This window comes from Kluyvera intermedia (assembly GCF_021440345.1).
In the GTDB taxonomy this organism is placed as follows: Bacteria; Pseudomonadota; Gammaproteobacteria; order Enterobacterales; family Enterobacteriaceae; genus Kluyvera; species Kluyvera intermedia_A.
The window spans coordinates 57,672-101,224 of sequence record NZ_JAKCNS010000041.1; the positions used below are offsets into that span (position 1 = coordinate 57,672).

Annotated in this window: 40 protein-coding genes and 1 other annotated feature (1 of these 41 only partly in view); of the genes, 30 read left to right on the forward strand and 10 right to left on the reverse strand. The window is 55.5% G+C overall.

Annotated features, from left to right (window positions below):
- Positions 1-17, forward strand: a sequence feature (ROSE (Repression Of Heat Shock gene Expression) occurs in the 5'-region of heat shock genes and acts as an RNA thermometer to modulate expression.) (it extends 60 nt beyond the left edge of the window).
- From ibpA to LZ634_RS12590, 3 genes are all read left to right on the forward strand, one after another.
- Entirely contained in the window at positions 11-424 is a 414-nt protein-coding gene (gene ibpA / locus LZ634_RS12580; RefSeq protein WP_234505500.1) for a small heat shock chaperone IbpA, read from the forward strand. Its footprint overlaps the feature before it by 7 nt.
- Positions 425-521: 97 nt before the next feature.
- Positions 522-950: a small heat shock chaperone IbpB gene (gene ibpB, locus LZ634_RS12585; RefSeq protein WP_234505503.1), complete on the forward strand. Its 429-nt coding sequence runs from the start codon at positions 522-524 to the stop codon at positions 948-950.
- Positions 951-1,106: 156 nt separating this feature from the next.
- Complete coding sequence (locus LZ634_RS12590) at positions 1,107-2,768, forward strand: putative transporter (protein WP_234505506.1); 1,662 nt, start codon at positions 1,107-1,109, stop codon at positions 2,766-2,768.
- Here the strand turns inward: LZ634_RS12590 and LZ634_RS12595 are convergent.
- Positions 2,725-3,474, reverse strand: coding sequence for a GntR family transcriptional regulator (locus LZ634_RS12595; RefSeq protein WP_234505509.1), 750 nt, complete (start codon positions 3,472-3,474; stop codon positions 2,725-2,727). The genes LZ634_RS12590 and LZ634_RS12595 overlap by 44 nt on opposite strands.
- A gap of 298 nt (positions 3,475-3,772) precedes the next feature.
- Here LZ634_RS12595 and LZ634_RS12600 point away from each other — a divergent pair, with 298 nt between their 5' ends.
- Together LZ634_RS12600 and LZ634_RS12605 are read left to right on the forward strand one after the other, a co-directional pair.
- Complete coding sequence (locus LZ634_RS12600) at positions 3,773-5,395, forward strand: alpha-glucoside-specific PTS transporter subunit IIBC (protein ID WP_234505511.1); 1,623 nt, start codon at positions 3,773-3,775, stop codon at positions 5,393-5,395.
- Positions 5,392-6,714, forward strand: a complete 1,323-nt coding sequence (locus tag LZ634_RS12605; protein ID WP_234505514.1) for a 6-phospho-alpha-glucosidase — start codon at positions 5,392-5,394, stop codon at positions 6,712-6,714. Before LZ634_RS12600 ends, LZ634_RS12605 begins: the two co-directional genes overlap by 4 nt.
- Here the strand turns inward: LZ634_RS12605 and LZ634_RS12610 are convergent.
- The gene (locus LZ634_RS12610) at positions 6,711-7,604 is read right to left on the reverse strand and encodes a helix-turn-helix transcriptional regulator (protein ID WP_234505517.1); all 894 of its coding nucleotides are present in this window, start codon (positions 7,602-7,604) and stop codon (positions 6,711-6,713) included. The genes LZ634_RS12605 and LZ634_RS12610 overlap by 4 nt on opposite strands.
- 172 nt (positions 7,605-7,776) lie before the next feature.
- Here LZ634_RS12610 and LZ634_RS12615 point away from each other — a divergent pair, with 172 nt between their 5' ends.
- From LZ634_RS12615 to LZ634_RS12650, 8 genes are all read left to right on the forward strand, one after another.
- Entirely contained in the window at positions 7,777-9,492 is a 1,716-nt protein-coding gene (locus LZ634_RS12615; protein ID WP_234505519.1) for a solute:sodium symporter family transporter, read from the forward strand.
- Positions 9,489-10,982: a sulfatase-like hydrolase/transferase gene (locus LZ634_RS12620; RefSeq protein WP_234505523.1), complete on the forward strand. Its 1,494-nt coding sequence runs from the start codon at positions 9,489-9,491 to the stop codon at positions 10,980-10,982. Before LZ634_RS12615 ends, LZ634_RS12620 begins: the two co-directional genes overlap by 4 nt.
- Positions 10,983-11,082: 100 nt before the next feature.
- Positions 11,083-11,430, forward strand: coding sequence for a YidH family protein (locus LZ634_RS12625; protein ID WP_061280453.1), 348 nt, complete (start codon positions 11,083-11,085; stop codon positions 11,428-11,430).
- Positions 11,420-11,782: a DUF202 domain-containing protein gene (locus tag LZ634_RS12630; protein ID WP_234505526.1), complete on the forward strand. Its 363-nt coding sequence runs from the start codon at positions 11,420-11,422 to the stop codon at positions 11,780-11,782. The genes LZ634_RS12625 and LZ634_RS12630 overlap by 11 nt, the downstream gene beginning before the upstream one ends.
- Positions 11,779-12,903, forward strand: coding sequence for an anaerobic sulfatase maturase (locus LZ634_RS12635; protein ID WP_234505529.1), 1,125 nt, complete (start codon positions 11,779-11,781; stop codon positions 12,901-12,903). The genes LZ634_RS12630 and LZ634_RS12635 overlap by 4 nt, the downstream gene beginning before the upstream one ends.
- A 291-nt stretch (positions 12,904-13,194) precedes the next feature.
- Positions 13,195-13,509, forward strand: a complete 315-nt coding sequence (locus LZ634_RS12640; RefSeq protein WP_234505532.1) for a PTS sugar transporter subunit IIB — start codon at positions 13,195-13,197, stop codon at positions 13,507-13,509.
- A gap of 9 nt (positions 13,510-13,518) precedes the next feature.
- Entirely contained in the window at positions 13,519-14,907 is a 1,389-nt protein-coding gene (locus LZ634_RS12645; protein WP_234505535.1) for a glycoside hydrolase family 1 protein, read from the forward strand.
- Position 14,908: 1 nt separating this feature from the next.
- Positions 14,909-16,234 carry a PTS sugar transporter subunit IIC gene (locus LZ634_RS12650; RefSeq protein ID WP_234505537.1) on the forward strand — a complete coding sequence of 442 codons (1,326 nt, stop codon included), beginning with the start codon at positions 14,909-14,911 and terminating at the stop codon, positions 16,232-16,234.
- Between the two features lie 84 nt (positions 16,235-16,318).
- Here LZ634_RS12650 and dsdA read toward each other — a convergent pair whose 3' ends face one another.
- Together dsdA and dsdX are read right to left on the reverse strand one after the other, a co-directional pair.
- Complete coding sequence (gene dsdA, locus LZ634_RS12655; protein WP_234505540.1) at positions 16,319-17,641, reverse strand: D-serine ammonia-lyase; 1,323 nt, start codon at positions 17,639-17,641, stop codon at positions 16,319-16,321.
- 17 nt (positions 17,642-17,658) lie between these two features.
- Positions 17,659-18,996 (reverse strand): D-serine transporter DsdX, encoded by a 1,338-nt coding sequence (gene dsdX / locus LZ634_RS12660; RefSeq protein WP_172728891.1) that lies wholly within the window; start codon positions 18,994-18,996, stop codon positions 17,659-17,661.
- A gap of 228 nt (positions 18,997-19,224) precedes the next feature.
- On the opposite strand from dsdX, the gene dsdC reads away from it, so the two are divergent.
- Complete coding sequence (gene dsdC, locus LZ634_RS12665; protein WP_234505595.1) at positions 19,225-20,151, forward strand: DNA-binding transcriptional regulator DsdC; 927 nt, start codon at positions 19,225-19,227, stop codon at positions 20,149-20,151.
- A gap of 33 nt (positions 20,152-20,184) precedes the next feature.
- Here dsdC and emrD read toward each other — a convergent pair whose 3' ends face one another.
- Complete coding sequence (gene emrD, locus LZ634_RS12670; protein WP_234505543.1) at positions 20,185-21,369, reverse strand: multidrug efflux MFS transporter EmrD; 1,185 nt, start codon at positions 21,367-21,369, stop codon at positions 20,185-20,187.
- A gap of 176 nt (positions 21,370-21,545) precedes the next feature.
- Positions 21,546-22,379, reverse strand: a complete 834-nt coding sequence (locus LZ634_RS12675; RefSeq protein WP_234505546.1) for a DMT family transporter — start codon at positions 22,377-22,379, stop codon at positions 21,546-21,548.
- Between the two features lie 220 nt (positions 22,380-22,599).
- On the opposite strand from LZ634_RS12675, the gene ivbL reads away from it, so the two are divergent.
- The 7 genes from ivbL to uhpT all read left to right on the forward strand — a co-directional run bounded on the left by ivbL (position 22,600) and on the right by uhpT (position 29,877).
- Complete coding sequence (gene ivbL, locus LZ634_RS12680) at positions 22,600-22,698, forward strand: ilvB operon leader peptide IvbL (RefSeq protein ID WP_234505549.1); 99 nt, start codon at positions 22,600-22,602, stop codon at positions 22,696-22,698.
- A 163-nt stretch (positions 22,699-22,861) separates the two neighbouring features.
- A complete protein-coding gene (gene ilvB, locus LZ634_RS12685; protein ID WP_234505551.1) occupies positions 22,862-24,550 on the forward strand; it encodes an acetolactate synthase large subunit in 1,689 nt (562 codons plus the stop codon).
- A 3-nt stretch (positions 24,551-24,553) separates the two neighbouring features.
- Positions 24,554-24,844 carry an acetolactate synthase small subunit gene (gene ilvN, locus LZ634_RS12690; RefSeq protein ID WP_052284620.1) on the forward strand — a complete coding sequence of 97 codons (291 nt, stop codon included), beginning with the start codon at positions 24,554-24,556 and terminating at the stop codon, positions 24,842-24,844.
- Between the two features lie 73 nt (positions 24,845-24,917).
- Positions 24,918-25,511, forward strand: coding sequence for a transcriptional regulator UhpA (gene uhpA, locus LZ634_RS12695; RefSeq protein WP_061280489.1), 594 nt, complete (start codon positions 24,918-24,920; stop codon positions 25,509-25,511).
- The gene (gene uhpB / locus LZ634_RS12700) at positions 25,508-27,010 is read left to right on the forward strand and encodes a signal transduction histidine-protein kinase/phosphatase UhpB (RefSeq protein ID WP_234505554.1); all 1,503 of its coding nucleotides are present in this window, start codon (positions 25,508-25,510) and stop codon (positions 27,008-27,010) included. Before uhpA ends, uhpB begins: the two co-directional genes overlap by 4 nt.
- A 9-nt stretch (positions 27,011-27,019) precedes the next feature.
- Positions 27,020-28,339, forward strand: coding sequence for an MFS transporter (locus LZ634_RS12705; RefSeq protein WP_234505555.1), 1,320 nt, complete (start codon positions 27,020-27,022; stop codon positions 28,337-28,339).
- A 146-nt stretch (positions 28,340-28,485) separates the two neighbouring features.
- Positions 28,486-29,877, forward strand: a complete 1,392-nt coding sequence (uhpT, locus tag LZ634_RS12710) for a hexose-6-phosphate:phosphate antiporter (protein WP_234505556.1) — start codon at positions 28,486-28,488, stop codon at positions 29,875-29,877.
- A gap of 45 nt (positions 29,878-29,922) precedes the next feature.
- Here the strand turns inward: uhpT and LZ634_RS12715 are convergent, their stop codons facing one another.
- Together LZ634_RS12715 and adeD are read right to left on the reverse strand one after the other, a co-directional pair.
- Positions 29,923-30,828: a LysR family transcriptional regulator gene (locus LZ634_RS12715; RefSeq protein WP_234505559.1), complete on the reverse strand. Its 906-nt coding sequence runs from the start codon at positions 30,826-30,828 to the stop codon at positions 29,923-29,925.
- Between the two features lie 8 nt (positions 30,829-30,836).
- Positions 30,837-32,630 (reverse strand): adenine deaminase, encoded by a 1,794-nt coding sequence (gene adeD, locus LZ634_RS12720; RefSeq protein WP_234505562.1) that lies wholly within the window; start codon positions 32,628-32,630, stop codon positions 30,837-30,839.
- A 174-nt stretch (positions 32,631-32,804) separates the two neighbouring features.
- Between adeD and LZ634_RS12725 the strand changes: the two genes are divergently transcribed.
- The 4 genes from LZ634_RS12725 (at position 32,805) to nepI (ending at position 36,607) form a co-directional block, all read left to right on the forward strand.
- Positions 32,805-34,139: an NCS2 family permease gene (locus LZ634_RS12725; protein ID WP_234505598.1), complete on the forward strand. Its 1,335-nt coding sequence runs from the start codon at positions 32,805-32,807 to the stop codon at positions 34,137-34,139.
- Between the two features lie 52 nt (positions 34,140-34,191).
- Positions 34,192-34,644 (forward strand): DUF1198 domain-containing protein, encoded by a 453-nt coding sequence (locus LZ634_RS12730; protein WP_234505565.1) that lies wholly within the window; start codon positions 34,192-34,194, stop codon positions 34,642-34,644.
- A gap of 114 nt (positions 34,645-34,758) precedes the next feature.
- Positions 34,759-35,271: an SRPBCC domain-containing protein gene (locus LZ634_RS12735; protein WP_234505601.1), complete on the forward strand. Its 513-nt coding sequence runs from the start codon at positions 34,759-34,761 to the stop codon at positions 35,269-35,271.
- A 148-nt stretch (positions 35,272-35,419) separates the two neighbouring features.
- Positions 35,420-36,607 (forward strand): purine ribonucleoside efflux pump NepI, encoded by a 1,188-nt coding sequence (gene nepI, locus LZ634_RS12740; RefSeq protein ID WP_234505568.1) that lies wholly within the window; start codon positions 35,420-35,422, stop codon positions 36,605-36,607.
- 76 nt (positions 36,608-36,683) lie between these two features.
- On the opposite strand, the gene phnX is transcribed toward nepI, so the two are convergent.
- The gene (gene phnX / locus LZ634_RS12745; RefSeq protein ID WP_234505571.1) at positions 36,684-37,493 is read right to left on the reverse strand and encodes a phosphonoacetaldehyde hydrolase; all 810 of its coding nucleotides are present in this window, start codon (positions 37,491-37,493) and stop codon (positions 36,684-36,686) included.
- Positions 37,494-37,502: 9 nt separating this feature from the next.
- Positions 37,503-38,606, reverse strand: a complete 1,104-nt coding sequence (gene phnW / locus LZ634_RS12750) for a 2-aminoethylphosphonate--pyruvate transaminase (RefSeq protein ID WP_234505576.1) — start codon at positions 38,604-38,606, stop codon at positions 37,503-37,505.
- A 196-nt stretch (positions 38,607-38,802) separates the two neighbouring features.
- Between phnW and phnR the strand changes: the two genes are divergently transcribed.
- The 5 genes from phnR (at position 38,803) to phnV (ending at position 43,458) form a co-directional block, all read left to right on the forward strand.
- Positions 38,803-39,522 (forward strand): phosphonate utilization transcriptional regulator PhnR, encoded by a 720-nt coding sequence (gene phnR, locus LZ634_RS12755; protein WP_061280525.1) that lies wholly within the window; start codon positions 38,803-38,805, stop codon positions 39,520-39,522.
- 144 nt (positions 39,523-39,666) lie between these two features.
- Positions 39,667-40,680 carry a 2-aminoethylphosphonate ABC transporter substrate-binding protein gene (gene phnS, locus LZ634_RS12760; RefSeq protein WP_234505579.1) on the forward strand — a complete coding sequence of 338 codons (1,014 nt, stop codon included), beginning with the start codon at positions 39,667-39,669 and terminating at the stop codon, positions 40,678-40,680.
- A gap of 5 nt (positions 40,681-40,685) precedes the next feature.
- The gene (phnT, locus tag LZ634_RS12765; protein ID WP_234505582.1) at positions 40,686-41,795 is read left to right on the forward strand and encodes a 2-aminoethylphosphonate ABC transport system ATP-binding subunit PhnT; all 1,110 of its coding nucleotides are present in this window, start codon (positions 40,686-40,688) and stop codon (positions 41,793-41,795) included.
- Between the two features lie 2 nt (positions 41,796-41,797).
- On the forward strand, positions 41,798-42,658 hold the full coding sequence (gene phnU, locus LZ634_RS12770) for a 2-aminoethylphosphonate ABC transporter permease subunit (protein WP_234505585.1): 861 nt from the start codon (positions 41,798-41,800) through the stop codon (positions 42,656-42,658).
- A 2-nt stretch (positions 42,659-42,660) separates the two neighbouring features.
- Complete coding sequence (gene phnV / locus LZ634_RS12775; RefSeq protein ID WP_234505586.1) at positions 42,661-43,458, forward strand: 2-aminoethylphosphonate ABC transport system, membrane component PhnV; 798 nt, start codon at positions 42,661-42,663, stop codon at positions 43,456-43,458.
- Positions 43,459-43,553 lie beyond the last annotated feature (95 nt).

Genomic DNA, 43,553 nt, shown 5'->3' on the forward strand with positions numbered 1-43,553 from the left:
CTATTTGATTATGCGTAACTTTGACTTATCTCCGCTGTACCGTTCTGCCATTGGTTTTGACCGCCTGTTCAACCTGTTAGAAAACAATCAAACACAAAGTAACGGTGGCTACCCTCCGTACAACGTCGGGCTGGTCGATGAAAACCACTATCGCATTGCGATTGCCGTGGCCGGTTTTGCGGAAAGCGAACTGGAAATTACCGCGCAGGATAACGTGCTGGTGGTGAAAGGCGCTCATGAGGCGGACCAAAAAGAACGCACCTATCTCTATCAAGGTATTGCCGAGCGCAACTTTGAACGCAAATTCCAGTTAGCGGAAAACATCCACGTGCGTGGCGCTAATCTGGTCAACGGCCTGCTGTATATCGAACTGGAACGCGTGATTCCAGAAGCGAACAAGCCGCGCCGTATCGAAATTAACTAATTCTGCCGGGCCGCTCGCGCGGCCCAGGTTAATCATCAGTAGGCTTGCCGTCAGGGAGCCGAAAGGTACTTACTCGCTTCTTAGAAGGAGAAACACAATGCGTAACTACGATTTATCCCCACTGCTGCGTCAATGGATCGGTTTTGACAAACTGGCAAACGCGCTGCAAAGCACCACCGAAAGCCAGAGCTTCCCTCCGTACAACATCGAAAAAAGTGACGATAACCACTATCGCATTACCCTCGCGCTAGCCGGGTTCCGTCAGGAAGATCTGGATGTTCAGCTTGAAGGTACGCGCCTGACCGTCAAAGGTACGCCGCAGCCGCAGGAAAAAGAGACCCAATGGCTCCATCAGGGGCTGGTCACACAGGCCTTTAGCCTGAGCTTTACTCTGGCTGAAAATATGGAAGTCACCGGTGCGACCTACACCAACGGTCTGCTGCATATCGATTTGACTCGCAATGTGCCGGAAGCCATCGCGCCGCAGCGTATCGCCATTAGCGAGCGCCCCGCGCTGAATAGCTAACCGTCATTAGCTAAAAAAGCCCCGATTTTCGGGGCTTTTTTGTCTCTGTTCCCTGCCGTTTCTATTACCGATTATTGTGCGCCGCACTGCATACAATCCCCCAATCCTTCGGTCATAATCCCTGATGTTAATAATGTTATTCACAGGGAAAAGACGATGAGTGATATAGCATTGACGGTTAGCGTTCTGGCGCTAGTTGCAGTCGTAGGGCTGTGGATTGGTAACATCAAAATCTGCGGTATTGGCTTTGGCATCGGTGGCGTGCTGTTTGGTGGGATCATCGTTGGCCACTTTGTCGATCAGGCGGGTATTACCCTGAGCAGCCCGATGCTGCACTTTATTCAGGAGTTCGGCCTGATTCTGTTCGTCTACACCATCGGCATCCAGGTGGGGCCGGGGTTCTTCGCCTCGCTGCGGGTCTCTGGCCTACGCTTAAATCTGTTCGCCATTCTGATTGTGATTCTCGGCGGCCTGGTCACTACGCTGCTGCATAAAATCTTCGCTATCCCGCTTCCGGTGGTGCTGGGTATTTTCTCCGGTGCGGTGACTAATACGCCAGCGCTGGGGGCCGGACAGCAAATCCTGCGCGATCTCGGTGAGCCATTCAACGTGGTCGACCAAATGGGCATGAGCTATGCCATGGCCTATCCATTTGGTATCTGCGGTATTTTGCTTACCATGTGGCTGGTACGCCTGTTCTTTCGTATCAACGTTGAAAAAGAGGCTCAGCAGTTCGATGAGCAGGCGGGCTCCGGGCATTCGCATCTTAAAACCATCAATATCCGCGTTGAAAACCCCAACCTGAACCGCATGGCGATTCAGGACGTGCCGGTGATTAACAGCGATAAAATTATCTGTTCGCGTCTGAAACGGGGCGAAACCCTGATGGTGCCATCGCCTACCACGATTATCGAAACCGGCGATCTGCTGCACCTGGTTGGCGAGGCGGCGGATCTGCATAACGCGCAGCTGGTCATCGGCAAGGAGGTGGAAACCTCGCTGTCGACGCGCGGTACGGATATGAAAGTTGAAAGGGTTGTGGTGACCAACGAGAAGGTATTAGGCAAGAAAATCCGCGATCTGCACTATAAGCAGCGCTATGACGTGGTGATCTCCCGCCTAAACCGCGCCGGGGTTGAGCTGGTGGCCAGCAGCAATGCCAGCCTGCAGTTTGGTGACATTCTGAACCTGGTCGGTCGCCCGGCGGCGATTGAAGCCGTAGCGTCCGATCTCGGTAACGCGCAGCAGAAACTCCAGCAGGTTCAGATGCTGCCGGTGTTTATCGGGATCGGTCTGGGTGTGCTGTTGGGCTCCATTCCGCTGTTTATTCCTGGCTTCCCGGTGGCGCTGAAGCTGGGGCTGGCCGGTGGGCCGCTGATTATGGCGCTGATTCTTGGGCGAATTGGCAGTATCGGTAAGCTTTACTGGTTCATGCCGCCGAGCGCCAACCTGGCATTGCGCGAGCTGGGGATTGTGCTGTTCCTGTCTGTTGTGGGGCTGAAGTCCGGCGGTGATTTTGTGGAAACCCTGCTGCACGGTGAAGGGCTCAGCTGGATTGGTTACGGTATTTTTATTACCGGTATTCCGCTGCTGACGGTGGGGATTCTGGCGCGAATCTTTGCGAAGATGAACTACCTGACGCTGTGCGGCATGTTGGCCGGTTCGATGACCGACCCCCCGGCGCTGGCCTTCGCTAACAACCTGCATGCGACCAGCGGCGCGGCTGCGCTCTCGTACGCCACGGTTTATCCGCTAGTGATGTTTTTACGCATCATCACGCCCCAGCTTCTGGCGGTACTGTTTTGGGGGATGGGCTAACGGTCTGGACGCGGCGTAGGTGGTAATCCACCTGGTATTCGCTGGCGTTACGGAACATCACGGAGTAGTTAAGAAATTCGCCGCTGTCGCTGTAGGAAAGGGACGTAATGCGCAGCAGCGGCGTTTGCTCCGGCAGATTCATCGACATCGCCAGCTGTTTGTCCGCCAGCACCGGCGTCAGGCTTTCATAGTTGCCGCTGATGGTGATGCCGCACTCTTTCTCAATGTAATCAAATTTAGACCCTTCCAGATGCACCAGCGACAGCGTGCGGAACAGTTTCACCGGCATATAGCTGTCTTCCAGCATCAGCGGCTTGCCGTCCACATAGCGCACCCGGCGCGAGAAGTAGATCCGTTCGTTAATCTGAATTCTTAGTTGGCTGGCGATAGCCGGCGGGGCGGGCATCATTTCAAACACCAGCACCTTGCTGACCACCTCTTTGCCTTGTTGGCGCAGCACTTCCGCTAACCCGGTCAGGTTAGTGGTTTCGTGATGAATATCCTTGTGCGCCACGTAGGTGCCGCTGCCGTGCTTTCTGACCACCAGCCCCCATTCAATCAGCAGAACGATGGCTTTACGGATGGTCATGCGCGCTACGCCAAACTCTTCTGCCAGCTTTTTCTCACCCGGTAACGGGCTACCAATATTGAAATCGGATGAATTCAGCCGCAAACGCAATCTATCGGCAATGGATTTGTAGATCACAACTAGACCTCTTATCGCTTCACAAGGGGAATTATTGAACCGCCGTTTCTTATTTAAAACTAACTAATTACAGCTTAGTACGCAGCCTTTCTTGCAAGTGTAAAAAAAGTGATTTTATGCATGTCTATTTTCTATCTAAAAAGTAGACAACATTGCACTAATTAAAACCATGAATGCGATCACGAATCGCAACGCCATAACATGTTGTTGGACGGGCAAATTCCTATTCTCGTATCAGGCCGGAGATAAAGATAAATAAGGCCACTCACCCTACGAGTTGTTAAATGAGGATTCTCAAATGCTCAGTCAAATACAACGCTTTGGCGGCGCAATGTTTACCCCAGTTTTACTGTTTCCATTTGCTGGGATCGTGGTGGGTATTGCCATTATGCTGCGCAACCCGCTGTTCGTTGGTGAAGCGCTCACCGCTTCCGATAGTTTATTCGCTCAGATTGTTCACATTATTGAAGAGGGCGGCTGGACGGTATTCCGTAATATGCCGCTGATTTTTGCCGTCGGCCTGCCGATTGGCCTGGCAAAACAAGCGCAAGGCAGAGCCTGTCTGGCCGCTCTGGTCAGCTTCCTCACCTGGAACTACTTTATTAATGCAATGGGGATGACCTGGGGCCACTTCTTTGGCGTCGACTTCTCTGCCGATCCAACGACAGGCAGTGGCCTGGCGATGATTGCCGGAATTAAGACGCTCGATACCAGCATCATCGGTGCTATCGTGATTTCTGGTCTGGTGACGGCCCTGCATAACCGTTATTTCGACAAACCGCTCCCGGTATTTCTTGGGATATTCCAGGGCTCTTCATTCGTCGTAATTGTGGCGTTCCTGGCCATGATCCCTTGCGCCTGGCTGACGCTGCTTGGCTGGCCGAAAGTACAGATGGGTATCGAATCTCTCCAGACATTCTTACGCGGCGCCGGAGCGCTGGGCGTCTGGGTTTACACCTTCCTCGAACGTATTTTGATTCCAACCGGCTTGCACCACTTTGTCTATGGCCCGTTCATCTTTGGCCCAGCGGCGGTTGAAGGTGGGATTCAGGTTTATTGGGCGGAGCATTTACACGCATTCAGCCAAAGTACTGAACCACTGAAAACACTGTTCCCGGAAGGCGGATTTGCCCTGCACGGTAACTCTAAAGTGTTTGGCTCCGTGGGGATCGCGTTAGCGCTGTACTTCACCGCCGCGCCGGAAAACCGGGTCAAAGTCGCGGGTCTGCTCATTCCTGCCACCCTGACGGCGGTGCTAGTCGGCATAACCGAGCCGCTGGAATTCACCTTCCTGTTTATCTCCCCAATGCTGTTTGCCATCCATGCGGTGCTGGCAGCGACGATGGCCACGGTGATGTATATGGGCGGCGTGGTGGGGAATTTTGGCGGCGGCCTGTTGGATCAGTTCCTGCCGCAAAACTGGATACCGATGTTCCACAACCACGCCTCAATGATGTTCATCCAGATAGGCATCGGGGTGTGCTTCACCGCGCTCTACTTCGTGGTCTTCCGCGCGCTGATCCTGCGATTCAACCTGAAAACGCCGGGCCGCGAGGACAGCGAAATCAAACTCTACAGCAAAGCGGATTATCAGGCCTCACGTGGCAAAACCACCGCCGAAGGCGCTGCGGGTGCGAAACCGAGCCAGGCCGCAGGCATCCTGCAGGCGCTGGGTGGAGCCAGCAATATTGAGAGCGTTAATAACTGCGCCACCCGGCTGCGCATCGCGCTGGTGGATATGGCAAAGACCGAAAATGACGACGTCTTTAAAGCACTGGGCGCACACGGCGTCGTGCGACGCGGCAATGGCATACAGGTCATTGTTGGGCTGCACGTTCCGCAGGTTCGCGACCAGTTGGAAAGCTTAATGAAACATTCTCTACCGACCGAACAAACCACCATGACGGAGGCAGTATCATGAAAAAATTCTCAGTTGTTATCGCAGGCGGCGGCAGCACATTCACTCCAGGTATCGTTTTAATGCTGTTGGCAAACCAGGACCGGTTCCCACTGCGGTCGCTGAAATTTTATGACAACGACGGCGCGCGTCAGGAGACCATTGCCGAAGCGTGCAAGGTCATCATGAAAGAGCAGGCACCGGAGATTGAGTTTAGCTACACCACGGACCCGAAAACGGCATTCACCGACGTGGATTTCGTGATGGCGCATATCCGCGTCGGCAAATATCCGATGCGTGAAAAAGATGAAAAAATTCCGCTGCGCCACGGCGTGCTGGGCCAGGAAACCTGTGGACCGGGCGGGATTGCCTACGGTATGCGCTCGATTGGCGGTGTACTGGAGCTGGTGGATTATATGGAAAAATATTCACCGAACGCCTGGATGCTGAACTACTCCAACCCGGCGGCAATCGTGGCGGAAGCGACCCACCGTCTGCGTCCGAATGCGAAAATCCTCAATATCTGCGACATGCCCATCGGCATTGAAGGGCGTATGGCGCAAATTGTGGGTCTACAGGACCGCAAACAGATGCGCGTGCGCTACTACGGGTTGAACCACTTTGGCTGGTGGACTTCCATTGAAGATCTCCAGGGCAATGACTTGATGCCTAAGTTACGCGAACATGTCGCTAAATATGGCTATGTGCCGCCATCTAACGACCCGCATACGGAAGCCAGCTGGAACGATACTTTTGCCAAGGCAAAAGATGTACAGGCGCTGGATCCGGATACTATGCCGAACACCTACCTGAAATATTATCTATTCCCGGACTACGTGGTCGCACACTCCAACCCAGAGCGCACGCGTGCCAATGAAGTGATGGATCACCGCGAGAAAAACGTATTCAGCGCCTGTCGGGCGATTATCGAAGCCGGTAAATCTTCAGCGGGCGATCTGGAAATCGATGAGCATGCTTCCTACATCGTCGATCTGGCTGCGGCGATTGCCTTCAACACCCAGGAACGCATGCTGCTGATTGTGCCAAACAACGGCGCGATTCATAACTTTGATGCCGACGCGATGGTTGAGATCCCATGCCTGGTGGGCCACAACGGACCAGAGCCGCTGACGGTAGGCGACATTCCGAACTTCCAGAAAGGGATGATGGGCCAGCAGGTGGCAGTGGAGAAACTGGTAGTGGATGCGTGGGAACACCGCTCTTACCACAAGCTGTGGCAGGCCATTGCGCTGTCGAAGACCGTGCCAAGCGCGTCGGTTGCGAAAGCGATTCTGGATGACCTGATTGAGGCCAATAAGGATTACTGGCCTGAGCTGCACTAACTTTTCTGACCGGCATCCACTGGGTGCCGGTCGCCTATTTTCAACACCGCAGAAGGGGCATAGCCAAACTTACGCTTAAACGCTTTGCTGAAGTGAAAAGAATCAAAAAAGTTAAGCATTCCCGCCACCTGACTCACCGAGTTACCCTCCTGTTTTAATAACGATTGCGCTAAATTGAGCTGGGCATCCAGGTAATACTCTTTAGGGGTTTTCCCGGTATAACGTAAAAATAACCGACGCAGCCAGGGTTCGCTGCACTGCATCATTTTTGCCATATCGGCGACGCTCCAGCGTTGCTGCGGGTTGGCGTGCAAGGTTGCGATAAGCTGTTCCAGCTTAATCAATTGCCGATCTTTATTGCCATTTTCAGCAATAAGGCAAATCCACTGATAAATAATTTTTGTTAAGTAGGCAACCGCCAGATTATTTTTCAAAGGATCGTGACTGGTGATAAGCGTTGCGACTTCATTCATTTCTTTATTATATACATCACCATTGTAGATAATGCCTGGCTGTAATATTGGGATGGGCATTAAGGTCGTTGGGACAAACTCCATCCAGTATTGCTCCCAGATCAAACCAACGCAATGATAGGATTTTATTTCGATTGGTTTAATAAATATAATGCAATTTCCGTTGAGGGTGATTTCCGAGTTGTCTTTGAGATATATTTTTCCGCACCCTTGTAAGGTGTATATCGCCACCCAGGAGTTGGCGATAAGCGGTTTTTTCTTATCGCGCGGCCAGCTTACGCGGTAGCTCTCATCGGCCAGGGTATGCCAAAGCGAGATCAGGGAAATTCCGCTTGAGATCACATTTTCTTCCAGAACTAACGGAATATTATACGTGGTTTCGTTTTTTACATGCGAAATGTGCGTTTTTCCATTCATTTTAATTTCCCTTCGGCAAATGATGCCAGCAACCTGAGATGTGGAATTTAGCAAAAAAAGAATCGCTCAGGGACACATTGCTTCTTATTTTATGAATCTCATCGCCTTAACCCGAAATAAACGCTATTCCTCTGACCTGTGTAGCATCGGGATATAATGAAAGGGCTACAAGATGAATATGATACAAATAGTGAGTTTTGTTGGCTTTACGCTGCTGGTGGCGGTAATCACCTGGTGGAAAGTGCGTAAAGTGGATACGGGATCGCAGCAAGGTTATTTTCTCGCGGGCCGCTCGCTGAAAGCGCCGATCATTGCCGCTTCGCTGATGTTAACCAATCTCTCAACCGAGCAGTTGGTGGGGTTATCCGGGCAGGCCTATAAAAGCGGCATGTCGGTGATGGGCTGGGAAGTCACCTCCGCCATCACGCTGATTTTCCTGGCGCTAATCTTCCTGCCGCGCTATCTGAAGCGTGGAATTGCCACTATCCCCGATTTTCTTGAAGAACGTTATGATAAAACGACCCGTATTATCATCGACTTCTGTTTTCTTATCGCCACTGGGATCTGCTTTTTACCTATCGTTCTCTACTCCGGTGCGTTGGCGTTGAACAGCCTGTTTCATGTTGGCGAATCGCTCGGGATTACCCAGGGCGCGGCTGTTTGGCTATTGGTGATTTTGTTAGGTATCGCCGGAATTATGTATGCGGTGATTGGCGGCCTGCGGGCGATGGCGGTTGCGGATGCCATCAACGGTATTGGGCTGGTAATCGGCGGGCTGATGGTACCGGTATTTGGCCTGATGGCGATGGGCAACGGCAGCTTTCTGCAAGGAATTAAGCAATTAACGACCGTGCATGCGGACAAGCTCAACTCTATTGGCGGTAGCAGCGACCCGCTTCCTATTGGTGCGGCGTTTACCGGCCTGATTCTGGTGAATACGTTCTACTGGTGTACTAACCAGGGCATTGTCCAGCGCACGCTGGCGTCTAAAAGTCTGGCTGAAGGGCAGAAAGGGGCGCTGCTGACGGCAGTACTGAAGATGCTCGATCCGCTGATTCTGGTTCTACCGGGGCTGATTGCGTTCCATCTTTATCAGGATTTACCCAGTGCTGACATGGCGTACCCTACGCTGGTCAACAAGGTAATGCCGTTGCCGCTGGTCGGCTTTTTCGGTGCGGTGCTTTTTGGTGCGGTGATCAGCACCTTCAATGGTTTTCTCAACAGCGCCAGTACCCTGTTTAGTATGGGTATCTATCGTCGCCTGATAAACGAATATGCCGAACCGTCGCAGCTGGTGCGCGTGGGCCGTAAGTTCGGTCTGTTTATTGCGCTGGTGTCGGTGCTGGTTGCTCCCTGGATAGCCAACGCGCCACAGGGTTTATACAGCTGGATGAAGCAGCTCAACGGGATTTATAACGTTCCGCTGGTCACCATTATCATCATGGGCTTTTTCTTCCCTCGCATCCCGGCGATTGCCGCTAAAGTGGCGATGGGCCTCGGGATTGTCAGCTACATCACCATTAACTATCTGGTGAAGTTCGACTTCCATTTCCTCTACGTGCTGGCCTGTACTTTCTGCATCAACGTGGTGGTGATGCTGATTATTGGCCTCATCAAACCGCGCGCCACGCCGTTTAAATTCCAGGATGCTTTTGCCGTCGACATGACCCCCTACAAAGACGTGAAGATTGCTTCTGTTGGCATCCTGTTTGCGATGATTGGCGTTTATTCGGCGTTGGCGCAGTTTGGTGGCTATCAAACGCGTTGGCTGATGTTCCTCAGCTACGGCATCACTGCTGCCGTGGTTATTTATCTGATTTACAGCGGCTGGCGGGAGCGTCATTCCGCGCCGATACCTTGTTCTGCTGACGCTAAGGAAGAATCATGAGTCGTCCGAATTTCCTGTTCATTATGACCGATACCCAGGCTACCAATATGGTGGGCTGCTACAGCGGTAAACCGCTGAATACGCAAAATATTGATGCGCTGGCTGCCGAAGGTATCCGCTTTAATTCCGCCTATACCTGCTCGCCGGTGTGTACGCCCGCCCGCGCGGGGCTGTTTACCGGTATTTATGCCAACCAGTCCGGTCCGTGGACTAATAACGTCGCGCCGGGGAAAAATATTTCCACCATGGGGCGTTATTTTAAGGATGCCGGCTATCGCACCTGTTTTATTGGCAAGTGGCATCTGGATGGTCATGACTATTTCGGTACCGGTGAATGTCCGGCCGAGTGGGATGCGGATTACTGGTACGACGGCGCGAACTATTTAAGCGAGCTGAGTGAAGAGCAGATCGGCCTGTGGCGCAATGGTCTGAATTGTATCGAAGACTTACAGCAGCACGGCATTGATGAGACCTTTACCTGGGCGCATCGCATCAGCAATCGGGCCGTTGATTATCTGGCTAAAGCGCCGCAGCGCGATGAGCCATTCCTGATGGTGATTTCTTATGACGAACCGCACCATCCCTTTACCTGTCCGGTGGAGTACCTGGAGAAGTATCAGGACTTTTACTACCCGTTGGGAGAAAAAGCCCACGATACGCTAGCCACTAAACCAGAGCACCATCGGCTATGGGCGCAGGCCATGCCGTCGCCGGTGGGGGAAGATGGGCGCTACCATCATCCGATGTATTTTGCCTGCAACGACTTTGTCGATGACCAGATTGGTCGGGTGGTGAATGCGCTCACCCCCGAGCAGCGCGGAAATACCTGGATTATCTACACCTCCGATCACGGTGAGATGATGGGCGCGCATCGGCTTATCAGTAAAGGGGCGGCCATGTATGACGATATCACCCGTATCCCGCTGATTATGCGCCCGCCGCAAAGCAAACCGCGGCAGGTGGATACGCCGGTGAGTCATATTGATTTACTGCCGACGATGATGGCGCTGGCGGGGATCGATAAACCGGATATTTTACCGGGCGGCAATCTGCTGCAGATGGCACCAGAACGCGGTGTGATGGTGGAATTTAACCGTTATGAAATCGAACACGACAGCTTTGGCGGCTTTATTCCGGTGCGCGCCTGGGTCACTGATGGCTATAAGCTGGTGCTGAATCTGTTTACCAGCGATGAGCTTTACGATCGCCACAACGACCCCGACGAGATGCATAATCTGATAAACGATGAGAGATATGTGCAAACCCGCGACGGGCTGCATGATGCGCTGTTGGATTATATGGACCACATTCGCGATCCGTTTCGTTCCTATCAGTGGAGCCTGCGCCCGTGGCGTAAGAACGCTAAGCCGCGCTGGATGGGCGCATTCCGTCCTCGGCCAGAAGATGGCTACTCGCCGGTTGTACGCGATTACGACACCGGAATGCCGACGCAGGGCGTGAAGGTGGAGGAGAAAAAGCAGAAGTTCTGATGCTTACGCCTTCGGTATGATTTTTGGAAAACTCAGCGGCGAAAAACAGGCAATTACGATAATGTTAAGCCGCTGACCATTATGGATAACAGGAATCGTCATGAAAATTTCCCGCCTCGGTGAAGCGCCGGACTACCGCTTTTCGCTGGCCAACGAACGTACTTTTTTAGCCTGGATTCGTACCTCGCTCGGTTTCCTGGCGGCAGGCGTTGGGCTCGATCAGCTGGCGCCAGATTTTGCGACCCCGGTTATCCGTGAGGCGTTAGCACTGATGCTATGTCTCTTTGCCGGTGGTCTGGCGATTTACGGCTACCTGCGCTGGCTGCGAAATGAAAAGGCGATGCGCCTGAAAGAGGATCTTCCTTACACCCGCAGTTTGCTGGTGATTAGCCTGATCCTCACGCTAGTCGCGGCGGTGGTGATGATACTGGTGTTCTATGCCGGATAGCCGCAAAGCCCGACGCCAGGCTGACCCAGGGCTGCAGCCGGAACGCACCTCGCTGGCGTGGCTTCGAACGCTGCTTGGCTACGGCGCACTGATGGCGCTGGCGTTAAAACACAATTGGCATCAGGCCGGGGCGCTGTTCTGGGTTTCATTGGCGGTACTGGCGATAGTTGCTGCCATCCTCTGGCAATACACCCGCAATCGTAACGTTATGGACGTGACGCAAAATGATTTTGTCCAACCGCGCGCGGTTCGTGACAAATTTATGATCTCCCTCGCGGTGTTATCCCTCGCAATATTGTTTGCTATTACCCACATACGCCAACTTATTATTTTTATCAGGGATTTAGCATGACGGGATGTCAGGTGATGGCCAAACCGGCCAGCTCTCGCTGTAACCTCAACTGCCGCTACTGTTTCTACATTGAAAAACCCCAACAACCGATGATGGACGATGCCACGCTGGAGGTCTTTATTAGCCAGCATATTGCCGCGCAGTCGGGGCCGGAAGTCACCTTTGCGTGGCAGGGTGGGGAGCCCACTCTGTGTGGTCTGGACTTCTTCCAACGCGTGCTGGTGTTGCAAAAGCAGTACGCAGGCGACAAGCAAATTCACAACGCTTTCCAGACAAACGGCATCTTGTTGAACGAAGCATGGTGCCGCTTCTTTCACGACAATGGCTGGCTGGTGGGACTTTCGCTGGATGGCCCCGCCGATCTCCACGATACCTACCGCGTTAACCGCAGCGGCAAGCCGACGCACCACAAGGTGATGAACGCTATCGACATGCTGGTAACGAATCAGGTGGAGTTCAACCTGCTGGTGGTGGTGAACCGCCTTAACAGCCAGCACCCTCAGCGTCTGTATCGCTATCTGCGCGGCCTGGGGACGCCATTTTTGCAGTTTATCCCGCTGGTTGAGCGCGATGAGCGCGGGGAGCTAAGCGCGGAGTCGGTGACGGCGCAGGCGTGGGGCGCGTTCCTTAACGGTGTCTTCGATGTCTGGGTGCGCGAAGATATTGGCCGGGTCTACGTTCAACTGTTTGATTCGACGCTGGGCATCTGGAGCGGCTATGCCTCACAGATGTGCGCACTCAGTGAAAACTGTGGCCACGCTTTTGCGCTGGAGGCCAACGGCGATTTATATCAGTGCGACCACTACGTTGACCCGAAATACCGGCTGGGCAATATTCATCAGCAGACCATCAAAACGCTGAATGCGCGATCTGAGGCCACCGCGTTCGGTCAGCAAAAATCAGCGACACTAACCCAGGACTGCCTTCAGTGTCCGGTGCTCCGTTTTTGCCACGGCGACTGCCCCAAGCACCGCCTTGACGCAGGTAAGAGCGCGCTATGCGCCGGCTATCGCCAGTTCTTCACCTACAGCGCACCGCATATGCGAACGATGCGCGACCTGCTGAAACAGCGCCGTTCACCGATGGAATTGATGGCGATGCTGAATCAGAGCCATTGTTAATCCACCGCAACGTTTTAGCTGTCTTTTGCCGAGCCGGTGCTGTTATCCGGCTCAGAGTGCGAGCCAGGACATAAAAACGAATAAAAATAACACTTCTTATTTTAAAAGTAACATCACTATCATCTTGTTTATCATTGGTATTTATTATTTTATTTCATATTGCTCTATAAAAGTACCAGCGATATAACTCGGTTTTGTGTCGCCCCTCTCTTGCCGCTATCTACCATACTACGCAAAATATATTCTGCCGCATCTCGCGGAATACCACGCTTATTACGTCAGGGGAAAATGATGAAAAAGATCTTTTTATGCTGCGCAGCAGGCATGTCGACCAGCATGTTAGTGGAAAGAATGAAACAGTCAGCCGCCAGTCGCGATATTGCGGTGGAAATTACCGCCGTTCCAGTTTCTGAATTTGGGCAGATAGTCGAAGAGGCTGATGTTATTTTATTAGGCCCACAGGTGAAATTTCAGCTGCAGAGTTTATCTACCGCCGCTGCACCTCACGGTGTCCCTGTTGCCGCCATCGATATGATGCAATATGGCTCAATGCAGGGCGATAAGGTGCTGGATCACGCGCTGTCTTTATTACCGAAAGCACAATAAGGACAGGTTATGAAATATCATTTTCCTGATAACTTCTGGTGGGGTACCGCAACCAGCGCCACCCAGTCCGAAGGACATATTTCTGGCGATGGCAAAGGTAAGAATATCTGGGACCACGCCTCACATGAGTTTAACGACCGCTTTTATCAGGGTGTCACGTCCGATGATACCTCGACGTTTTACCAGCACTATCGGGAAGATATTCAGCGCGCAAAGGACATTGGCCTGAATTCATTTCGCACCTCGCTCTCCTGGTCCCGCTTAATTCCTGATGGCGATGGTGAAGTCAATCCGCAGGCGGTGACGTTCTATAATGCGGTGATTGATGAATTATGCGCACAGGGCATTGAGCCGTTTATCAATCTCTACCACTTCGATATGCCGATGGCGTTGCAGGAAAAGGGCGGCTTTGAGAATCGTGAAGTGGTGGAGGCGTTTGCCCGCTACGCGCGGATTTGCTACCAGCTATTTGGCGACCGCGTGCGCTACTGGTTTACCTTCAATGAACCGTTAATACCGGCCGAAGCCGGATATTTACACCCTCGCCATTACCCTTACGTCACCGATTTTCGGCGCGCGGCGCAGGTGTTGCACCATATTGTGCTGGCGCACTGTAAAGCCGTGGCGGCGTGGCGTGAGCTGAATCTTGCCGGACAGATCGGCATTATTATGGATGTGATTCCGGTCTATCCGCGCAGCGATACGCCGGAAGACCTCAAGGCTGCCGCGATGGCCGATCTTTTCTATACCCGCAGTATCAACGAACCTATTTTACTGGGCCGCTATCCGCAGGAACTTATCGATATTCTGCAAGAGCACAATCAACTGCCGGAATCGTTACCCGAGGACTGCGCGTTAATTGCCAATACCCGAATCGACCTGCTGGGGATTAATTACTACCGCCCACGGCGTGTGAAAGCGCGGGAAACACCACTCGATGAGCCGCACGGTTTTGTGCCTGAGCGATTTTTTGAAGAATATATTATGCCGGGACGCCGTATGAATACTTCGCGCGGCATTGAGATTTACCCGGCCGCGCTTTATGACATCGCGATGGTGGTGAAAGAGCGTTACGGCAATTTGCCGTGGTTCGTGTCAGAAAATGGTATCGGTATTCAGGATGAAGAGCAGTTTATGGTCAACGGCCAGGTGCAGGATGATTACCGCATTGAATTCCTGAAAGAGCACCTGAGTTATCTCCACAAGGCGATGGCCGACGGCAGCAATTGTCTGGGCTACCACATGTGGACCTTTATTGACTGCTGGTCATGGCAAAACGCCTATAAAAACCGCTATGGCTTCTATCGTCTGGATTTAGCCACCCAGCAGCGCTCGCTGAAAAAGTCCGGGCAATGGTTCTCAACGGTGATTGCCAATAACGGTTTTACGGGGGAATAACATGTCTTACTTTGAACGGTTGGCTGAAAAAATGCTGCCGGTGGCTAATGCCATTGGTAACCAGCGTCATATGCAGGCGATACGCAACGGCTTAATTTCTATTTTGCCGCTGACCATTGTCGGCTCATTTTTCGTTATTCTGCTTAATATCCCGATCAAAGGTTATATGGATTTTATCGCGCCGTGGCGCGATATCCTCGACGTGCCGTTCCGCTTTACCGTTGGCTTAATGTCGCTGTACGCCGCGTTTACCATCGGTTCGTTTTTAGGGAAAAGCTACAAGCTCAACGATATTACCAGCGGCCTGTTGGCGATGTTAGCAACGTTGCTGATGATTGTTCCGGTCAACATTAAAGAGGGCGTTACCGTCGCCGGTGATGCCATCTCCGGGCGTTATATTCCGGTTGCTTCGCTGAGTTCGCAGGGGCTGTTTGGCGCGATTATCTCTTCGCTCATTGCGATAGAGATCTACCGTTTTATTAAAGTCCGCAATATTGAAATTAAAATGCCAGCAGGCGTGCCGCCGGTGGTCGCCAGTTCGTTCTCGGCGCTGTTCCCGACGCTGGCGGTAGTGCTGATATTTTGGATCCCGCGGCATTTCTTAAATATCGATATCAACGCCATCATCAGCTATATCATCATGCCGCTGAAGGGCTTTATGACGGGCACCAACCTGTTTGGTGGCATCGTCACGCAGTTCTTTATCGACCTGTTCTGGGTGTTTGGGATTCATGGCCACGCGGTGATGGGGCCATTGATTCGCCCGCTGTGGGATCAGGCGATTGTGCAGAATATGGAGCTGTTCCAGGCCGGAACCAGCGCCTACGATCTGCCGAATATCTTCACCGAACAGTTCTTCCAGTGGTATGCCCAGATGGGCGGTACCGGCTCCACGCTGGCGCTGGTGGTGCTGTTTATTCGCTCGAAGGTTATCTATCTGAAATCACTGGGTAAGCTGTCGTTTATTCCGGGGCTGTTTAACATCAATGAGCCGATGATTTTTGGTGCACCGATCGTCATGAACCCGATTCTGGCGGTGCCGTTTATCCTCGCGCCGATGGTGAACACCGTGGTGGTGTACCTGTTTACCATCAGTGGACTGATTCCGCGCATGATGGTCAAGCCGCCGTTTACCATCCCCGCGCCGCTGGGGGCGCTGATTACCACCAACTGGAACCTGATTGCCTGCGGGCTGGTGTTTGTCTGCTTCTTTATCTCGCTGGCGATCTATTACCCGTTCTTTAAGGTCTACGAGAAGAAGATGCTGGAAACCGAGCAGGCTCAGCAGGAAGAAGAGCAAAAAGCCAAACAGCTGGCGGACGCATAATTCGTCATGCTCAATGCGCCAGCCGGAGTCCCAGCTGGCGCATTCTCGTTTTTATCCCGCTACATCTATCAATTCCAGCGGCGATTAGCGCCCTTTTGCCAGGTACTGCGCCATTTCGGCTTCCGGCACCATACCGCCGCCCGTTGCCCACACCAGGTGGGTGGCGTTATTGAGCTGTTCCGCGCTAAAGCCGTGCATCTGCTGGTACTCCGCAGAGGCGCAAACGTGCTGAGGACCGGCCATCCCCGCCAGCGCAGAAGGCTCAAGACGGATATTTTCTTCCTGCGCCAGCCAGCCCAGCATGTCGTACATCGTCTGATCATCCAGGGTATACAAGCCGTCGAGCAGGCGCTCCATCGCGCGCCCAACAAAGCCCGACGCGCGGCCGACCGCCAGCCCATCCGCTGCTGTCAGGTTGTCGATGCCAATCTCTTGCACGGAAATGTTATCGTGCAGCCCGGTATAAACCCCCAGCAGCATGCACGGTGAATGCGTTGGCTCAGCGAAGAAGCAGTGGACGTTATCGCCAAACGCCAGCTTCAGGCCAAATGCTACGCCGCCAGGACCGCCGCCAACGCCGCATGGCAGATAGACAAACAGCGGGTGCTCGGCATCCACCACGCGCCCCTGCTGCGCAAACTGCGCCTTCAGGCGCTGGCCCGCGACCGCATAGCCTAAAAACAGCGTGCGGGAGTTTTCGTCGTCGATAAAGAAGCAGTTCGGGTCAGTTTCCGCCGCCTTGCGGCCTTGCTCTACCGCTACGCCGTAATCCTCTTCGTATTCGACCACCGTCACGCCGTGGCTGCGCAGCTTGGCTTTTTTCCAGGCGCGGGCGTCGGCGGACATATGAACCGTCACCTTAAAGCCAATGCGGGCGCTCATTATGCCTATCGACATGCCCAAGTTGCCGGTGGAGCCTACCGCGATGCTGTACTGGCTGAAGAACTGTTTGAATTCAGGGGATAACAGAATGCTGTAGTCATCTTCGGTGGTCAGTAAACCGGCTGCCAGCGCCAGTTTTTCCGCGTGGGTCAGCACTTCATAAATGCCGCCTCGGGCTTTAATTGACCCGGAAATAGGCAGATGGCTGTCCTTCTTCAGCAGAATTTCGCCGTGGATAGACTGGCCGTACTCTTTTTCCAGTCGTTTCTGCATGGCCGGGATAACGGCGACTTCAGACTCGATAATGCCGCCGGTGGCCGCGGTTTCTGGGAACGCTTTTGCCAGATACGGTGCGAAGCGCGTCAGGCGATCGTGGGCATCCTGAACATCGCGTTCGGTCAGGCCAACATACGGTAAACCTTCCGCAAGAGAGGTGGTGCCAGGATTAAACCAGGTCGTTTCCTTGAGAGCGACCAGATCGTTCACTAAAGGATACTGGGCGATAAGTGTTTGAATGTTTTCCATAGTCAGTCTCTTTGCGCTTAGATAATAAAGGAAAGCAGGAATGTGCAGGCCAGTGCAATAACCGACGCGATAAATGTCGCCGTCGTATAGTATTTAAACGTCTCATTCAGGGTCGCGCCGCAGTATTGCTTCACCAGCCAGAAGAGGGAATCGGTGACGATTGTGCAGCCAATTGCACCGGAACCGATGGCAATAGCGATGATCTCCGGGCTGACGTTGGGATAGAGCGGCAGCATCGGTGCCACAATTGCCGTCGCACCCATCATGGCGACGGTGGCAGACCCCACCGCGGCATGCAGAATTAACGCCACCAGCCAGGCCAGCAGAATCGGGTGCATGTGCATGTTGGAGAGGATGAGGGCGAGCGTATCCGCCAGCCCGCTGCTTTTCAGGATAGCGTTGAATGCGCCGCCTGCGCCGATAATCAGCAGGATGTTGGCAATGGAGCCAAAGCCGTTTTCGGTGTGGGTCAGCAGTGCGCCCATGCCGATGTGCTGGCGCAAACCGAGGATGTAATAGGCCACGAAGACCGCGATAAACATCGCCGTTATTGGATTACCGATAAACTCCAGCAGCGTATAAACCGCGCTGTCTTTTGCCATATTCAGCTCAGCGACGGTTTTGACCAGCATCAGGCCGATTGGCAGCAATACGGTAAACAGCGTGGCGCCAAGTGAAGGCAGCGTGCTTTCATCGCGAACCTTAAGGTCGGAAAACTCAGCCGGTACCGGCTTAAACGGCAGACGGTTGCCGAGGAATTTCAGGTACAGCGGCCCGCCGATAAGTGATGCCATTAAGCCCACCAGTAAACCGTAGACAATCACGGTACCAATATCCGCGCCCAGCTTATTCACTACGAACAGCGCGGCCGGATGCGGAGGGACAACGCAGTGCACCGCCATCAGCGCAGTACACAGCGGGATCGCCAGCTTCAGCAATGAGGTATTGGTTTTTTTGGCAATCGAAAAGGCCAGTGGAATCAGCAGCACCACGCCAACTTCAACGAACAGCGTGATCCCGCAAATCAGCCCGACCAGCACCATAATGACGTCGGCCGAAAGCCAGCGGCAGCGCTGCAGCGTCAGGCCAATACGTTCTGCCGCGCCGGATACTTCCATCATCTTGCCCAAAATGGTGCCGAGGCCAATGACGGCGGCGAGGAAGCCCAGCGTCCCACCGATACCACTCTCAATGGCGTTAACCATATCCAGCGGGCCCATGCCCATCATCGTACCCACGAAGAAGCTGGCTAACAGCAGTGCCAGAAACGGGTGGAACTTGAACTTCACGATGGTCAAAACGATTAACACGATGCTTATCAGCAGCGTGCTCACAACCCAGATTTGAGAGTGCATAACTCACCTTGCCCTGTGATTAATAGGGTTATATTGGACAAAAATAAGGCATGGTCTGACAAACGATATAAATCCGCTTTCACATGAGCTAGATTGAATCAACATGGTGATTAAGGTCTTATTTCGCCATGTTTATGCGATATGGTTCACCTTGGTTCATCTTTGTGCTGATTTTTACGACGCTTTTTTTTACACTCCGCGGCATAAATCAGGAGGAGAGAGGTGAGTATGGATCCCATTCGTGAGGTCAGAAATCGGCTGCTTAATGGCTGGCAGCTATCAAAGCTCTATACCTTTGAAGTGGCGGCAAGACACCAGTCGTTTGCGCTGGCGGCCGATGAGCTTTCATTGAGCCCCAGCGCCGTCAGCCACCGTATTAATCAGCTTGAAGAGGAGCTGGGCATTCAGCTTTTTGTCCGTTCGCACCGAAAGGTGGAGCTGACCCACGAGGGAAAGCGGGTGTTCTGGGCGCTGAAGTCGTCGCTGGATACGCTGAACCAGGAAATTCTCGATATCAAAAACCAGGAGCTGTCCGGCACGCTGACCGTCTATTCGCGCCCCTCCATCGCGCAGTGCTGGCTGGTGCCGGCGCTGGGTGACTTTACCCGCCGCTATCCGTCGATTTCGCTGACCGTCCTGACCGGCAATGACAACGTCAATTTGCAACGCGCTGGGGTCGATCTGGCGATCTATTTTGATGACGCGCCCTCTGCGCAGCTGACGCATCATGTCCTGATGGATGAAGAGATTGTGCCCGTATGCAGCCCGGAATACGCGCGCCGCTACGACCTCACCGACAGGCTGGTGAACCTGCCGCACTGTACGTTGCTGCATGACAGACAGGCGTGGAGTAATGATTCCGGTACCGATGAATGGCACAGCTGGGCGCAGCATTATGCGGTAAATTTGTCGACATCGTCGGGCATTGGCTTCGATCGTTCGGACTTAGCGGTGATTGCTGCGATGAACCATATTGGGGTCGCGATGGGGCGTAAACGGCTGGTGCAAAAACGCCTCGATAGCGGGGAGCTGGTCGCGCCGTTTGGCGATATGGCGCTGAAATGTCATCAGCGCTATTACATCACCACTCTGCCCGGTCGGCAGTGGCCGAAAATCGAGGCGTTTATTGGCTGGCTACAGGAACAAGTTAAATAGCGGCGGTAAGCGACAGATGCCGCTTGCCCGCGTTTAAACGGCCTGTCCCTGCTGCGACATGCGCGACGCCAGCGGCAGCCAGCAGAGGAAAATCAGCAGCCCCATCAGCGTCATCAGCAGGCCAATGCTGGCCTGCCCGGTTTGCGGCATCATCGCCGACAGCCAGGCCAGCACGCCGGAACCGATGTTTTGCAGGCCGCCTACCAACGCCCCGGCGGTACCGGCGAGGAATGGGAACGGCTCCATCGCGCCGCTGGTTGCCAGCGGGAACAGCATGCCAGCACCAAAGAAGAACAGCGCGGCGGGCACCAGTAGCGTCCAGATATTCATCACGCCGAACAGACCTGGGATCCACATCATCAGCCCTGCAGCAAGGCAGCTGAGTACCGACTGCCACATCATTGTGGAGAAACGCTTGTTTGGACGCCCGGCAAACCATGCGCCGAAGAACGCCGCCGGAATCGGCAGAATAAACAGAATACTCACCGTCATACTGCTGAGCCCCAGCACGCCGCCCATCAGGACGCCGGAGCTGGCTTCAAACACCGCAATCCCCGCCAGCCCACCGATTAGCATCAGCAGGAAGCAGTTAAAGCCGCTGTTACCAAACAACGTTTTATAGTTGCTGATAAGCCGCGTTTTTGGCGCTCCGGTCGGGCGGGTTTCCGGCATCCAGCGCGCCATGCTGAAGGTCACACCCGCGCACAGCACCAGCAGGAAGCCGTAGCAGGCGCGCCAGTTAATCAATGTTTCGAGCACGCCACCAATCAGCGGAGCCAGCAACGGGCTCACCAGAATACCCATGTTTAACAGGCTGTTGGCGTGGCGAAGCTGGCTGCCTTCATACAGATCGCGCGGTAGCGTACGCGCCATCACGCCGCCGACGCCGGTCCCCATGCCCTGCATGGCGCTGGCGGCAATCAGCACCGTCAGGCTGTGAGTGGTGATAGCGACCAGCGTGGCCAGCATAAAAATCGACATCCCGACCAGAATAACCGGACGGCGTCCGACTCTGTCGGACAGCGGGCCGTAGAACAGCTGGGAAACGCCGTAGGTCAGCAGATAGGCCGCCATCACGCTCTGCACCGCCCCTTCACGGACGTTAAGATCGTTCGCCATCTGGGCAATCGCCGGGATATAAATGGTTTGCGCCATCTGTCCGACGGCCACAAGCAACACCAGCATCACCAGGATATTGACGTTTCTGTCTCTTTTCATTTCGCTGATAACTTTATAAAAATTAGGTTTATAAGAATAAATGTCTAGGTAATGCGCTAAAAGCGAGAGGAATCTACCATAACGAGATGATGATTTAACCATCTATCATGTAAATGAAATGTGTGATGCAGGCAGGATTTATACACGTTAAACGGCAACAATAGTTGCCAGTATTTTCAGGAGAGGCGCAGCAAAATGGCGCCGGCGGCGATGCCGAAGGCCGCAAAGAAACGCAGGCCGGAAACACGCTCTTTGAGCAGCAGCCAGGCGATGATGGCGCCGAACAAAATAGAGCTTTCGCGCAGGGCCGCAACCACCGCCAGCGGGGCCTGAGTCATCGCCCACAGCGCCAGGCCATAGGAGCCCATGGTGCCCATTCCGCCCAGTAAACCTTTCTTCCAGTGCTGCGCCAGATAGCGCGATGCCTCCCGGCGGCGGGTCATCATTGCCCACGCCAGCAGGCTGCTGCCGTTAAGGCAAAATGACCACACCGTGTAGCCAAAGGCGGAACCTGAAAGGCGTACGCCGGTGCCGTCGATGAGCGTATAGCCGGCAATAATACAGGCGTTGAACAGCGCCAAAACAACGCCCAACTGCGAGCCAGAACGGCCATTTAATGCCATCCCCAGAATCGCCGTACAGATCACCGCAATGCCGAACCAGGCCATCGCCGAGAGAGGGTCGCCCAGCAGCAGCACGCTAACGATAGCGACCAGCAGCGGTGCGGTGCCGCGCATCAGCGGATAGGTTTGGCTCATATCCGAAATCTGATAGGTCTTCGCCACCAGTACGGTGTAAATAACCTGCAAAATCGTCGAGGCAATCAGGAACGGAACGCTGGCGCTTGAGGGGGCGGGGGCGAAGGGCAGCAGCAGTAGCGCAATGAGCGCGGCGGAGCCGGTGACGCCGATGGCCGAGTAAAGCTTGTCGTTTCCCGCTTTGACGATAGCGTTCCAGGTTGCGTGCAGCAGGGCGGCGAACAGCAAAATGCAGAAAACAGAAAGCGTCATGATAATGCGTTGCTCAGGGGTATTTCACCAAAACGTAACACAACCGACGGGCGGCAACCAAGGCCAGAAATAGGGGAAAAAAGGGACAGATTGGATTTTTTCCCTGACGGTAGAAATGTGATCTTTGCTGCATTTTTGTGCGGATGAAAATATTTCCATTGTCAGCATGAAAAAGCTGTGTTTGTATGAATTCACTTTATGAATTCGAGATAGACCCTTAATGACTCCAACCATGATGACCTCGACGCTACTAAAAACCGCGCTACCAGCCGCGGTAGTCGTCGTGCGTGTGGTGGTGGTCGTCGGCAATGCGCCGTAGGGTCAGGAACACACACGATTCCAAACCCCGCCGGCGCAAACCGAGCGGGGTTTTTAGTTTCTAGCCCCCCGCCCGGAAACGCGAAGTGGCTCAAGCTGCAGTCAACGCATCTGCAACTTGAAGTCCTTAGCGTAAAGTCGGCCCAGAATAAAAGGACTGGAGCATGGCAAGTTCGGGCACAACAACACAAACACAGCGCTTTACCGGCGCGCAATTGATCGTTCATTTACTGGAACGTCAGGGGATCACCATGGTCACCGGCATTCCCGGCGGCACGGTGTTGCCGCTGTACGACGCATTAAGCCAAAGCAAACAGATCCGCCATATTCTGGCGCGACACGAGCAGGGCGCCGGTTTTATCGCTCAGGGCATGGCGCGAACCCACGGCAAACCGGCGGTGTGTATGGCCTGTAGCGGCCCCGGCGCCACCAACCTGGTGACCGCTATTGCCGATGCGCGCCTCGACTCCATTCCGCTGGTGTGTATCACCGGCCAGGTTGCCTCCTCGTTAATCGGCACCGACGCTTTCCAGGAAGTCGACACCTACGGTATCTCTATCCCCATCACCAAACACAACTACTTAGTCCGCAACATCAATGAATTGCCGCAGGTTATTGCTGATGCCTTCCGGATTGCGCAGTCGGGGCGTCCCGGCCCGGTGTGGATAGACATTCCTAAGGATGTACAGACCGCTGAAATTGAAATCAGCGAGCTGCCGGAACCCGGTGGCCGTGCGCCGACCCCGGAATTTAGCACCGAAAGCGTGAGTGAAGCGGCGGCGATGATTAACGCCGCCCAGCGTCCGGTGCTGTATCTGGGCGGTGGCGTGATTAACGCCCCGGCGCGCGTTCGCGAGCTGGCCGAAAAAGCCAATCTGCCGACCACTATGACGCTGATGGCGCTGGGTATGCTGCCAAAAGCGCACCCGCTGTCGTTAGGTATGCTGGGGATGCACGGCGCGCGCAGCACCAACTTCATTCTGCAACAGTCTGATTTACTGGTTGTTTTAGGTGCACGTTTTGATGACCGGGCAACCGGGAAAGTGGCGGAGTTCTGTCCGGACGCGAAAATTATTCATGTCGATATCGACCGCGCCGAGCTGGGGAAAATCAAGCAGGCGCACGTGGCAATTCAGGCAGATGTAGATGATGTTCTGGCGCAGCTGCTGCCGCAGATTGAAGCGCAGCCGCGCGATGCGTGGCGCGGCAAAGTGGCCGAGCTGCAGCAAGAGTTTCCGGGCGCGATCCCTGAAGCGGGCGATCCGCTCAGCCATTATGGCCTGATTAACGCCGTCGCGGCCTGCGTTGACGACAACGCCATCATCACCACCGACGTGGGCCAGCACCAGATGTGGACTGCGCAGGCCTATCCGCTGAACCGTCCGCGCCAGTGGCTGACCTCTGGCGGTCTGGGCACCATGGGCTTTGGTCTGCCTGCGGCGATTGGTGCTGCGCTGGCGAACCCGGATAAAAAAGTGCTGTGCTTCTCCGGCGACGGTAGCCTGATGATGAATATTCAGGAGATGGCGACGGCGGCAGAAAACCGGCTGGATGTGAAAATCATCCTGATGAACAACGAAGCGCTGGGCCTGGTGCATCAACAGCAGAGCCTGTTCTACCCGCAGGGCGTGTTTGCTGCCACTTATCCGGGCATGATTAACTTCATGCAAATTGCCGCCGGGTTTGGGCTTGATACCTGCGATTTGAACAACGAAGCAGACCCGCAGGCCGCGCTGCAAGCGATTATCAATCGTCCAGGGCCGGCGCTGATTCACGTGCGCATCGACGCGCAGCAAAAAGTGTATCCGATGGTGCCGCCGGGTGCGGCAAATACCGAAATGGTGGGGGAATAAGCCATGCAACAACAGACTCATGACAACGTCATTCTCGAACTCACCGTGCGTAACCATCCCGGCGTTATGACTCACGTCTGCGGGCTGTTTGCCCGCCGTGCGTTCAACGTAGAAGGCATTCTATGTCTACCGATTCATGGCAGCGACCACAGCCGCATTTGGCTATTGGTCAACGATGACCAGCGTCTGGAGCAGATGATGAGCCAGATAGATAAGCTGGAAGACGTGGTAAAAGTGGCGCGTAACCAATCCGATCCGTCGATGTTTAACAAAATCACCGTCTTCTTCGAGTAACCCGCTCAAAGCTTGAACGCCAGCGCGCTTATGGTTAAGGTAAGCGCGTTTTTTACCCGCCAGGACAGAACTCATGATCACCGTTGCCCTTATTGACGACCATCTTATCGTCCGCTCCGGCTTTGCGCAGCTGCTGGGGCTTGAGCCTGATTTACAGGTGATTGCTGAGTTTGGTTCCGGTCGTGAGGCGCTGGCGGGGCTGCCCGGGCGCGGCGTGCAGGTCTGCATCTGCGATATTTCGATGCCGGATATCTCCGGGCTTGAGCTTTTAGGCCAGCTGCCGAAAGGCATGGCGGTCATCATGCTCTCGGTTCACGACAGCCCGGCGCTGGTGGAACAGGCGCTGAACGCCGGTGCGCGCGGTTTTCTCTCTAAACGCTGTAGTCCGGACGAGCTGATCGCGGCGGTGCATACGGTCGCCACCGGCGGCTGCTATTTAACGCCGGATATCGCCGTCAAACTGGCCGCTGGACGCCAGGACCCGCTAACTAAGCGCGAACGGCAGGTGGCGGAAAAACTGGCGCAGGGGATGGCGGTGAAAGAGATTGCCGCCGAGCTGGGGCTGTCACCGAAAACGGTGCACGTACATCGCGCTAACCTGATGGAAAAGCTTAACGTCAGCAACGACGTTGAGCTGGCCCGCCGGATGTTCGACGGCTGGCAATGAAAACGCTCCTCTCCCGCTTCATCACCGTTATTGCCTGCTTTTTTATCTTCTCCGCCGCGTGGTTTTGCCTGTGGAGTATCAGCCTGCATCTGGTGGAACGGCCTGATTTAGCAGTGCTGCTCTTCCCGTTCGGCCTGCGTCTGGGGTTGATGCTGCAATGCCCGCGCGGTTACTGGCCGGTGTTGCTGGGGGCAGAATGGCTACTGCTGTTCTGGTTGGCGCAGGAAGTGGCGCTGACGCATCTGCCAATATTGATGATCGGAAGTCTGCTGACGTTGCTGCCGGTAGCGCTCATTTCCCGCTATCGCCATCAGCGCGACTGGCGCACTCTGCTGTTACAAGGCGCTGCGCTTACCGCTGCCGCGCTGCTGCAATCGCTGCCGTGGCTGGGGCAGGGGGAAGAGGCGCTCAACGCGCTGCTGCTGACCCTTACCGGCGGGCTGACGCTGGCACCCATCTGCCTTGTCTTCTGGCACTATCTGACCAGCACCACCTGGCTGCCGCTAGGCCCGGCGGTGGTTTCCCAGCCGGTCAACTGGCGCGGGCGTCATCTGGTCTGGTACCTGCTGCTGTTTAGCGTCAGCCTGTGGCTCCAGCTTGGCCTGCCGAATGAACTGTCTCGCTTCACGCCGTTTTGTCTCGCCCTGCCGATCATTGCGCTTGCCTGGCACTACGGTTGGCAGGGGGCTCTGATTGCAACGCTGATGAACGCCATTGCGCTGATTGCCAGTCAGACCTGGCACGATCACCCGGTGGATTTACTGCTCTCTCTGTTGGCGCAAAGCTTGACCGGGCTGCTGCTCGGGGCTGGGATTCAGCGTCTGCGCGAACTGAACCAATCGCTGCAAAATGAGCTGGCGCGTAACCATCGCCTGGCGGAACGGCTGCTGGAAACTGAAGAGAGCGTGCGCCGCGACGTGGCGCGTGAACTGCACGACGATATCGGTCAGACCATCACCGCGATTCGTACTCAGGCAGGCATCGTGCAGCGCCTGGCGCCTGAAAATACTGGCGTGAAGCAAAGCGGGGCGCATATCGAACAGCTGTCGTTGGGAGTCTACGATTCGGTGCGCCGTCTGCTCGGCCGCTTACGCCCACGCCAGCTCGACGATCTGACGCTGGAACAGGCCATCCGTTCGCTGCTGCGTGAAATGGAGCTGGAGAGTTGTGGCATCGTCAGCCATCTCGACTGGCAGATAGACGAGTCTGCGCTCAGTGAAGGTTTGCGCGTCACGCTGTTCCGCGTCTGTCAGGAGGGGCTGAACAACATTGTGAAGCACGCCAGCGCCAGCGCCGTGACGCTACAGGGGTGGCAACAGGACGAACGGTTAATGCTGGTGATTGAGGACGACGGTAGCGGTCTGCCGCCGGGCTCGAATCAACAAGGTTTTGGCCTCACCGGGATGCGCGAACGCGTGGCGGCGCTGGGTGGGTCGCTGACTATTTCCTGCATGCACGGCACACGCGTCAGCGTGTCGCTGCCCCAGCGACACGCGTAAGGAGCATTGATGCTGACCTTTTTTAAAGCCCCGGCTAATGCGCCGCTCATCACTGATAAACAGGAAGTCGATGCCCGTTACCGCTACTGGCGGCGGCATATCCTGTTGACCATCTGGCTCGGCTACGCGCTGTTCTATTTCACCCGCAAAAGCTTTAACGCCGCGGTGCCGGAAATTCTCGCTAACGGCGTGCTGACCCGCAGCGATATTGGCCTGCTGGCGACGCTGTTTTACATCACCTACGGGCTGTCGAAGTTTGTCTCCGGTATCGTCAGCGACCGCTCCAACGCCCGCTATTTTATGGGCATCGGCCTGATTGCTACCGGGGTGGTTAATATTCTGTTCGGCTTCTCCACCTCACTGTGGGCCTTCGCCGCGCTGTGGGCGCTGAACGCCTTCTTCCAGGGCTGGGGATCGCCGGTTTGTGCCCGTCTATTGACCACGTGGTATTCACGTACCGAACGCGGCGGCTGGTGGGCGCTGTGGAACACGGCCCACAACGTCGGCGGGGCGCTGATCCCCATCGTGATGGGCGCGGCGGCGCTGCACTACGGCTGGCGCGCCGGGATGATGATGGCCGGCACGATGGCTATCGTGGTCGGCATTTTTCTGTGCTGGCGGCTTCGCGACCGACCGCAGGCTATCGGCCTGCCGCCGATTGGCGACTGGCGGCATGACGAGCTGGAAATCGCCCAGCAGCAGGAAGGCGCCGGGCTGACTCGCCAAGAGATCCTCACTAAATACGTGCTGTTTAATCCGTATATCTGGCTGCTTTCCCTGTGCTATGTGCTGGTGTACGTGGTGCGCGCGGCGATCAACGACTGGGGCAATTTGTATATGTCCGAGACGCTGGGCGTGGATCTGGTGACCGCCAATACCGCGGTGACCATGTTCGAGCTGGGTGGGTTTATCGGCGCTCTGGTGGCGGGCTGGGGATCGGACAAACTGTTTAACGGCAACCGTGGGCCGATGAACCTGATTTTTGCCGCCGGGATTTTGCTCTCGGTGGGCTCGCTATGGTTGATGCCGTTTGCCAGCTACGTAATGCAGGCGGCGTGCTTCTTCACCACCGGATTTTTCGTCTTTGGCCCGCAAATGCTGATTGGTATGGCGGCGGCAGAGTGTTCGCACAAAGAGGCGGCCGGTGCCGCTACCGGGTTTGTTGGGCTGTTCGCCTATCTTGGCGCATCGCTCTCCGGCTGGCCGCTGGCGAAGGTGATGGAAGTCTGGCACTGGACCGGCTTTTTCGTGGTGATCGCCATCGCGGCGGGGATTTCAGCCCTGCTGCTGCTGCCGTTCTTAAACGCTCAGGCGCCGCGCGAAGCGTGACCCGCCTCACCTTTCTACGTCGAATGACCTAAAACTAGGAAATTTTCCCGGTTTCACCTGGACGCTGTCTCAGGCATCTCTCCCGGCTGATTTTTACAATGCCTGCTATTCGCAGGTATAAAAATCAGCTCAGGAGTAACCCAATCATGCTGGCCTTCTTAAACCAGGTGCGTAAGCCGACCCTGGATCTGCCGCTCGATGTGCGGCGTAAAATGTGGTTCAAGCCGTTCATGCAGTCCTATCTGGTAGTCTTCATCGGCTACCTGACCATGTACCTGATCCGCAAAAACTTCAACATCGCGCAGAACGACATGATCTCCACCTACGGGCTGAGCATGACGCAGCTGGGGATGATTGGCCTGGGCTTCTCCATCACCTACGGCGTGGGTAAAACGCTGGTTTCCTACTACGCCGACGGCAAAAACACCAAGCAGTTCCTGCCGTTCATGCTGATCCTCTCCGCCATCTGTATGCTTGGCTTCAGCGCCAGCATGGGCGCGGGTTCAACCAGCCTGTTCCTGATGATTGCCTTCTATGCGCTGAGCGGTTTCTTCCAGAGTACCGGCGGCTCGTGCAGCTACTCGACGATCACCAAATGGACGCCGCGCCGTAAGCGCGGTTCCTATCTCGGGATGTGGAATATTTCCCACAACCTCGGCGGTGCAGGTGCGGCGGGTGTGGCACTGTTTGGTGCCAACGTTCTGTTCGACGGCCACGTTATCGGCATGTTTGTCTTCCCGTCGATTATTGCCCTGATTGTCGGCTTTATTGGCCTGCGCTACGGCAGCGATTCCCCGGAATCTTACGGCCTTGGCAAAGCGGAAGAGCTGTTTGGCGAAGAGATCAGCGAAGAGGACAAAGAGACCGAAGAAAACGAGATGACCAAGTGGCAGATCTTTGTTGAGTATGTGCTGAAAAACAAAGTTATCTGGCTGCTGTGCTTCTCCAACATCTTCCTGTACGTGGTGCGTATCGGCATCGATCAGTGGTCTACCGTCTATGCCTTCCAGGAGCTCAAGCTCTCCAAAGAAGTGGCGATTCAGGGCTTTACCCTGTTTGAAGTGGGTGCGCTGGTCGGCACGCTGCTGTGGGGCTGGCTCTCTGACCTGGCAAACGGTCGCCGTGCGCTGGTGGCCTGCGTGGCGCTGGCGTTGATTATCGCCACCCTCGGCGTCTATCAGCACGCCAGCAACCAGTACGTTTACCTGGCATCGCTGTTCGCCCTCGGCTTCCTGGTGTTTGGTCCACAGCTGTTAATCGGCGTGGCGGCAGTCGGTTTTGTGCCGAAAAAAGCGATTGGCGCGGCAGACGGCATTAAAGGCACCTTCGCTTACCTGATTGGCGACAGCTTCGCTAAGCTCGGCCTCGGGATGATTGCCGACGGTACGCCAGTCTTCGGCCTGACCGGCTGGGCGGGCACTTTCGCCGCGCTGGATGCTGCCGCTATCGGCTGTATCTGCCTGATGGCCGTGGTGGCGGTATTCGAAGAACGTAAAATTCGCCGCGAAAAGAAAATTCAGCAGTTAAAAACCGCTTGAGTATGTAGGCAGTAATGTTTGCCCGGCCACTGCGCCGGGCTTTTTTTATGCTTCGCGCTGGCTGGTTTCATGCAGCAGTTCACGCAACCACTGCTGCGCCGTGTCGCGGTGGCTGCGTTCGTGCCAGGCCATGCTTTTGGTGAACCCTGGGATCTCAACCGGTGGTTTCTGGACGCAAATCAACGCCGGTGAACGGGCCATTCGGCTGGGCACGACCGCGATCATTTCGCTCACCGCCAGCACCTCCGGTAGCACCAGGAAACTGCTGACCGACAACCCAATACGCCGCTTGCGGCCCACTTTAGCCAGCGCATCGTCGGTGACACCCCAGAAACTTTCCCCTTCGTAGGAGACCAGAATATGCTCCAGCGAGCAGAAGCGGTCGAGCGTCAGCGGTCGTTGGGCGTCCGGATGTTCGGCGCGCAGCATGCAGACGTAGCGCTCCTCGTACAGCGTGCGGCTGTGTAGATCGCCAGGAGTGGTGTTGGGCGTGAGCAGCGCGAGATCGATCTTTCCCTGCTCAAACTGGCTGCTTAATCGCTCGGGTTCGACCGGAACCACCCGCACGCGGATACCCGGCGCTTGTACTTTCAGCGCGGCAATAAACGGCACCACCACCGCTTTTAAGGCGTAGTCGGTGGCGGCGAGAGTGAAAGTGAGTTCGGCGGTGCGCGGATCAAATTCGGCGGGTTGAAGCAGCGCATTGATATCGCTCAGAATCTTTTTCACCGTCGGCGCGAGCTGCTGGGCGCGCAGCGTGGGCACCATGCCGTGCGGTGCGCGAATAAACAGCGGGTCATCGAAGTTATCCCGTAGACGGGTCAACATACCGCTGACGGCGGGCTGAGTGAGCGACAATCGCGCCGCCGCGCGCGTCACGCTGCGCTCATCCAGCAGTGCATCCAGCGTTTTCAGCAGGTTAAGGTCGAGCGTACGGATATCCGTTTTCATCCCCTGGTTCACTCTCCGGTTGCGGTTTTCTGATGCGAGTCAGCGATCTCCTGAGCGGTAAATGTAAACGTTTCGCCGTCAAAAAGCCCCATGCTGGTGAGTTTTAATGCCGGGATAACCGGCAGCGAGAGAAACGCCATCTGGATAAACGGCTCATCCGGGAGCGAACCGCAAGCGCGGCCAGCGGCCTTCAAATCGTCGATTTTCGCCGCCAGCGTGTCGGCGGTGTCGGTGCTCATAAGGCCTGCAATGGGCAGCGGCAGGTGGCTTTGTACTTTGCCTTCGCGCACCACGCACTGCCCGCCACCATCGGCAATCACCTGATTCACCGCCAGCGCCATCTCCTCGGCGCGACGACCGATCACCACAATATTATGGCTGTCATGGCTGACGGTCGAGGCCAGTGCGCCTTCGCGTAACCCAAAGTGGCCCAACAAACCACAGGCCGGAGGAAGCTGGTGACCATAGCGATCGAGCACCGCGATGTAGCAAATATCCTCACGTTCAAAGCCATTTTCCGTGTACCGCGTGGATCCGGCGGGCGTCACCAGCTCGTTGGCAATCACTTCGATCACCCGGTAGCGCTTGCCTGGCGTGAAGTGCAGGGCGAAATCGCTCGCGGAAACGGGCTGGCGGGCAATGGTGTTGCCATACGGTGGGGCCGTTTGCTCAAGCCGGGTGGGCTCCTGCGACTGTAGGGTGTCGGCATCAATAGGCTGACCTTTGATAAACACCTGCTGCACCGTCACGTTGTGGACATCGCTTAGCAGCACAATATCGGCCTGTTTTCCCGGTGCCACAAGGCCCAGATGATGCAGGCCGAAGTGGCGTGCGGCGGACCAGCTGGCGACGCGATAGGCCACGTGTGGCGGTACGTTATGCTGTAAAATGAGACGGCGAATCAGCGCGTCAATATGCCCTTCATGGGCAATTTCCCACGGGTTACGATCGTCGGTACACAGCATGCACTGCGGGCTGTTGAAGGCGTTCAGCAGCGGAGCCAGCGCGTTGAGATTACGGGCGGCCGACCCTTCTCGCATCATCAGTGCCATCCCCAGCTCGAGTTTGCGTCGACCCTCTTCCAGCAGATAGCTTTCGTGGCAGTTTTCCACTCCGGCCGCGATGTAGGCGTTCAGCGCCTTACCGCCCAATCCCGGACAGTGGCCGTCGATCGTCAGGCGGCGAAAGGCGTCGATTTTATTGAGCTGAACGTCTTGTCCGGCGACTACGCCGGGGTAGTCCATCATCTCCGCCAGCCCGGTGACTAACGGGTGATCGCGCCATTTCACCATTTTTTCGAGGGGAAAGTCCGCACCGTTTACATCGCAGCCCGCCAGCGCAGGCACGCAGGAGCTGACCTGCAGATACTGGTTTTGCATGGCCTGTTCGGCACAGCGGACGAACCAGGCAAACCCGGCTTCACCCATGACGTTGACGATTTCATGCGGGTCGCAGATGACGGTGGTGAGCCCGCGCGGTAGCGTTGCGGTTTCAAACGTGACCGGCGTCATCATACTGGACTCAATATGTAAATGGGCGTCGATAAAGCCGGGAACCGCCGTCGCGCCGTGCGCATCGACGCACTGCCGTGCGGGGGCATCAGTGTATTCGACGCCGATACCGGCAATATGTCTCCCCTTAATCACGATAGGGCCGGCGATATCACCGCCATTGATTAAATCAAGCAGCCGGACATTATCAATAATATAATCGGCAACGGCCTCGCCACGCGAAACGGCTAACAATTCCTGCTGTTCCTGGCGACTAATATAATGAAATTTATAGTTAATGGGATTATTCATGTTTTTCTCATTTTGATTTTATCAATTTGATTCTTATTTATCGCTAAATATTTTTGGTAATTATTTTCAGTCTATCGACTAACGTACCTTGGCAATGTGATTGCAATCACTGAATCAAGGTTGGCAGATACTTTAAAAAGAGATGACATTATCTCTGAATAAATGGAAGAAAAAATGAAAGGTCAGTTGGTTGATGATGTAGATAATAAATCAGGTCGTCTTGCCAGCTTATTTAAGCTTCATCAACATGGTACGACCGTGCGTACCGAAATGATTGCCGGAATGACAACTTTTTTAACCATGGTGTACATCGTGTTCGTTAACCCTCAAATATTGGGCGCCGCGCAAATGGACCCCAAGGTGGTGTTTGTCACCACCTGCCTGATTGCCGGTATAGGCAGCATCGCAATGGGACTCATTGCTAACCTTCCCGTTGCTCTGGCACCGGCGATGGGCCTGAATGCCTTTTTCGCCTTCGTGGTGGTAGGAGCGGTCGGCGTCAGCTGGCAAACGGGGATGGGAGCTATATTCTGGGGAGCTGTCGGATTATTTTTACTGACGCTTTTTCGGATTCGTTACTGGATGATTTCAAATATCCCTGTCAATTTACGCGTCGGCATCACCAGCGGCATTGGCTTATTTATTGCGCTGATGGGGTTAAAAAATGCTGGCGTCATTATCGCCAACAGCGATACGCTGGTCGCTATTGGTGACTTAAATTCTCATTCCGTACTACTTGGTATTTTAGGCTTCTTTATTATCGCCGTCCTGTCATCACGAAATTTCCATGCGGCGGTACTGGTTTCCATTGTGGTGACATCCTGCTGCGGGTTATTTTTCGGTGATGTTCATTTTAATGGCGTTTATTCTATTCCACCAAGTATTAGCGGCATGATCGGTGAGGTTGATTTACGCGGCGCGCTATCGCTTGATCTGGCCGGGATTATTTTTTCTTTTATGCTGATCAATTTATTTGATTCATCAGGAACATTAATTGGCGTCACGGATAAAGCTGGGCTAATCGATAGTAATGGTAAATTCCCCGGCATGAATAGAGCGTTGTATGTCGATAGCCTCAGTTCAATCGCCGGGGCCTTTATCGGCACTTCTTCAGTCACCGCGTATATTGAGAGCACTTCCGGCGTAGCGGTTGGCGGCCGTACGGGGCTGACGGCCATTGTGGTTGGCGTCTTGTTTTTACTGGTGATGTTTTTCTCGCCGCTAGTGGGGATGGTTCCCGCCTATGCCACGGCGGGGGCGCTGATTTTCGTCGGTGTGCTGATGACATCGAGCCTGGCGCGGGTCAACTGGGATGACTTGACCGAATCGGTGCCCGCGTTTATTACCACCGTAATGATGCCGTTTAGTTTCTCTATCACCGAAGGTATCGCGCTGGGCTTTATGTCGTACTGCATTATGAAACTGTTTACCGGACGTTGGCGCGAGCTGAATCTGTGCGTGGTCGCGGTGGCAGTGTTATTTGCGCTGAAGATCACGCTGGTGGATTAGTACAGGTGGGTGGTTTCCAGATATCATGGGCGCTAAAGAGACAGGAGAACTCATGGTCTGGATTATGCTGGCCACATTGGTCGTGGTCTTTGTTGTCGGGTTTCGGATCCTCACTTCCGGGCCGCGACGGGCGATTCGCCGTTTAAGTGAGCGATTGGCGATTACACCGGAGCCGGTAGAGTCGATGATTGACCAGCTGGGGAAGGTGCAGGGCGATGAGTATTTACGCTACCTGGAACGGCCAAATGAAGCGCATTTGCAGAATGCGGCGCAGGTATTGCTGATTTGGCAGGTGTGCATCGTCGACGGCAGTGAGCAAACGCTGGTGCGCTGGCACCGGCTGCTGCAAAAAGCCCGCCTGGCGGCGCCGATAACCGACGCCCAGATACGTCTGGCGATGAGCTTTATGCGTGAGCTGGAGCCGGATTTCAATGAGCTGAACGCGTTCCAGCATCGCTATAACGCATTGTTCCACGAAGAAAATGGCGTCCACTGGCTGCACTGATATCACTCTGTGTGATGTTGATTATTTATAATGGTGATTATATTTATATCACTCGCGGATGCATGATGAACCTCATCAACAATATGACTCACGAGGTTCATCATGAAACAGTCCATGCAACAAAGCGCCATTGTCTGGCCAGAAGCGTATCTGCCGGGCACCACCGACAACTTTGCCTCCAATGAAATCATCGTTAGCGGCCTGACGGCCAAACAGATCTGGGCGCAGCTTGATGACACCACGCGGTGGCCTACCTATTACAGCAACGTCGCTGATATTCACTTCCACGATGGCAGCGGCCCGCGACTCAGCGCCAACGCCCGTTTCCGTTTTTCCACCTTCGGTTTCCCGATTGAAGCGCAAATCACGGAATATGTGCCGCCGGTTGATGGCCTGGCCGCGCGTATCGCGTGGCACGGTTGGGCTGAAGGCGATGCCACCACGCGTCTCGACGTGATTCACGCCTGGCTGTTTGAAGATTTACCGGGCGGCCGCGTGCGTATCCTGACCCAGGAATCACAGATTGGCGTTCCGGCGCAGGAGCTGGCGCGTACTCTGCCGAATCCGATGATTAACGGCCATCAGGAGTGGATTAGCGGTCTGGTCAAATCGGCGCGCGGTGAATGATTCAGTCGCCCGAATAGGTTTCAGCGCCTATCCGGGCCGCTGAGAAAATGCGATACCGCGACGGCAGTTGCCAAAACGTTAAATACGTCACATCTAAAATGTTACACTGCGTGGCTTTTCTCCAAAAACTCCTCCGCAGGTAACAATAATGAGCACACATATCGAAGAAAAAACCCGCGCTGAGGGCGTCGCGCGGCCCAACTGGTCGGCAGTGTTTGCCGTCGCGTTTTGCGTCGCCTGCCTGATTACCGTCGAGTTTCTACCGGTCAGCCTACTGACGCCGATGGCGCAAGACCTCGGCATTTCTGAGGGCGTGGCCGGGCAGTCCGTTACAGTCACCGCATTTGTCGCCATGTTCGCCAGCCTGTTCATTACCCAGGCGATCGGTGCCACCAACCGTCGCTACGTGGTGATTCTGTTTTCTATCCTGCTCACGCTCTCTTGTCTGCTGGTGTCGTTCTCCAACTCATTCACGCTGCTGCTGTTAGGCCGCGCCTGTCTGGGGCTGGCGCTGGGCGGGTTCTGGGCCATGTCGGCGTCGTTGACCATGCGTCTCGTTCCCGCGCGGACGGTGCCGAAAGCGCTGTCGGTGATATTTGGCGCGGTGTCGATTGCGCTGGTGATAGCGGCCCCGCTGGGCAGCTTTTTAGGCGGGATTATCGGCTGGCGTAACGTCTTTAACGGCGCGGCGGTGATGGGCGTGCTGTGTACGCTTTGGGTACTCAAAGCCCTGCCTTCTCTGCCGGGTGAACCTGCCCACCAGAAACAAAACATGTTCAGCCTGCTGCAGCGTCCTGGCGTGATGGCCGGGATGATCGCCATCTTCATGTCGTTCGCCGGGCAGTTTGCCTTTTTCACCTACATTCGCCCGGTGTATATGAATCTGGCCGGGTTTGATGTCGATGGCCTGACGCTGGTGCTGCTGAGTTTTGGTATCGCCAGCTTTGTCGGCACCTCGTTCTCGTCGGTCATTCTCAAGCGTTCGGTCAAACTGGCGCTGGCTGGCGCTCCTTTCGTGCTGGCTTTGAGCGCACTGGTGCTGGTGCTGTGGGGCAACGATAAAGTGGTGGCGGCGGGCATTGCGATTGTCTGGGGTCTGGCGTTTGCGCTGGTGCCGGTAGGCTGGTCAACGTGGATCACCCGCTCGCTGGCCGATCAGGCGGAAAAAGCCGGTTCTATTCAGGTGGCGGTCATTCAGTTGGCGAATACCTGCGGCGCGGCGGTGGGCGGTTTTGCGTTAGATCGCCTGGGCCTGGTTTCGCCGCTTATTCTCTCCGGCATATTGATGCTGCTCACCGCGCTGCTGGTGACCGTTAAGGTGAAGATTAAGCCTTAGTTTTGACTAGAAAACCTTGCGAGTGCTTTATCCAGCCTGCGGCATTATTGCCCGGCAGGCTGGATAACAGCGGCGTTTACGGGCGCTCGCCCTTCGCCAGGCGGGCGTTAATATCGGCAATGACGCCCGGTAAATCCGCCAGCGAATCCACCACATAGTGCGCCCCTGCGGCGTAGAGTTTCCCGGCCGCGTGCTCGCGGCGAGTGGCAATTTCCTCCGCCGTCATCGCCTGAAATTCCTCCCATGTAGCCCCAAATTCATTGCCGGATAGCGCCAGACCCACGCTCCACATCCCGGCATTCAGCCCTTCGGTAATACCCGGCGCGGCGTCATCCACCTTCACGCAGTGGGCGACGTTATCAACGCCCAGTGTGATGACGTTTTGCAGCGCCATCCACGGGCCTGGACGGCCACCGGCGGCGAGGTCGTCAGTGGCGACCCAGTGGTCCGGCGCATAGCCGTGTTCGGCGGCGGCGGGGACCAGCTTTTCCATCACCGCGCGAGGGTAGCCGGAGCAGGAGCCAATTTTGATGTTGTCAGCGCGTAATGCGGCGATTGTGTCGACAACCCCTGCAATCGGTGCGGAAAAATCAACAACTTTTGCGATTTGTAGCGGCATAAAGGTGGCATAAATAGCGTCGATATCCTCAGACGTCATCGAATGGCCAAATTTAGCCTGCCAGCGCGCATCTACGGTGGGTAGTTTTCCCAGCGCTTCAATATGCTGCCATTTGCCCAACCCCATCGGCACCCGCGCCTCGGCGAGGGTGATTTCCACGTCAAACGCCCGACGAAAGGCTTCGACGAAGATTTGCGTTGGCGCAAAGGAGCCAAAATCTACGGTGGTACCGGCCCAATCGAGGATCACTGCATTAATACAGTTCATAACGGCTCCTTATTTTGTCCAGTACATGGCGTTTTTGATGGCGGTGAGCAGGGCGGAGATATCCGAATCGTAGACTTCGCCAATGTTGCCAATGCGGAAGCAATCGCTTTGCGACACTTTGCCCGGATAGATAACAAAGCCCTGTTCTTTCAGTAAGTTGTAGAACTCTTTGAAGCGATACTGTGGGGTTTCCGGCGAATAAAATGCGGTGATGATCGGCGAATGTAGCTCATCGTCCAGTAGGGTGCTAAAGCCCAGTTCGCGCATCCCGGCAACCAGCCGGCGCTGGTTTTGCTGGTAACGCTGATGACGTGTGATAACGCCGCCTTCGTCGGCGAGTTCTTTCAGCGCCTGGGCGAACGCCAGCACGGTATGCGTCGGCGAGGTAAAGCGCCACTTGCCGTGGTTATCCTCCATACAGCGCCACTGGGCGTAGAGATCCAGCGACAGGGAGCGAGAGCGGCCTTTGCATTCAGCCAGTTTATCCGCACGGGCTATCACAAAGGCAAAGCCCGGCACGCCCTGAATACATTTGTTGGCGGAGCTGATCAGATAGTCGATGTTCAGCGCGGCAATATCCATCGGGATGCCGCCGAAGCTGCTCATGGCGTCAACGATATAGGTTTTGCCGTACCGCTGAGCCAACGCGCCAACCTCGGCGATCGGGTTGAGCATCCCGGTGGTGGTCTCACTGTGGACCATGGCGATATGCGTGATAGTGCGATCGGCCTGCAAAATAGCCTCGATAGCCGTGACGTCAGGGCGAATCACTTCGCCGCAATCATAGGCGTGGTGGGCAATATCCATCATCGTGGCCATTTCCACCATCCGGGCGCCGTACGCGCCGTTGCTGACAATCAGCACCTTATCCTGCGGCGCAAGCGTGCTGCCCAGCACGGCTTCGACGGCATAGCTGCCGCTGCCCTGCAGCAGTACCGAGGTGTAGCCTTCCGCTTTGGTGGCGAGCGACGTGAGCTGATGGCGGATCTCTTCAACCACGCCAAGGTTGTAATCGTCATCCCAGGTACAGCTGTCGAACAGCATCGCTTCTTTCACGGTGCGTGAGGTGGTCAACGGGCCAGGGGTCAGCAGCAGATAGTTACGCGAAGTCATGTTATTTACCTTTGGTCTATACCAGATTTGTATTTATCATGACGATCTTTCCCGCAAACGGTCAAAGGGAAAATGGCGCTGCAACAAAAAATTCATCTATCCCCGTCATCCTTCAGGCAGCATCTACGTGAGTAGGGCGAAGGATTTGGCGTATTTATCTGTATAATGACGACAGGAAAAGTGACAGCGAGCGAGCATGAAATCTATCCCAGGCGATATTCCCCAATACCTGCTCATCAAGGCGCAGCTACAGGCGCGCATTCAGAGCGGTGCATTAAAAAGCGGCGATAAACTGCCGTCTGAACGCGAACTGTGCGCGATCTTCAACACCACGCGTATTACCATTCGTGAAAGCCTGGCGCAGCTGGAGTCCAGCGGGCTTATCTGGCGCGCCGATCGCCGCGGTTGGTTTGTGACGCCTGAGCGTCTGTGGCTGGATCCGACCCAAAACACCAACTTCCATAAGCTGTGCCGCGAACAGGGGCGCGAGCCGAAAACCGCGTTATTGAGTGGTCAGTTAACCACCGTGCCGGTCGAGGTGATGGAGCCGCTGCAATTGCAGCCGTTCGATCAAATCTATCTGCTGACACGTCTGCGTTACGCCGATGGTCGCGCGGTTTGCTATTGCGAAAACCACTGCCTGCCGGCCCGCGTGCCGGAGCTGCTGCAGTACGATCTCAACGGCAGCCTGACCGAGGTGTATGAGGCCAACTACAACCTTGTCTATACCAGCATGCACCTGTCGTTTTATCCGACCGCGATGCCCGCCCAGGCCGCACAGGCGCTAGGCGTGATGGAAGGGCGTCCGGCGCTGCTGCTGCGCCGCCTCAACTACGATCAGCATGGCCGCGTGCTCGATCTGGATATTGAGTACTGGCGTCACGACAGCCTGCGCATTGAGGTGGATACCCACTGAAAAAACTGGGGGAGCGCCGTGCTCCTTCGGTGACACTCTGCACTTTTCTTCCCCCTTTCATCGTTTTGTCATAATCGGCGTTTAGCGTAAAAAGCAAATCTGGTATAGGCCAGAAAACAAAACATACGCTACGAGGCTATTACGATGAAACTCTCCCGACTTGCTCTGCTGTCCGTGTTTGCACTCGCCAGCGCCCCTTCCTGGGCGGAATCGGTGGTCACCGTCTACTCCATCGATGGTTTGCACGATGGCGATAACAGCTGGTATCAGACGCAGTTTGACGCGTTCACCAAAGCGACCGGCATTACCGTGCGCTACGTCGAAGGCGGCGGTGGCGTGGTGGTTGAGCGTCTGGCCAAAGAGCGCACCAACCCGCAGGCTGATGTGCTGGTCACCGCGCCGCCGTTTATTCAGCGTGCGGCGGCGGAAAAGCTGCTGGCGAACTTTAAAACCGAATCCGCCGCGTCAATTCCGGGGGCGAACGACTCCTACTCACCGCTGGTGAAGAACTATCTGAGCTTTATCTACAACGACAAACTGCTGAAAACCGCCCCCGCCAGCTGGCAAGATTTGCTCGACGGCAAATACAAAAACAAACTGCAATACTCGACGCCGGGCCAGGCGGCCGATGGCACCGCGGTGATGCTACAAGCCTTCCACAGCTTCGGCGGTAAAGAGGCCGGGTTTGATTATCTGGGCAAGCTGCAGGCCAATAACGTCGGGCCATCGGCGTCAACCGGCAAACTGACTGCGCTGGTCAATAAGGGGGAACTGTATGTGGCCAACGGCGATCTGCAGATGAACCTGGCGCAGATGGAACGCAACCCTAACGTGAAGATCTTCTGGCCGGCCAACGACAAGGGCGAACGCAGCGCGCTGGCGATCCCTTACGTGATTGGCTTAGTCCAGGGGGCACCGGAGAGCGAAAACGGTAAAAAGCTGATCAACTTCCTGCTGAGCAAAGAGGCGCAAACCAGCGTCAGCGCGCTCTCCTGGGGGATGCCGGTTCGCAGCGATGTGACGCCGGAAGACGCTCACTATAAAGCGGCGACCGCCGCGCTAGCGGGCGTACAAAGCTGGCAGCCAAACTGGGATGAGGTGGCGGTATCACTGTCGTCTGATATCGCCCAGTGGCACAAAGCGACCGACAGCGAGTAAGCCTGATGTTGATGAAAACGACCGCCGCTCACACCCCTGCAACGCAGGGGACTTCGGGGATTGTCCTCGACTTGCTGCGCGTGGCGTATCACGGCAACGTGGTACTTAAACCGCTCTCTTTAACCATTGAGCCCGGAGAAGTCCTGGCGCTAATTGGCCCCTCTGGTTCGGGAAAAACCACGGTGCTGCGTGCGGTGGCGGGGTTTGCCCAGCCGGCGGGCGGTCGTATTTTGATTGGTGATACGGATGTCACCCATCTGCCGCCCTACAAACGCGGCCTGGCGATGGTGGTACAAAACTACGCGCTGTTCCCCCATCTCAAAGTGGAAGATAACGTTGCGTTTGGCCTGCGGGCGCAAAAACAGCCCAAATCGTTGATCAATGAACGCGTGGTGCAGGCGCTCAAAACCGTAGGGATGAGCGATTATGCCACCCGCTATCCGCATCAGCTTTCCGGTGGGCAGCAGCAGCGCGTGGCGATTGCCCGCGCCATTGCCGTGCGCCCACGCGTACTGCTGTTGGATGAGCCGCTCTCCGCGCTGGATGCGCAAATTCGCCACAATATGGTGGAGGAAATTGCCCGTCTTCACCGCGAAATGCCGGAATTAACCATTCTTTACGTCACCCACGATCAAACCGAAGCGCTTACGCTGGCCGACAAAATCGGCATTATGAAAGACGGTTCGATGATTGCTCACGGTGAAACCCGCGCGCTGTACCAGCATCCGCCTAACCGCTTTGCCGCTGAATTCCTCGGCCGGGCCAATATTCTTTCCGCTACCGCATTGGGCGCCACCGATGCGCCAGGTCTGGTGGATGTGAGCTGCGGCGGCGCGGTGATTCGCGCGTTTAGCCAGGGCAGCCATCACGGTTATAACAAACTGCTGTGCATTCGCCCGCAGCATATGAGCCTGACGCCGCGCTCGGCCAACAGCAACCGCTTCAACGCCACCCTGCAATCGGTGCACTGGCAGGGGGATTTAACCCATCTGCTGTGTGATGTCGGCGGGGAATCGGTCCGTATCGTGATGACCCATGTGAACCCGCTGCCGCAGGCCGGTGACCGGCTGGCGCTGTGGTTTGAGCCTGATGACGCAGTCCTGATTGAGGTGTAACGATGTCGCTCACCCTAACGCTGGAAAAATCGACCCCGCTTCTGCGCCCGCTCCTGTGGTTATCTCTGCCGCTGCTGGTGCTGGCAACGCTGTTCTTCTGGCCGCTGTCGCTGATTATTGAGCAGGCGCTACGCGATAACAGCGGCAATATCGGCCTGCAAACCTTCTGGCAGGTGATTGAGTCGAAACGCTTTATGACGGCGCTGATGAATACGCTGCAAATCGCGCTGCTGGCCACCGCCGGGTGTTTAGTGCTGGGCAGCGTGATGTCGCTGATTCTGGTGTTTATTCCGTTTCCCGGTAGCGACCTGATTGGCCGGGTGGTTGATACCTTTATTGCGCTACCGACCTTTTTAATCACCCTGGCGTTTACCTTCATCTATGGCTCGGCGGGGCTGCTGAACGGCGCGTTGATGAGCCTGTTTGATTTTGAACTGCCGCCGGTCAACTTTCTCTACTCCATGCAGGGGGTGATCCTGGCGGAGATTACCGTGTTTACCCCGCTGGTGATGCGCCCGCTGATGGCCGCGCTGCGGCAAATTGATAAAAGCCAGCTGGAGGCCGCCAGCATTCTCGGTGCCCACCCGCTGCGGGTGATTGCGCAGGTGATTTTCCCCGCGGCGCTGCCGGCGCTATTGGCCGGCGGTAGCCTGTGTCTGCTGTTGACCACCAACGAGTTCGGCATTGTGCTGTTTATTGGTGCCAAAGGCGTGAATACCCTGCCGATGATGGTTTACAGCAAAGCGATTCTGGAGTCTGACTACAGCGTCGCCTGCATGATTGCGTTAATGAATATTCTGCTGTCGCTCGGGCTGTTCGCGCTGTATCGGCTGGCGGCATCACGCAGTGGGAAAAGGAGCTAACCATGTTGATTTGGTCACGCAAAGGGCGCGTTGCGGCGGGAGCGGTGGCGACGACACTGTTCGTCATCTTCTTTTTACTGCCGCTGGCGGTGATTTTAATGTCCAGCCTGAGCCAGCAGTGGAACGGGATTTTGCCGAGCGGCTTCACCCTTATCCATTTCGTCAACGCCTTCCGCGGTGCCGCGTGGGATGCGCTCTTTTCCAGTCTGGTTATCGGCTTTTGTGCCAGCCTGTTCGCACTGCTGTGTGGCGTTTGGGCGGCGCTGGCGCTGCGCCAGTATGGCGTGAAGGCACAGCGCTGGCTGAGCATGCTGTTTTATCTGCCCAGCGCAATCCCTTCCGTTTCCATCGGGTTGGGGATTCTGGTGGCATTTAGCCAGGGGCCACTGCAAATGAACGGCACGCTGTGGATTGTACTGACGGCGCACTTCGTACTGGTGTCGGCTTTCACGTTCAGCAACGTCTCAACCGGGCTGGCGCGCGTGTCGGCGGATATTGAAAACGTCGCCTCAAGCCTTGGCGCCTCGCCGTGGTATCGCCTGCGGCACGTGACGTTACCGCTGCTGATGCCGTGGATGATGTCGGCGCTGGCGCTGAGCCTCTCGCTGTCGATGGGCGAACTGGGGGCGACGGTCATGATTTATCCACCGGGATGGACCACGCTTCCGGTCACCATATTTAGCCTGACCGATCGCGGAAATATTGCCGATGGCGCGGCGTTGACCATCGTGCTGGTGGCGATCACTTTGCTGCTGATGATGAAGCTGGAGCGGATAGCGAAGAGATTAGGGCAGAAGTAAGTCGGCCCCCCTCTCCCCGATGAAGAGAGAGGGGAACCGACTCGCGTTTTAGCTTAGAACCAGGCTTCGAACATACCGCCGACGTTCAGCGAATC

What these genes read in the sequence shown, in the direction of transcription:
- LZ634_RS12605 (WP_234505514.1), top strand. Translation starts at nt 5,392, where the DNA reads ATGAAAAAATTCTCAGTTGTTATCGCAGGCGGCGGCAGCACATTCACT.
- LZ634_RS12725 (WP_234505598.1), top strand. Translation starts at nt 32,805, where the DNA reads ATGAAAGGTCAGTTGGTTGATGATGTAGATAATAAATCAGGTCGTCTT.
- ibpB (WP_234505503.1), top strand. Translation starts at nt 522, where the DNA reads ATGCGTAACTACGATTTATCCCCACTGCTGCGTCAATGGATCGGTTTT.
- ilvB (WP_234505551.1), top strand. Translation starts at nt 22,862, where the DNA reads ATGGCAAGTTCGGGCACAACAACACAAACACAGCGCTTTACCGGCGCG.
- LZ634_RS12630 (WP_234505526.1), top strand. Translation starts at nt 11,420, where the DNA reads ATGCCGGATAGCCGCAAAGCCCGACGCCAGGCTGACCCAGGGCTGCAG.
- phnR (WP_061280525.1), top strand. Translation starts at nt 38,803, where the DNA reads ATGAAATCTATCCCAGGCGATATTCCCCAATACCTGCTCATCAAGGCG.
- ilvN (WP_052284620.1), top strand. Translation starts at nt 24,554, where the DNA reads ATGCAACAACAGACTCATGACAACGTCATTCTCGAACTCACCGTGCGT.
- LZ634_RS12645 (WP_234505535.1), top strand. Translation starts at nt 13,519, where the DNA reads ATGAAATATCATTTTCCTGATAACTTCTGGTGGGGTACCGCAACCAGC.
- ivbL (WP_234505549.1), top strand. Translation starts at nt 22,600, where the DNA reads ATGACTCCAACCATGATGACCTCGACGCTACTAAAAACCGCGCTACCA.
- emrD (WP_234505543.1), bottom strand. Translation starts at nt 21,369, where the DNA reads ATGAAAAGAGACAGAAACGTCAATATCCTGGTGATGCTGGTGTTGCTT.
- LZ634_RS12635 (WP_234505529.1), top strand. Translation starts at nt 11,779, where the DNA reads ATGACGGGATGTCAGGTGATGGCCAAACCGGCCAGCTCTCGCTGTAAC.
- LZ634_RS12730 (WP_234505565.1), top strand. Translation starts at nt 34,192, where the DNA reads ATGGTCTGGATTATGCTGGCCACATTGGTCGTGGTCTTTGTTGTCGGG.
- LZ634_RS12675 (WP_234505546.1), bottom strand. Translation starts at nt 22,379, where the DNA reads ATGACGCTTTCTGTTTTCTGCATTTTGCTGTTCGCCGCCCTGCTGCAC.
- phnS (WP_234505579.1), top strand. Translation starts at nt 39,667, where the DNA reads ATGAAACTCTCCCGACTTGCTCTGCTGTCCGTGTTTGCACTCGCCAGC.
- LZ634_RS12715 (WP_234505559.1), bottom strand. Translation starts at nt 30,828, where the DNA reads ATGAAAACGGATATCCGTACGCTCGACCTTAACCTGCTGAAAACGCTG.
- uhpT (WP_234505556.1), top strand. Translation starts at nt 28,486, where the DNA reads ATGCTGGCCTTCTTAAACCAGGTGCGTAAGCCGACCCTGGATCTGCCG.
- LZ634_RS12650 (WP_234505537.1), top strand. Translation starts at nt 14,909, where the DNA reads ATGTCTTACTTTGAACGGTTGGCTGAAAAAATGCTGCCGGTGGCTAAT.
- LZ634_RS12590 (WP_234505506.1), top strand. Translation starts at nt 1,107, where the DNA reads ATGAGTGATATAGCATTGACGGTTAGCGTTCTGGCGCTAGTTGCAGTC.
- LZ634_RS12620 (WP_234505523.1), top strand. Translation starts at nt 9,489, where the DNA reads ATGAGTCGTCCGAATTTCCTGTTCATTATGACCGATACCCAGGCTACC.
- LZ634_RS12610 (WP_234505517.1), bottom strand. Translation starts at nt 7,604, where the DNA reads ATGAATGGAAAAACGCACATTTCGCATGTAAAAAACGAAACCACGTAT.
- nepI (WP_234505568.1), top strand. Translation starts at nt 35,420, where the DNA reads ATGAGCACACATATCGAAGAAAAAACCCGCGCTGAGGGCGTCGCGCGG.
- LZ634_RS12705 (WP_234505555.1), top strand. Translation starts at nt 27,020, where the DNA reads ATGCTGACCTTTTTTAAAGCCCCGGCTAATGCGCCGCTCATCACTGAT.
- dsdA (WP_234505540.1), bottom strand. Translation starts at nt 17,641, where the DNA reads ATGGAAAACATTCAAACACTTATCGCCCAGTATCCTTTAGTGAACGAT.
- LZ634_RS12625 (WP_061280453.1), top strand. Translation starts at nt 11,083, where the DNA reads ATGAAAATTTCCCGCCTCGGTGAAGCGCCGGACTACCGCTTTTCGCTG.
- dsdX (WP_172728891.1), bottom strand. Translation starts at nt 18,996, where the DNA reads ATGCACTCTCAAATCTGGGTTGTGAGCACGCTGCTGATAAGCATCGTG.
- phnT (WP_234505582.1), top strand. Translation starts at nt 40,686, where the DNA reads ATGTTGATGAAAACGACCGCCGCTCACACCCCTGCAACGCAGGGGACT.
- uhpA (WP_061280489.1), top strand. Translation starts at nt 24,918, where the DNA reads ATGATCACCGTTGCCCTTATTGACGACCATCTTATCGTCCGCTCCGGC.
- phnX (WP_234505571.1), bottom strand. Translation starts at nt 37,493, where the DNA reads ATGAACTGTATTAATGCAGTGATCCTCGATTGGGCCGGTACCACCGTA.
- phnU (WP_234505585.1), top strand. Translation starts at nt 41,798, where the DNA reads ATGTCGCTCACCCTAACGCTGGAAAAATCGACCCCGCTTCTGCGCCCG.
- adeD (WP_234505562.1), bottom strand. Translation starts at nt 32,630, where the DNA reads ATGAATAATCCCATTAACTATAAATTTCATTATATTAGTCGCCAGGAA.
- dsdC (WP_234505595.1), top strand. Translation starts at nt 19,225, where the DNA reads ATGGATCCCATTCGTGAGGTCAGAAATCGGCTGCTTAATGGCTGGCAG.
- LZ634_RS12640 (WP_234505532.1), top strand. Translation starts at nt 13,195, where the DNA reads ATGAAAAAGATCTTTTTATGCTGCGCAGCAGGCATGTCGACCAGCATG.
- phnV (WP_234505586.1), top strand. Translation starts at nt 42,661, where the DNA reads ATGTTGATTTGGTCACGCAAAGGGCGCGTTGCGGCGGGAGCGGTGGCG.
- LZ634_RS12615 (WP_234505519.1), top strand. Translation starts at nt 7,777, where the DNA reads ATGAATATGATACAAATAGTGAGTTTTGTTGGCTTTACGCTGCTGGTG.
- uhpB (WP_234505554.1), top strand. Translation starts at nt 25,508, where the DNA reads ATGAAAACGCTCCTCTCCCGCTTCATCACCGTTATTGCCTGCTTTTTT.
- LZ634_RS12735 (WP_234505601.1), top strand. Translation starts at nt 34,759, where the DNA reads ATGCAACAAAGCGCCATTGTCTGGCCAGAAGCGTATCTGCCGGGCACC.
- ibpA (WP_234505500.1), top strand. Translation starts at nt 11, where the DNA reads ATGCGTAACTTTGACTTATCTCCGCTGTACCGTTCTGCCATTGGTTTT.
- LZ634_RS12600 (WP_234505511.1), top strand. Translation starts at nt 3,773, where the DNA reads ATGCTCAGTCAAATACAACGCTTTGGCGGCGCAATGTTTACCCCAGTT.
- phnW (WP_234505576.1), bottom strand. Translation starts at nt 38,606, where the DNA reads ATGACTTCGCGTAACTATCTGCTGCTGACCCCTGGCCCGTTGACCACC.